Source organism: Burkholderia sp. MS455 (assembly GCF_016899445.1).
Taxonomy (GTDB): domain Bacteria; phylum Pseudomonadota; class Gammaproteobacteria; order Burkholderiales; family Burkholderiaceae; genus Burkholderia; species Burkholderia pyrrocinia_C.
In genome coordinates, this window is sequence record NZ_CP041780.1 from 114,324 (window position 1) to 171,994 (window position 57,671).

At 61.0% G+C, this 57,671-nt stretch carries 45 protein-coding genes and 4 pseudogenes (2 of these 49 cut by a window edge); 41 read left to right on the forward strand and 8 right to left on the reverse strand.

Translation table 11 applies throughout. The features are described 5' to 3' along the window. The 11 genes from FPJ27_RS35880 to FPJ27_RS35930 form a co-directional block, all read left to right on the forward strand. Positions 1-1,810 carry the end of an LPD7 domain-containing protein gene (locus FPJ27_RS35880; protein ID WP_204426404.1) on the forward strand. The gene continues 2,807 nt to the left of window position 1, outside the view, so only the last 1,810 of its 4,617 coding nucleotides appear in the window; its start codon lies off the left edge, out of view; its stop codon occupies positions 1,808-1,810. Then, entirely contained in the window at positions 1,735-2,223 is a 489-nt protein-coding gene (locus FPJ27_RS35885; RefSeq protein ID WP_204426405.1) for a hypothetical protein, read from the forward strand. The genes FPJ27_RS35880 and FPJ27_RS35885 overlap by 76 nt, the downstream gene beginning before the upstream one ends. A gap of 2 nt (positions 2,224-2,225) precedes the next feature. Then, positions 2,226-2,987, forward strand: a complete 762-nt coding sequence (gene stbB / locus FPJ27_RS35890; RefSeq protein WP_275557409.1) for a StbB family protein — start codon at positions 2,226-2,228, stop codon at positions 2,985-2,987. Beyond that, on the forward strand, positions 2,984-3,535 hold the full coding sequence (locus FPJ27_RS35895) for a hypothetical protein (protein WP_204426406.1): 552 nt from the start codon (positions 2,984-2,986) through the stop codon (positions 3,533-3,535). Before stbB ends, FPJ27_RS35895 begins: the two co-directional genes overlap by 4 nt. Continuing rightward, entirely contained in the window at positions 3,433-4,785 is a 1,353-nt protein-coding gene (locus FPJ27_RS35900) for a DUF1173 domain-containing protein (protein ID WP_239483406.1), read from the forward strand. The genes FPJ27_RS35895 and FPJ27_RS35900 overlap by 103 nt, the downstream gene beginning before the upstream one ends. Then, on the forward strand, positions 4,782-5,303 hold the full coding sequence (locus FPJ27_RS35905; protein ID WP_204426407.1) for a PH domain-containing protein: 522 nt from the start codon (positions 4,782-4,784) through the stop codon (positions 5,301-5,303). Before FPJ27_RS35900 ends, FPJ27_RS35905 begins: the two co-directional genes overlap by 4 nt. A gap of 87 nt (positions 5,304-5,390) precedes the next feature. Then, a complete protein-coding gene (locus tag FPJ27_RS35910) occupies positions 5,391-6,122 on the forward strand; it encodes a hypothetical protein (RefSeq protein ID WP_204426408.1) in 732 nt (243 codons plus the stop codon). Between the two features lie 15 nt (positions 6,123-6,137). Next, on the forward strand, positions 6,138-6,542 hold the full coding sequence (mobC, locus tag FPJ27_RS35915; protein WP_204426409.1) for a plasmid mobilization relaxosome protein MobC: 405 nt from the start codon (positions 6,138-6,140) through the stop codon (positions 6,540-6,542). A 2-nt stretch (positions 6,543-6,544) separates the two neighbouring features. Then, a complete protein-coding gene (locus tag FPJ27_RS35920; RefSeq protein ID WP_204426410.1) occupies positions 6,545-9,256 on the forward strand; it encodes an LPD7 domain-containing protein in 2,712 nt (903 codons plus the stop codon). Positions 9,257-9,947: 691 nt separating this feature from the next. After that, positions 9,948-10,772 (forward strand): Crp/Fnr family transcriptional regulator, encoded by an 825-nt coding sequence (locus FPJ27_RS35925; protein ID WP_239483411.1) that lies wholly within the window; start codon positions 9,948-9,950, stop codon positions 10,770-10,772. Positions 10,773-11,600: 828 nt separating this feature from the next. Next, positions 11,601-12,254: a hypothetical protein gene (locus FPJ27_RS35930; protein ID WP_204426411.1), complete on the forward strand. Its 654-nt coding sequence runs from the start codon at positions 11,601-11,603 to the stop codon at positions 12,252-12,254. Positions 12,255-12,494: 240 nt separating this feature from the next. Here FPJ27_RS35930 and FPJ27_RS35935 read toward each other — a convergent pair whose 3' ends face one another. Further along, a complete protein-coding gene (locus FPJ27_RS35935; protein WP_204426412.1) occupies positions 12,495-12,689 on the reverse strand; it encodes a hypothetical protein in 195 nt (64 codons plus the stop codon). A 473-nt stretch (positions 12,690-13,162) separates the two neighbouring features. On the opposite strand from FPJ27_RS35935, the gene FPJ27_RS35940 reads away from it, so the two are divergent. From FPJ27_RS35940 to FPJ27_RS35985, 11 genes and pseudogenes are all read left to right on the forward strand, one after another. After that, positions 13,163-13,615, forward strand: coding sequence for a hypothetical protein (locus FPJ27_RS35940; protein WP_204426413.1), 453 nt, complete (start codon positions 13,163-13,165; stop codon positions 13,613-13,615). Positions 13,616-13,619: 4 nt separating this feature from the next. Continuing rightward, entirely contained in the window at positions 13,620-13,847 is a 228-nt protein-coding gene (locus FPJ27_RS35945) for a transcriptional regulator (protein ID WP_204426414.1), read from the forward strand. 604 nt (positions 13,848-14,451) lie between these two features. Then, positions 14,452-14,706: a hypothetical protein gene (locus FPJ27_RS35950; protein ID WP_204426415.1), complete on the forward strand. Its 255-nt coding sequence runs from the start codon at positions 14,452-14,454 to the stop codon at positions 14,704-14,706. Between the two features lie 9 nt (positions 14,707-14,715). After that, on the forward strand, positions 14,716-14,895 hold the full coding sequence (locus FPJ27_RS36735; RefSeq protein ID WP_239483407.1) for a hypothetical protein: 180 nt from the start codon (positions 14,716-14,718) through the stop codon (positions 14,893-14,895). 28 nt (positions 14,896-14,923) lie between these two features. Then, a complete protein-coding gene (locus FPJ27_RS36740; protein ID WP_239483408.1) occupies positions 14,924-15,304 on the forward strand; it encodes a hypothetical protein in 381 nt (126 codons plus the stop codon). Positions 15,305-15,389: 85 nt separating this feature from the next. Then, a complete protein-coding gene (locus FPJ27_RS35960; RefSeq protein WP_239483412.1) occupies positions 15,390-15,800 on the forward strand; it encodes a transposase in 411 nt (136 codons plus the stop codon). Positions 15,801-15,825: 25 nt separating this feature from the next. Then, positions 15,826-16,233 (forward strand): annotated as a pseudogene (locus FPJ27_RS35965) (IS6 family transposase); the annotation flags it as partial. A 52-nt stretch (positions 16,234-16,285) separates the two neighbouring features. Continuing rightward, positions 16,286-17,536, forward strand: coding sequence for an IS256 family transposase (locus FPJ27_RS35970; protein ID WP_204426416.1), 1,251 nt, complete (start codon positions 16,286-16,288; stop codon positions 17,534-17,536). 34 nt (positions 17,537-17,570) lie between these two features. Continuing rightward, positions 17,571-17,909 (forward strand): annotated as a pseudogene (locus FPJ27_RS35975) (DDE-type integrase/transposase/recombinase); the annotation flags it as partial. Between the two features lie 479 nt (positions 17,910-18,388). Further along, positions 18,389-19,231 carry a hypothetical protein gene (locus tag FPJ27_RS35980; RefSeq protein WP_204426417.1) on the forward strand — a complete coding sequence of 281 codons (843 nt, stop codon included), beginning with the start codon at positions 18,389-18,391 and terminating at the stop codon, positions 19,229-19,231. Between the two features lie 285 nt (positions 19,232-19,516). Next, positions 19,517-20,800 (forward strand): IS256 family transposase, encoded by a 1,284-nt coding sequence (locus FPJ27_RS35985; protein ID WP_204420906.1) that lies wholly within the window; start codon positions 19,517-19,519, stop codon positions 20,798-20,800. Positions 20,801-20,849: 49 nt separating this feature from the next. Here the strand turns inward: FPJ27_RS35985 and FPJ27_RS35990 are convergent, their stop codons facing one another. Further along, entirely contained in the window at positions 20,850-22,175 is a 1,326-nt protein-coding gene (locus FPJ27_RS35990) for an IS256 family transposase (RefSeq protein WP_239483157.1), read from the reverse strand. Positions 22,176-22,245: 70 nt separating this feature from the next. On the opposite strand from FPJ27_RS35990, the pseudogene FPJ27_RS35995 reads away from it, so the two are divergent. Continuing rightward, a pseudogene (locus tag FPJ27_RS35995) lies at positions 22,246-22,473 on the forward strand (transposase); the annotation flags it as partial. A gap of 122 nt (positions 22,474-22,595) precedes the next feature. Continuing rightward, positions 22,596-23,588 carry an IS630 family transposase gene (locus FPJ27_RS36000; protein WP_204426419.1) on the forward strand — a complete coding sequence of 331 codons (993 nt, stop codon included), beginning with the start codon at positions 22,596-22,598 and terminating at the stop codon, positions 23,586-23,588. Positions 23,589-23,690: 102 nt separating this feature from the next. Here FPJ27_RS36000 and FPJ27_RS36005 read toward each other — a convergent pair whose 3' ends face one another. The 6 genes and pseudogenes from FPJ27_RS36005 to FPJ27_RS36030 all read right to left on the reverse strand — a co-directional run bounded on the left by FPJ27_RS36005 (position 23,691) and on the right by FPJ27_RS36030 (position 31,569). Beyond that, positions 23,691-26,327, reverse strand: coding sequence for a glycosyltransferase family 2 protein (locus FPJ27_RS36005; RefSeq protein ID WP_204426420.1), 2,637 nt, complete (start codon positions 26,325-26,327; stop codon positions 23,691-23,693). Between the two features lie 76 nt (positions 26,328-26,403). Next, complete coding sequence (locus FPJ27_RS36010; protein ID WP_204426421.1) at positions 26,404-27,684, reverse strand: hypothetical protein; 1,281 nt, start codon at positions 27,682-27,684, stop codon at positions 26,404-26,406. Positions 27,685-28,050: 366 nt separating this feature from the next. After that, positions 28,051-29,088: an IS630 family transposase gene (locus FPJ27_RS36015; protein ID WP_204421199.1), complete on the reverse strand. Its 1,038-nt coding sequence runs from the start codon at positions 29,086-29,088 to the stop codon at positions 28,051-28,053. Positions 29,089-29,255: 167 nt separating this feature from the next. Then, a complete protein-coding gene (locus tag FPJ27_RS36020; protein ID WP_204426422.1) occupies positions 29,256-29,483 on the reverse strand; it encodes a transposase in 228 nt (75 codons plus the stop codon). Between the two features lie 303 nt (positions 29,484-29,786). After that, positions 29,787-30,122: pseudogene (locus tag FPJ27_RS36025) on the reverse strand (IS5 family transposase); the annotation flags it as partial. 436 nt (positions 30,123-30,558) lie between these two features. Further along, positions 30,559-31,569: a hypothetical protein gene (locus tag FPJ27_RS36030; RefSeq protein ID WP_204421655.1), complete on the reverse strand. Its 1,011-nt coding sequence runs from the start codon at positions 31,567-31,569 to the stop codon at positions 30,559-30,561. A gap of 1,164 nt (positions 31,570-32,733) precedes the next feature. Here FPJ27_RS36030 and FPJ27_RS36035 point away from each other — a divergent pair. From FPJ27_RS36035 to FPJ27_RS36115, 17 genes are all read left to right on the forward strand, one after another. Beyond that, the gene (locus FPJ27_RS36035) at positions 32,734-33,183 is read left to right on the forward strand and encodes a phage tail protein (protein ID WP_204421654.1); all 450 of its coding nucleotides are present in this window, start codon (positions 32,734-32,736) and stop codon (positions 33,181-33,183) included. Positions 33,184-33,230: 47 nt separating this feature from the next. Then, positions 33,231-34,454: a phage tail sheath C-terminal domain-containing protein gene (locus FPJ27_RS36040; protein WP_204426424.1), complete on the forward strand. Its 1,224-nt coding sequence runs from the start codon at positions 33,231-33,233 to the stop codon at positions 34,452-34,454. Between the two features lie 64 nt (positions 34,455-34,518). Further along, positions 34,519-36,042, forward strand: coding sequence for a phage tail sheath family protein (locus tag FPJ27_RS36045; RefSeq protein ID WP_204426425.1), 1,524 nt, complete (start codon positions 34,519-34,521; stop codon positions 36,040-36,042). Positions 36,043-36,104: 62 nt separating this feature from the next. Continuing rightward, a complete protein-coding gene (locus tag FPJ27_RS36050; RefSeq protein WP_239483207.1) occupies positions 36,105-37,619 on the forward strand; it encodes a phage tail sheath C-terminal domain-containing protein in 1,515 nt (504 codons plus the stop codon). 25 nt (positions 37,620-37,644) lie between these two features. Further along, on the forward strand, positions 37,645-39,111 hold the full coding sequence (locus FPJ27_RS36055; RefSeq protein WP_239483206.1) for a phage tail sheath C-terminal domain-containing protein: 1,467 nt from the start codon (positions 37,645-37,647) through the stop codon (positions 39,109-39,111). 113 nt (positions 39,112-39,224) lie between these two features. Beyond that, positions 39,225-40,550: a phage tail sheath C-terminal domain-containing protein gene (locus FPJ27_RS36060; protein WP_204421652.1), complete on the forward strand. Its 1,326-nt coding sequence runs from the start codon at positions 39,225-39,227 to the stop codon at positions 40,548-40,550. A gap of 23 nt (positions 40,551-40,573) precedes the next feature. Then, positions 40,574-41,053 carry a phage tail protein gene (locus FPJ27_RS36065; protein WP_204423214.1) on the forward strand — a complete coding sequence of 160 codons (480 nt, stop codon included), beginning with the start codon at positions 40,574-40,576 and terminating at the stop codon, positions 41,051-41,053. Further along, complete coding sequence (locus tag FPJ27_RS36070; protein ID WP_204421651.1) at positions 41,050-41,223, forward strand: DUF5908 family protein; 174 nt, start codon at positions 41,050-41,052, stop codon at positions 41,221-41,223. Before FPJ27_RS36065 ends, FPJ27_RS36070 begins: the two co-directional genes overlap by 4 nt. Next, positions 41,223-41,879 carry a hypothetical protein gene (locus FPJ27_RS36075; protein WP_204421650.1) on the forward strand — a complete coding sequence of 219 codons (657 nt, stop codon included), beginning with the start codon at positions 41,223-41,225 and terminating at the stop codon, positions 41,877-41,879. The genes FPJ27_RS36070 and FPJ27_RS36075 overlap by 1 nt, the downstream gene beginning before the upstream one ends. A 24-nt stretch (positions 41,880-41,903) precedes the next feature. Beyond that, positions 41,904-44,138, forward strand: a complete 2,235-nt coding sequence (locus tag FPJ27_RS36080; protein WP_204421649.1) for a contractile injection system protein, VgrG/Pvc8 family — start codon at positions 41,904-41,906, stop codon at positions 44,136-44,138. A 34-nt stretch (positions 44,139-44,172) separates the two neighbouring features. After that, entirely contained in the window at positions 44,173-44,643 is a 471-nt protein-coding gene (locus FPJ27_RS36085; protein ID WP_204421648.1) for a GPW/gp25 family protein, read from the forward strand. After that, positions 44,628-45,056, forward strand: coding sequence for a hypothetical protein (locus FPJ27_RS36090; protein WP_204421647.1), 429 nt, complete (start codon positions 44,628-44,630; stop codon positions 45,054-45,056). Before FPJ27_RS36085 ends, FPJ27_RS36090 begins: the two co-directional genes overlap by 16 nt. A 52-nt stretch (positions 45,057-45,108) precedes the next feature. Beyond that, the gene (locus FPJ27_RS36095) at positions 45,109-49,971 is read left to right on the forward strand and encodes a hypothetical protein (protein WP_204421646.1); all 4,863 of its coding nucleotides are present in this window, start codon (positions 45,109-45,111) and stop codon (positions 49,969-49,971) included. 408 nt (positions 49,972-50,379) lie between these two features. After that, the gene (locus FPJ27_RS36100) at positions 50,380-53,502 is read left to right on the forward strand and encodes a hypothetical protein (protein WP_204426426.1); all 3,123 of its coding nucleotides are present in this window, start codon (positions 50,380-50,382) and stop codon (positions 53,500-53,502) included. A gap of 58 nt (positions 53,503-53,560) precedes the next feature. Then, positions 53,561-54,133, forward strand: coding sequence for a hypothetical protein (locus tag FPJ27_RS36105; RefSeq protein WP_204426427.1), 573 nt, complete (start codon positions 53,561-53,563; stop codon positions 54,131-54,133). Positions 54,134-54,208: 75 nt separating this feature from the next. After that, a complete protein-coding gene (locus FPJ27_RS36110) occupies positions 54,209-57,118 on the forward strand; it encodes a hypothetical protein (RefSeq protein ID WP_204426428.1) in 2,910 nt (969 codons plus the stop codon). A 345-nt stretch (positions 57,119-57,463) separates the two neighbouring features. Next, on the forward strand, positions 57,464-57,671 hold the 5' portion of the coding sequence (locus FPJ27_RS36115; RefSeq protein WP_204426429.1) for a hypothetical protein. 26 nt of this gene lie beyond the right edge of the window; only the first 208 of its 234 coding nucleotides appear in the window; it begins with the start codon at positions 57,464-57,466; its stop codon lies off the right edge, out of view.

Consider the following 57,671-nt stretch of genomic DNA (forward strand, 5'->3'; position numbering starts at 1 on the left):
GGCCGAGGATCCGGCGGTCCGCGAGGCAACGCTTTCCGTCGCCCGTATGATGGGGCAGTACGACAACGCGAAGGTCGTGAACGACGTGCCGTTTCGGGACCCGGCGCTGCTGGACGCGTATCGGGAAGGCTGGAACAGCGTGAAATGGTCAGCGTCCGGATGGACGACGAATCCGGAGCGAGGCGGCGATCAGCGGCCGATGCCAGGCCTGCGCGAGCGTCCGGAGCTGCGCGAAAGCCGGTCGATCGGAACCGTCGAGCCGGCGGCCGCGGAAGGGAATCGCGCACCGGTTCAGGTTGTTGGCGACACGCCGGTCGCCGGCGACACCGTCTCGCCAAAGCCCTCGGCGAATGAACCGAGCGCGAAGAATCCCGCCAACGAGCCCATCAGGCCGGTCGGCGAACGCGTCGCACCCGCCGATCTCGATCGCGTGCGCCAGGTGCGTAGCGCCGATGCGGACGCGGCCCGCGCAACGCTGGATGAGGCGCGCGCACAGCAACAATCCGCAGCCGACGAAGCAGCTCGCAAGAAGGAAGAACTGACGAGCCGTCTGCGAGCCAAGCCATTTGGGACGCCCGCAGGTGGCACAGCAACGCCGCAGCCCACGCCGGCGCGCGATCGCGAATCCAACGAAATCGAGATTGGCGATGGCGTCGAGAAGAAGCCAATTCTGACGGCGAGTGGCTACGACCTTCCGGCGTCGGTTGCGGAGCGGTACGTAGTGAAGGAGGGCAAATTCTGGAAGCCCAACCTCCGCGACCCGAACGCAGACGGGAGCGACGTCCCCCATATCGAGGATAAGGGCCCTCGGCTGGCATCGCACGCGAACGATCGCGGGACGATCGCCGACATGCTGGCGATCGCACAAGCGAAAAGCTGGACGTCGGTAACGGTGAAGGGTAGCCCCGAGTTCCGCCGCAACGCGTGGCTCGAAGCCAAGCTCGCCGGCATCGATGTGCACGGCTACAAGCCTTCCGATAGCGATCACGCGTTGCTTGAAGCCGCCCGACGCGAGCAGGCGCGCCAACGCGATGCGCTAACGATCCGCAAGGGCGAGCCCCCCGCGCCTGCAGCAACAAAGCCCGCGCCGAGCGATGCCGCGTCCGCGCCCGCAACCACCACCACGATCAGTCGCAATCCCGAGCCGGCGACCACCGCGCCGCGTGGGGTAACGACGCCCGAAGAGAAGGCGATCGACACGCTGACGGGCGTGCTGCTCGAGCACGGAGCCGCCCGATATCAGCACAAGCCGGACACGTCTTATTCGTACTACGTTCGGTATCGCGACGACGTCGGTGAGGAGCGAACCGTCTGGGGCGTCGACCTGAAACGCGCAATGTCCGAATCGGGCGCGCAAATCGGCGACACCGTTTCGTTGAAGAACAAGGGCGAAACGCCTGTCTCGGTCGAGCAAGAGGTGCGCGACGACACTGGCAAGGTCATCGGTACGGAATGGAAGGGTGCGATCCGCAACGAATGGAACGTGTCGGTAGCAGCACCCGCTGAACCGGAGCGCGGCCCGGCGCCCGCGCCGCAGACAGTCGGCCAGCTGCGGGAACAGTTCGAGAAGTCGCTGGCCGGCTACCCCGCACGCACCCGCGAGGAGATGCTCAATCGCTTCGATGCGAGCGTGAAAGTCGCCCTAGAGGTTGAACGCAAGGTCGCGGCCGGCGAGCTGAAGGCGACCGACGCGGGTGGCGCCATTGACGCGAACTTTGCTGATCTGAAAAAGCAATGGACCGCGCCAGCACCGAGACAAGCCCCGGCACCGGCCCCCGGTATGCAGCAAACGCCGAAGGTGGGGATTTGAGCACGATGCGCCGACGTCACTTTCCCCATCTGCCGCACAACGCGGCGTTCTTCGCACGAGCGCGCGTGACAGCGCCGGGCTGGTTGCGCCAGCACTCGTCGCGCCGCGCGCGCTGGGTCGACGTGTGCCAGCTTGCCGACGCAATGACGGATCCGTTCGTCGCGGCGCTCGCGTCGCGTCTGCCGCATCTGTCGTCGGACATCGAAGCGCGCGTATCGATTTCGCTCGGCGCGACATTCGCAATGTTTCGTGGTGAGGCGGACGCGCTCGATACGAGTCTACGAGTGCTTGACCAGCCGGTATGGCGCCTGTCCACCACAGGCGCGTTCGTGTGCGAGGCCGCGAAAGGCGAGCCCGTGCTTCTCGTATATACGCCGCCTGTACGTCGCGGCGACCTGGACGAAAGAGGATAACAATGATTCCGAGTATTGCGGTAGTGAACTGTTCCGGCAACGTTGGCAAGACGATGGTCACGCGCGAGTTGCTTGCGCCCCGGCTGTCTGGCCTGCGCGTGATGCAGGTGGAATCGATCAACGCGGATGAAGCGGCGATCGCCGTTAGCGGACGCGCGACGCTGGGCCCGGAGACCCTGATCGCCGCCCAGTTCGACACCCTCCATGAAGCACTGATGCTTGGCGAGGCGCTGATAGTCGACATCGGCGCGTCGAACGTCGAGGAATACCTGAAGCGCCTCGACGAGTCCGCTGGCGCGCACGAAGACTATGGCTTCTTCGTGGTACCTGTTGTGCCGGCACGCAAGCAGCTGCACGACACGTTCAAGACGATCGAGCTGCTGGCCGACCTCGGCGTCGAGCCCGACCGAATCCGCGTCGTGTTCAACCAGGTCGAAGCGCTGCGCAACGAATCCGACGAGGCAGCAATTGCGCGTGCGTTCGGGCCGCTGATCGATATCTATCGCGTGAATCGCAGTTTCCGGCTCGACATGGCCGCCGCGATCCCGAAGAGTGACGCATTTCCGATCGCGGCCGAACTTGGTACGACTGTGCACGCGATCAACCAGGACGACACCGATTACAAGACGGGCCTCGCGGAATTGACGGATCGGGCGGAAGCAGTGCGGCGCACCCGCCTGATTGGCCTGAAGCGGAAGTCGATGTCCCTCGCACCGAAGCTCGACGCGGCATTTGCGGCCATCGTGCACGGGGGCGTGGCATGAATGCCCCCCTTCCAGGCGGCTTGGACGCCATCAAAATCGCGACCGATCAGGCCTCTCGTCAATCGGCAGGACAGGCCGGCGCAAAGGACGGCGCGTTATCGCTCGAGGGCGTGAAGCAAACGCTGCTGGCGCTGTCGTCGAGTCCCGAGCTACGCGAGGCGGCAGTAGCCGAAATGGTGGTCGATCTCGCGAAGGTGGTGGAAGGACTGAATCACGTCGAGAAGCTGATGCGCGCGACCGACGAGCAGCTGACCGGTCGGCTGGAAGAAATACGCCAAGCCACTGAACAATTCGTCGCCGCCGCGGTTCGGCACGAAACCGCGTTCAAAGGCGAGCTTGCAGTGAAGGCAGCGCAGCTGGCACGCAGGGAGGCGACCGAGGCACTGTCGTCGGAGCTGATCAAACTGCAGCAGCTGATCGTCCTGCAACAGCAACCGCGCACGTCATGGCGAACGATCGGCATGACCGTCGTGCTGACGGCCGCGGTCACGATCATTCTGGTCGGTACCGCCATCACCAGCTTTCGTCACGTGATTGGAGGGGCATGATGCACGCCTACTATTTCGGTACCACCCTCGTTGCGGCCGACGCCGACAATCTGCAGCGGCACCTTGCAGCCGCGTACAAGGGCAAGCAACGACCACTTTGCGCGTGTCGGCCGGACGGCGTGCCGATGTACATCGCGAAGATTGAAGATCACTACGTCATCAAGCGGATGCCCGACAGCGGTGCGCAGCACGCCCCGGATTGTTCGTCTTACGAGCCGCCGGCGGAGCTGTCGGGGCGGGGCGCCGTACTCGGGCAAGCGGTCCAGGACGACGGCGAAGCGACGAATCTCCGACTCGATTTCAGTCTGACGAAGTCGAGCGGCAAGAGCGCGCCCGAATCGACCGGGCGCGAGAGCGACTCCGTCCGCACGGACGGTGCGAAGCTGACGCTTCGCGGCCTGCTGCATTACCTATGGGACGAGGCAGGGCTGAACCGTTGGTCGCCGGCGATGGAAGGCAAACGCAGTTGGGCACTGGTACGGCGCGAACTCCTTTCGGCGATGCTCGGCAAGACCGCGAAGAAGGCGCCGCTCCAGCAGCAGATGTTCATCCCGGAGACCTGGTCGCTTGACCGCGACGGAGAGCTGACCGCGCGACGGATCACGGCGATGGCTGCGCTCACCAAGGTCGGCAAGACTAAGCCGATGATGATCACGATCGGCGAAGTGAAGGAGATCACGCCGACCCGCGCCGGCGCGAAACTAATTGCGAAACACCTCCCGAACTTTCCGTTCATGCTCGACGCGGATCTGCACCGGCGCTTCATGAAGCGGTTCGCGAATGCGATCGCGCTGTGGGACGGCGTGGAAGGCGCACATCTGATCTTCATCGCAACGATCGGGCTCGAATCGACCGGCTTGGCGACGATCTCGACGATGTCGGCGATGGTCGTCACGGAACGCTGGATTCCGTTCGAGGACATGTACGACAAAGTATTGCTCGACGCCATGACGACCGACCGTCGACGCTTCGTGAAGAGCCTGCGCTACAACCTCGACGAGAGCCAGACGCTTGCTTGCGCGGTGCTGACCGATTGTGACGTCCCGACAGCGCTGTATGTGCTCACGCCAGGTGCGCCGCCGGAGGCCGGCGCAACGCTCGAGGCGGTGATTTCCGAGAGTGCCGTGCCGGCATGGGTCTGGGATGCGGACGAACCGATGCAGCCACTGCCGTCGCCGAAGGGCGCGATCAAGACGTTGCCGGCGCCACCCACCGATGAATTCGCGCGCGACCTCCGGGCGGAATCATGAAACCAACCTTCGATCCGATCTTGGCGTCGGGGTCGCCGCCGTGGTTCGAAGCGTCGCCAGTGTGGACGGTGAATCTGCCCTTGATTGTGAATTGCGCGATCGCGGAGATCGTCCTGTTGCTGCTTGTCGCCGGCGCGGCAGCGGTGACCAATCTGTGGTGGGTGCTTGCCGTTGTATTGCTCTGGCCGCTCGGCATCGCCCTGCAGGCGATCGCGCAAACGCGTGCGACGCGCTTTGTGATCGATGAAGCTCGGGTGACGGTCACCACTGGGCTGGTGCTGAAGGAGACCATCAGCGTCGAGCTCAGTCGGATACAGAACGTTCAGGCGCAAGCGCTCTGGTGGCAGGAACGCATGGGGTTCGGCAGCCTAGTTTTCGAGACGAGCGACCTGTATCACCCGGTTTGGGTCCTGCACGGCATCCCGGACGCGATCGTTTGGCGCGACTACCTGACGCGCTACACGGTGGCGTTACGCGAAGCGCGCGGAATTCGTGACGTGAACATCGGGCGGCTTTGAACACACGGACAGCCACGCACGCTGAGAGACGTGGCGGAATCTAACAACAACCGCCCGGAACCGGGCACGCTTCTCCGAGGACCAACCATGACCACCGAAAATATCCGCCCTGACGGGCTGAAGGACCTTGACCCGACCAAGAAGGGTGCTGAACAGGGCCTGTATCGGAAGTTCGACGTGCGCCGCGTCGACGGTAGCGATCAGCCTGGCGGCAAACACCACGACAGCGAGTATTTCGTACTCGACCTGAAGCATGACCTGCACGCGCGGGCAGCGATCCAAGCCTACGCAGTCGCCTGCGCAACGACGCACCCGCACCTGTCCGTCGACCTGATCGCCCGATACGGGTTCGGATCGGCCGCTTCCCACGAAGCAGTGCCAGCCGACAATTTTAATGGCGATACGAGCAGCCTGATCCGCTCGATCCTGTGGCTGCTTGAAATGGATGCTGCGGGTTTTCTTGCGCCGGACGTATTCAACGCGCACGGGCGCAAATTGCTGGATGGGGCGGCCGGGAGGCTTGCGGCGCTGCCTACGTACAACCCTGGTCCGAAGCAGCCGTCGCGCCTCGCCACGCAGTCGGTCGCGCGAACAGATGACCGCCGCAACCCGCTGACGGCGCAGGACGCACTCGCGGCGATCGACACCTTCGAGATCGTCGGCGAAAACAATCAGTCGCGCGAGCCGAACAGCGAAGATCGGTTCATCCTGGAAGAGTTCATAGCGCACCTGTTCGGCGGCTATACCGTCCGACGGCCAGCGGACAACGACACGCACGGCATGCCGTCCGGCGGCTCCGACGAGACCGGTTCAATCTGATTGCTGCGGGCAGCGATGAGCAACGACGATCTGAAGGAACTCTCGGATGCACGTCCGAAACGAGGCCGGCGCCCCGCAAAGAATGCGTTGGGTGCGCCAATCAGTACGCGCCTCACGGCCGCGGAGCGGGAAGTGTTCCTCGCGAAGGTACTCGCGTCCGGGCTTAGCCAGTCCGAATTCCTGCGCGAATGTGTGCTGACAAACCGCACACAGATCGTCGCGCGTCCGCCGGCTAGTGTTGATCGCAAGCGGATCGTGTTCGTAGTCAACAAGACGGGTAACAACCTGAACCAACTCGCGCATGTCGCAAATCACGCGAGGCTCGCCGGTAACCTCCGCGAGGATCTGTTTGTTGCTCTGATGGACGAGCTGCAGCTGATCACGCAGTTGCTCAAAGCCCATCTGCATCAGGTGGACTGACAATGCTCATCCGCGTGTCCGGCCATCACGATGGCGTCAAGCAATACCTCGAGGACGGCCGAAAGGTTGGGCGCGAATTCACTCGCGACGAGATGGACGAGCGCATCGTGCTCGACGGCGATCTCGACCTCACGGAATCGATCTATCGGATGATCGACGCGGCACCGAATGTCGATCGCTACCTGACGATTACGCTCAGCTTCAAGGAAGACCATATCGATCGCGAGACGCTGGACGCGGTCGTGCGCGACTTCAAGGAGTTCGTCTTTGCCGCGTATCGACCGGACGAACTGAACTTCTATGCGGAAGCGCATTTGCCGCGCGTGAAAAGCTACGTGGACGAGAAGACCGGGACATTGGTCGAACGCAAGCCGCACGTCCACGTCGTGATCCCGAAGTTGAACCTGATCTCGGGGCAGAGCGCGCGCCCGTTCGGGTTCGAAAAGCTGAACCTCGACTACATCGACGCGATCCAGGAGCACTTGAACGCAAAGTACGGCCTGGCCAGCCCGAAAGACAACCGCCGTACGGAATTCAGCGACGCCTCCGAGATGCTCAGTCGGTACCGCGGCGACTTGTTTCGGGCGGATAGCCGGCAGCTGAAGGAGCGCATTCTCGACGCAATGCTCGATCGGCACGTCGAGCACGTCGACGATTTCATGGCGTTGCTCGCTGAACACGGCGCAGTGCGCGTGCGCAACGCTGGCCGTGAAGACGCGTATCCAAACGTGAATCCGGCCGGCGCCGAGAAGGGCGTGAACCTGAAGGACTACGTGTTCTCTCGCGAGTTCATCGAGCTGCCGACCGACGAGAAGCTCCTGCAGCTGGCGGCCGACGCGGCCGAGCACTACATCGAACGGCAACCGGCACGGGCGACGCCCGAAGACATCCAGGCGCGCCTGGACGAATGGCTGGGCGAACGCGCACGGGAAGTGAAATATCTCAACAGCGGCAACACGCTTCAATGGCAGCGCTACCAGCAGTCGTCGTCGGGCGATCGTCGCTTGATGCTCGACGCGCTGGAGCGCGGTTTCTATGCACAGCACCTGAAGGAGTTTCATGATGACACCAGCGGATTCGGACGGCTCGCGCCCGACGACATCGACCGGACTTTCGACACCCCATTCAACGACGACGACGGATGGAGCGATCCCTCCGCAGGGCCGAACCTCGACGGACCAGGCGGGCCCGGATTCGATCCCGGACCGCCCGGCGTCAGTCCAGCCCCCGCCATTGACGCCGACGAGTTTGGCGCTTGGCCAGGTGAACCGGAACTTGTGGCCGAACCCGTCGACCCTGTGCGAGCGCTGTCCGGCAGCGATCTGGTCAGCGTCGCCGAAGGACGTCCAGTGCTTCTGCCAGATCCTGCGCACGAACACGTGGACGACGCTGGCGCCGTATCCCCGTATCGCCTGCGACGGGTTCACGATCGCGATCGAGAAATTGCGCCAGAAAGAGGCAGCACAGGCCGGGTAGCCGACAGCGCGATCTCGCAGGCCGCGCGCGACGCGCGCGAAGCACGCCGGCAGCGGGCGGGTAACGGCGAATTCGCGAAGATACGACAGCAGCTGAGCGGCGAGCGTCTGCTCGCCGAACTGTCGCATTCGCACGGCGTGTTGCCACAGAAATACGTGGTCACGGTCGCCCGCGACGGCGCTGAACGCATACGTGCCGGTCGACGCAACCTGAACGTGTCCGATTTCCTTACGAAAGAGTTGAACCTGTCGTGGAACGAAGCGGCTTCGCTGCTGCGCGAAAGCTATGCGCGTCAGCGTGCGGGCGAGCCGGTGCCGCGCGCGCGTGAGCTGCCGCGCGCGGTCCTCTGGCGCGAGTTCGCGACGGAGCGCGACGCTCACGCAAGGGCTCGCCGCGCGGCGTGGGAAGCGCAGAAGGATCACGAGCACGCGCGGCGTGCGGCAATCGCCGCGGACCTCGCCGAGCGCCGCACGCAGATTCGACAGGCTCCGCAGATGCGCCAGCCCGAGCGTCGGCAAGCGCTCGCGGCCGCACGCCTGAACCGCGCTGCGGCCGATACGGCGCTTTCCGCGCAGATCCGCCGTGAACGCGACGCCTTGAAGGCGCGGTACGGGGCTGCGACGGGGCCGACGTTCACTGCCTGGCTGCAGCAACGCGCGCAGCGCGGCGACGAGCGCGCGCTCGCCGAGCTGCGGCGCACCCGCAAGCCCAGCGATTCCGACCGGACCTCAACCCATACGCCGGTCAATACGATCCGACCTGGCACGCCGGGACCGTATGACGACAACGCGATCCTCTTTCACGGGCCGGAGCTATCGCTGTCGGTCGACGAAGGCGGCAGCGTCAGCTACCGGCGCGATGGACAGACGCTTGTTGTCGATCGTGGTGACGCGGTCGACGTGCTGCAGATCGATCGCGCCGCGATCGAGACAGGACTGCGCCTCGCGCAGATGAAGTTCGGCCGCACGCTCGAGCTCGACGGCAATGAGGAATTTCGCCAGGCGGCGATCGAGGTGGCGGCAGCGGCCGGGTTGCCGGTCCAGTTCAGCGAGCCGGAGCTGAATCGTGCTTTTGCGAATGCGCGCTCGGCGCGTGTCGATAAGCAGCTGACCGATGTCCGCGAGTCGATCGGCGGACGCGATGACGTGTCACGCCCGGTGTCGCCGGCTGCTCCGCAGCCTGCTACGCAGCCGACGGATGCGACCGTCGACCCCAAGCCGCGAGGGCCGCGGCTATGACACGACAACGACTGCACGACACGGCGGGAGGGGTGGGGCAGGTGGGGTTGCACGCGATGGTGATGGCGTGCCTCCCCGAACGGCTCAGCCCCGGTCGTTCGTGCGCGCCGCATAAATCGCGCATTTCTGATGGGTTTCTGCAGCAAACCGCTCAAGGTGCGGAGCGCATAGCGCAAAACCAGACGCACAAAAGAAAACCCCCTGCTGGAAACAGGGGGCTTGTCTTGATGACGCTCAATCAGCCAACCGGCGGTAAAAGAGGCCATCCCGTGGAACGGATGTCCAAATTCTACGCAGAGTCGGTCGACTGTCAAGACGTCATCCGTGTCAACTCGTTGTTTTTATTGAGGACCAGATGATTCAATCGACCAAGCGCGGGGCATGGCCCCGCTGTGCGCGACGCGCTGCGATGCAACTTCCCCGTGGGATGGCTACGCTCGACTGCAGTTCGCGGGTCGTGGCCATCGCCTCGACAGTCAGAAGATTCCCCGGCACCGCCTGGACGTCCCGGCCATCGGCCGGATCGGAGCGTGGACCCGTTTAGGCCCGCGTCGTGGACCTCCATAACGCCGCATCGCTTCCCTCTGACCACCCCAGTCAGGTAGACGCGAACGCGCACGGCAACGAAACCGCATCCGGCCAGGATCTGTTCGGCGGTATCGCCGCGGCCGCACGCAGTGCGCACGCGAGCCTGCGGGCGCAGGGCGGCGGTCTGAAGGGCGCGCCGAGGCCGGCGGCCGCATTGCCGGAGCGGATCTGGCCAGAGGACATCCCACACCCGGCGCCGGCGAGCGCGCCCAAACTGCTTCGCGAGTTGAAGCAGCGCCTTGGCCGCTACCTCGACACGCCGCAGGCATGGTTACCGAGGCTGAACATCGCGAACGGTAGTCCCCGGCAGCAGCGTAGTGAGCGGCGCATCGCGTGCGTGCAGCTCATGCGCGCGCTAATCAAATTTTGCGATCTCGTCACGCTCCGTGTCGCGGTGCCGGGCAAGGAGGGGTGGATCGACTTCACGCTTCCATACCTCGCCGAGCAAGCGGGACTGCCATTGCGCCGCGCTGAGCGCGCGCTGCGAGATCTGATCCGCGCACGGCTGATCAAAAGCCGCCCGCAGTGCGAAGTGCAGGAAGACGAGCACGGCGTGCGCTATCGTGGCCTGGCAGCGATCAAGTACCTGACGCCGGCGCTATTTGAACAGTTCGGCCTCGGCAAGTGGCTTACCCACGAACGCACGCGCGCGCACCTGCGAGCGCAGCGCCGGCGCGACGCCCAGCGCAAGCGCGACCGCAAGGTCGGCGTCGCCGCCGCGCAGTTTGCCGACCAGCTCGGCGAGCAACTCAGGAGCATTCAGTCGCGTTTGAAGCGCTCACCACAGGGACGCGACGCCGATCGTCACGCCGAGCTCGAGCGGGCAATTCAGCTGCGCATGGGCGAACTGAAGATGCGGAACCCGGACTGGGATCGCGAGCGTTGCTACCGAATCGCGCGCCCGCAGCTGGCGCCGCCTGGCGACTAGACAAACTCCACCCCATAGACAGTCACCTATCGTGCAAGCGAGGGGGGCGCTCGTCTGCGCGCCGATTCCTGGCCGATTTCCCGGCCACGCGTGCTCAATTTTTCCAGCGTCACGCACAAGTTTGCCAAGCCGGCATCGTTGCGCTCGGCATCGTGTGTGGATAACTTCGATTAATTGTCGGGTCGGAACGCCTTTAAGTGTCGGGCCTTAACCAGAAGCTTTCTCTGACCACACCATATCGACCGGCGGCTCTGCCGCCGCTTCACGCGGGCTTCGCCCGCTTGAATGGATTAACACCAACGAGACGACCAGGTCGACCTCCGGCAGGCACTAGGCGCTACGGCGGCCTTACGGCCGCCGCACCGCCAAGTGCGCGGCAAAAGATTTCGGGCCGCGTCCAAGGCCGCGCCCCGAAATCAGCGCGCTCGCGTGCTCGCCCGACTGCCCGCAAACACTATCGCGACGCCACCGCCGAAGATGTCTGCAGAAGGGGGGCCGCCCGGCCGGGTTGTCTCACGTCCAACTGTCGCGCCGTTACCACGGCGCGTCCGCTGTCCCGCGGGCGAAGCCCGCCGGGTTTCCAAAGGGGCTTTGCCCCTTTGGGCACGGATATGTGGGCGGAAACGTTAGTTTCCGTCTACATATCTATCGTGCCTGCGGACGCAGCCCTTCGATTAGGGCGGTTTCAAGACCTAACAATCCCTGTCCTGAAACGACGATTGCCGTCCGATCCCGGCTAAACCCTCCGGAATGCGAAGCTTTTCGAACATTGACTAACGATTTGCTGTGGCTCTACGATCTGTGGACCATCTCTCACGGTTGATTCATATGACCACCCTCACGCTTTCGCAAGACCTGCTGAACCTTGCTACCGGAACAGAGCACCGCTCCAAGATGGCGCGGTTCCGCGAGATGTTCGATCTCGTCCGCGTCGCGCTCGATGCGGGTGTGCGTCATCTCGCGATCCGCGATGCTCTCGCAAGGCATGGCCTCGAACTGACGGTGACAACGCTCGATGTGATGATTTCGCGGGTGCGCCGTGAGCGTGCGATTCCCCTTCCGCGCGATGCACGGCAGGGCGCAGGGCGGCCGGCCTCGCCTCGGACAACGCCGGCACCCGATCCCGTTGCCGCGACGCCGGTAACCGTAGAGGCAGATGCGAACGCGTCGGTGCAAACGGCCGGGGGCGAACCTGCGCGGCCACGGCACACGCTTGAGGAAATGGCCGCGCCAAGCAAGCCGAACGTGGCGTTACCCGACGACTGGCGCACCGGCGCGCTGACGTACGAACAGCGCAAAACGTTGACGCCGGCGCAGCGTCAGGAACGCGAACGCGCCATACAGGCGAGGTTCTTGGCAAATCCGTTAGCGGGATATAAACCGGGGCAACCTCTTCCGCCGCTGACGCCGGACGAGGCCGCTCCGCGTGACGACGCAGGCGCACGCGCGACGCCTGACGGCTCGGACACGGGTAAGCTGTAGTCGGCAGGACGCTGCGGGCGCAAAAAAGTCGCACCGGCCAATGCTGGCCCAGGCGGCTCGGTCGTGTCAGGCCGCGCCCGGATCGTACCCGGGCAGCAGCGCTATTTACATATCAGACACGTACGGTGCCGCTCGCAGGAGTGGCGGAAGCGCTCGAGCGGATAGTCATTCTGGTCGGCCGAAAGCGGGTCAACCGACCACCGACGCGCTTCACTCCGGAATCCGACACAGCGGCGTGTTTTAATGCGCGCCGGTCACGGCGGCGATCGCGATCTTCGCGACGTGCGCGATCCCACCGAGCACGCCAGCGGCAACCAGCAGACCAAGCTGGATCAGGATGGCCCACTTGAGGATCTTGCCGGGCACCGCTGCAAGCCGGTCGTACCAGGTTATTTGGCGCACCATCACCACATACTTGGTCATGTCGTTCACCATGAAAGGATTGAGATCGGGCGCGCCTAGGCAGGGCTCTCCGCATCAAAAATGCATTTCGAGCAGCCACTACGCCCCACTACATAGTGTATTACATAAAGTCTCGACAACGACCTGTTTTTGTGTAACGAAAAGTGCTATCGTCCTGCCCATGAAATCCTCGAAACCCAGGATTGGCCGGCCACCGATTTCAGAAGAGGATCGCTTGGTCGGGCGATCGATTCGCTTAACCGCTGCCCAATGGGCAAAGATTGACGCGCACGGCTTGGCCTGGCTCAGAAGGCTTATTGATCGCGCCCGGCCACCGAAGCCTGAGCGGCCAGATGATGGTCACCAATGACGCTCACGTCCATTGGCGAGCCGAGATGGTTCTCTCTTCGATCATCGGCGTCGGGATCCCCATGTACGTGACCCGCGTCTTTTGACGTGCCGTACACTGATATGTATGGAGCAAAGTTGCGACGCTTGAGGGTGAGATGCTGATTCGCGAGCAAGGCCGATCGATCAAACTGATCCGTACTATGCGTGGTGTAGGTGCGCGCCGGCTCCGGCAAGTCGTGATAGGCGCGTTTCGCGCAGACGAAGATGTGCCTCCGGAGCTGCTCGAACAGCTGGATCGCAACGAGCGGCGTGAGCTATCGGTATGGCTTGGCGCCTGGCGCGACAGTCAGGCAATGGCACAGGTTCGGTTGGTTCTTGCCAATGCGCCCGGGCGATTGGACGAGATTGTCACTGCGCTAGACGCAGCTGCAGGCTCGCTGTCGACGGCCGACACCGATATGTTGTGGGACAAGCGACATGTGATCGCACGCAGTCTTCGACGCGCCGGGCACCCTCGCCTGAAGCGTCGACCACCCGCCCTGCAACCCATACCTGGTCAGCTAGACCTGATCGACATACTTGCCGACGAGCAATATCAGTTCGAGTGAATCGATGACCAGGAAAAGGAAGCTGCAGGATCTGACCCAGCAGGAGCTTCTGCGCCTCGCGATGGCCGAACTGGGCATGACCCGCGCGCAGTTCGCGGCGCGCATCTGCGTGCCCGGTAGGACGCTGGACAAATGGCTGCTTCCGTCAGATTCGCATGACGCCAACCCCATGCCGGCGATGGGTATCTCGTATGTACGCGACCTTCTCGAGTGGCATAGGAAAAGCACTTGAATATCCCTTGGAGGGATATACAATGAAATCTCCATTTACGTCGTGATCCGTGAGCGATGCGGTTTGACCGAATTCACGGCTCCGTGCGACCTTCTGGAGTCAACTGAGATGCGAAAGGGTTGTATAGCAATACTGACAATGGTCCTGCTGTCCGGGTTCGTACAACCCGCCCTTGCCCATGGGTATGGATATGATCGTCACGCTGGGTCAGTTGCGGGCGGCGTCATCGCGGGCCTGGTTGGCGGCTTGCTTTTGGGTTCAGCCCTCGCTGCGCCCCCTGTTTATGCGGGGCCGCCCGCGATGTATGGAGCACCGGCGCCTGTCTATGTGCCCCCGTACGACTACGCTGGCCCTGGCTGCTATTGGCGCAACGTACAGGAGTGGATCGGATACGGCTGGTCGTTGGTTCCCCGCCAAGTCTGTTACTGATATCTTTGACTGGCGAGTTATTCGGCATCGCCCGACGTGAATCTGGTCGTGACGCCCCGCGTCGCTGCACCTTCTTTCTACGAGAAGGCACGCCATAGGTCGGCCGACTGAACGAGCATTGGGCCACGAGCCGTTCGTTGCGAACCAAGACACGTTTTTCGGAAAGAGGACAGCGATGGCGATTTCACTCAATGAGGCCAAGGCGATCTACCGCCAAGCAATCGACTCGCGGGCCACCGACCGCGAGGGAGCGGCTTGGTGGGATGAGGTTGCTGATGAAGTTCGTGACGTCGTCGCGGCACGAACGATCGGCATCGCCGCGGACCTGATTGCGTGGTGGCATCGGGACTGGGCATGCATTGACGATACCCGGCGTCAGGCGGCCACACGTATTCGCGACGCGGCCCGATCAATGCGCCTTCCAGCATAGGAAAACGCGATGCCGATGCTGACTCGCCAACACTACAAACGCTTGCGGTTTTACTGGCAGGGCCGGGCGAATGGTGGTGCCGGGAGGACTGACGGCATTGACCTGGATCTCGCTGCACTCGGGATGGTGGAACGCGTCGAGCGCTTCGGCCACGGCGTCTACTTTCGCATCACACGAGCGGGTGAGTAAGAGCTTGCTGCCGAGAAGGCGCGCGAGGTTGAGCGACGCCAGCGGCATCACACTCTGGCCGGCGCGCTTGGCGCAGTGGCGTCAGAGTCAGGGTCGTGTGACGTGGCAAAACATCGAATTGCTTGTTGACCTCAATCACGGTGGCCGGCAAGCGATTCGTCCCGACGTGTTCTCCGTTGCTGCCACCTACGACGAAAAGCGGATCAATCCGTGTGTCGATGAAGTGAAGGTCAGTCGTGCGGACTTTCTCGCGGACGTGGCTCGCCCGGAGAAACGGGCCGGGTACGGGAAGATCGCGGAGGTGTTGTATTACGCGGCACCGGCCGGGATGATCGAGCCGTCCGAGGTGCCGGAGGGATGTGAACCGCTCCGGGAATGTAGGAGACTTCGGATCTTGGCTGTAACGTAAGCCCCCGGCGAAGTCATCTTGAAGGCGGGCATCGAAAGCAAGGAGCATCGTGTCCATTAAAATTTCTGATGGATAGGTGTACATGATGACGAAGGCAACGCCACTTGACGACCAGCTTCGCCCGACCGGGGGACGTCGGCGACATAGCAAGGAATTCAAGGAGAAGGGGATCCGCGCGGCGTTGCAGCCGCACGTGTCGATTGCGGCGGTGGCGCTGCACTACCGATTGAATGCCAATCTGCTGCGTCGATGGCACCTGCGGAGTCTGTCGAAACGAAGGACGTTCCTGCCGCATTCGTTCCGTTGCAACTCGATGCACCGGCTAACGCATCGGGTTCCACCGACATCCAGATCGAAATCCATCGGGGCACCGCGACGGTCACGGTGCGCTGGCCAGTGTCAGCGGCCGGCGAATGTGCGACGTGGTTACAGGACTGGCTGCGATGATTCGCATCGATACCATCTGGCTGGCGACGGAGCGGCAATGTCAAGTTGAAGGCGTGGCTGGGTAGAATGGCGGAATGAAGAAAAAACGCTCGCCATATCACGGCTTCCGTTTTCCGGCTGAGGTCATCAGCTGCGCGGTGCGCTGGTACCATCGGTTCAACCTGAGCCTGCGTGACATCGAGGAGTTACTGCTCGAGCGCGGCGTGGTGGTCACGTACGAATCGGTGCGTAACTGGTGCGACCGGTTTGGCACGATGGTCGCGTGCCGGGCCAGAGCAGTGCGACCGCGGTCGGGCACGACATGGCATCTCGACGAAGTGTTCGTGAAACTGCGCGGGGAGCCTTTCGTCTTGTGGCGCGCGGTGGACGAGCACGGCATCGAACTGGACGTGCTGCTGCAAAAGCGTCGCGACACGGCTGCCGCGAAACGCTTATTCGAGCGGATGCTGCGCTCGCACCCGGTACCCCGGAAGATCGTCACGGGTCTGTCAGTAATTTCGTGTTCAAGGCATAACATGCTCGTAAGGAGACGTTATGCCACGCAAACCGAAGACCAAGCCGGCCGACCTGCCGGCGATCCCTGCCGAACTGCTTGAGCAGTTCGGCAGCGGCCCGATGACGGCCGAAGCCATCAACGCGGCGACCCTGGCCCTCAAGAAGGCCCTGATCGAACGGGCGCTGGGCGGCGAGATGAATCACCATCTGGGCTACCCGCCAGGTGCGTCCAAGCCGGCCACGGTGAGCAATCAGCGCAACGGCACGGGCGCCAAGACGGTGCTGACCGAGGGCGGCCCGATCCGCATCGAGGTACCGCGCGACCGTGACGGCAGCTTCGCGCCGCTGCTCATCCCTAAACACGAACGACGCTTCAAGGGCTTCGACGACAAGATCGTCGCCATGTACGCCCGGGGCATGACCGTGCGCGAGATCCAGGGCTTCCTGCTGGAGCAATATGCGACGGACGTCTCGCCCGAGTTCATCAGCTCGGTCACCGACGAGGTGATGGCCGAAGTCACCGCCTGGCAGGCCCGGCCGCTCGATCCCATGTACCCGGTGGTGTTCTTCGACGCGCTGCGGGTCAAGATCCGGGAGGATGCCGTGGTGCGCAACAAGGCCGTCTATCTGGCGCTGGGGGTTCTGCCCGACGGCACGCGTGACATCCTGGGCCTGTGGATCGAGAACACCGAGGGTGCCAAGTTCTGGATGAAGGTGTTCAACGATCTCAAGACGCGCGGCGTGAACGACATCCTGATCGCCGTGACTGATGGCCTCAAGGGCATGCCCGAAGCGCTGGCGGCCGTGTTCCCCGCGACCACGCTGCAGACCTGCATCGTCCACCTGATCCGCAACAGCCTGGATTACGCGAGCTGGAAGGACCGCCGTGCGCTGGCGGCCGCGATCAGGCCGATCTACACAGCCCCGAGTGCAGAGGCCGCGCAGGCCGAGCTCGATGCGTTTGCCGACGGCCCGTGGGGGCAGCGATACCCCACCGTCAGTGCCGCCTGGCGCAACGCCTGGGATCGCGTGATTCCGTTCTTTGCGTTTCCGCCTGCGGTACGCAAGGTGATTTACACGACGAACGCCATCGAGAACATCAACGCCCAACTACGCAAGATCATCAAGACCCGTGGCCACTTCCCGAGCGACGAAGCAGCAACAAAACTCATCTGGCTGGCGCTGCGCAACATCACGGCCGGTTGGAGCCGTGCCGCTCACGACTGGAAGCAGGCGATGAACCAGTTCGCTATCCTCTACGCGGATCGATTCGTTCGACCGTCCGTGTGAATCTCAACCTCGCCTTGAACACGGAAATCCTGACACTCCCATCGTCACCGACCAGCTGCGCAGCTACCCGGCGGCAAAGGCAGAGATTGCAGCACTCGCGGGCGTAAAACATGTGTTCGTCAAGGCAGCCGCCCGGGTCAACAACCGGGCGGAGAACAGCCACCAGCCCACGCGCCGGCGTGAACGGGCGATGCAGGGTTTCCGTGATCCACGCCGCATGCAGCGCTTCCTGTCGAACTTCGGACCGATCCGGCAACACTTCGCGTTGCCCCGTCATCGCATGGACGCTGCTGCTCACCGCGCCCAGTTGAAGGAACGCCTGGACTGCTGGTATGGCTGGAACGCAATCGACCTCGTCTGCCGTGCACGATAATCGGCAGGAATCCTACGCACTGCCGATTCTCGTGGACATCCACCGCCAATTTGACAAAGCCGCGTCACGCGTTACGGCATCGACCTCACCGACTGACGCGCTGTTCTCATCCTGATTGACGCGCGGCATGCCTCACGTGCCGGCGTCAATCAACAAACTGAGCCAGAGGCACGACATTACGACACAACATTTTTGAGAGTTTCCTGAAGGCGGCGTAGCCCGGTACAAGAGCAACCCACGGCGCCGAAAGGAAGGTGTCAAGCATTGTTCGACGCTGGACAACAGATAATTAATTTTTTATAAATGTGCTGGAAAAACGGTTGGCTTCCACTATGCTTTTTTTGCAGGCCCTCAGGTGGATTAACCTGTTTTGTCACTACCGGTGGGCGGCGACGTAGGGCAGCTCGATCATGTGCAGGTAATGGGTGCTTGTCAGCTTGCCCCTGCCAATCCATGTATGCCTCGATATGGAACTCGCCATGAAACGTCTTCTTGCGGTCATTTTCACGATGATTTTTTCGGCGTTTATGCAGCCGGTATTAGCACAGACGTGCAATAACGCCAGTCTGAACGGTAAATATGTACTGTCCGGACAGGGAGACGCGTATAACGTTTGCCTGCTGGGCATTCTCTGCCTGGCGCATTCGACTATGTCGACGACTGGCTACGTTGTCGCTGATGGCAATGGCAATATTACTTCGGCACGGTTGTTTCAGGCGACTAACTCGGGTGTGCAAGATTCAGGCATCGTTCAGAGCGCGGGCACTTATGCGATTACTGACTGCGGTAACGGAACGTTGAACCTGACACTGAACGGTCAAGCGTCCACCTATAACCTGGATGTGAACGATGTAGATACGGGTGGGCTGGCACACAGTGGCGCAGTTCTCGATGCGGACGCTGGTTATGACGAAGCCTTGCAGATGGTGCGTACGGTCGATCCGTTGGGGGCCAACGCGTGTGGCAGCGGGTTTTCGCTCAATGGCATCGCGACCAATGGAATCGAACAGGGGCACGATACTCTGGGTAATCCCGTATCGACCATCGAGTCGCTGACCTATAACAATGGTGCGATCTCCGGCACCGAAAAGACGTCCACGCCGACCGGTTTCACGACCGCAGCCATTTCCGGAACGTATTCGATTAATTCGGACTGTACGGTCCGTCTTACGCGAACGATTAAAGGAGTCACGACGGCTGGCGTCCATGTCGTGACCGGTGGGGATCCCAATGTTGCGGAACTTCCGCACGTTACTGTATGGCAAGGCGATTGGATCGCGCCTCATCAGTCGACACTTCCTCCTCTTCACCCGACATGGTGAGGCTGTCAGCGGGGAGCGGCGTTAATGGAATGGACGCCCTCACCCGGTCACCCGGCGCTCAGGCTCGTCGATCCGTGGCGAGCACCCATCTAGACGGGGTGTCAACGGGCGGCGTAAAGGAGCCAGGAGCAATCGTCAAGACTGGTGTACGCGGGTCGGGCGGCATGATCGAGCTAATGTCGGAAGTGGTGTACGGCGGTGTGGAGCGGAATCGGCGGGAGGCGGTGGCGATTGCAGGAGAATGTTGCTTTCCAAGGTAACGAACCCAGCAACCAATCCACCACCATGGCGAAACGTAATCGGGAAGCGAACGACAGTCAAGCAACGGAAACAGAATTCAAGGGGCCCGTCGGCCTGGACGAGTTGATCCAGCAAGGCGCGCGGCAGATTATCCAGCAAGCGATCGAGGCGGAATTGAAGGCATTGCTCGAGCAATATTCGAACGTGAAGACGCTGGACGGCCGGCGGGCGATCGTGCGCAACGGCTATCTGCCTGAGCGAGACGTTGTCACGGCAATCGGACCGGTAACGGTCCAGGTGCCGAAGGTCCGCGATCGCTCGGGCTCGGGGGTAAAGTTCAACTCGGAGATCGTGCCGCCCTACGTGCGCAAGTCGCCGCGTGTGTCGTCGGCGCTGCCGTGGCTGTATCTGCGCGGCGTCTCGACCGGCGACATGAGCGAAGCGCTCAGCGTATTGCTCGGCGACCAGGCGAAAGGCCTGTCGGCAAATACCGTCATTCGTCTCAAAGCGATCTGGGCGGACGAATTCGCGCAATGGAACAATCGGGACTTGTCGGCGGCCCGCTGGGTCTACTGGTGGGCCGACGGCATTCATACTGGGGCGCGCAGCGAGGATTCCGACGGGCAATGTCTGCTGGTGATCATCGGCGTGAAGCCAGACGGCAGCAAGGAACGCGTCGCGCTCGCCGACGGCTACCGCGAGTCGAAGGATTCGTGGGTCGAGCTACTGCTCGATCTGAAGGCTCGCGGTCTACAAGCCGGCCCACTGCTAGCCGTCGGCGACGGCGCGATGGGCTTGTGGGCGGCACTCGAGGAAGTGTTCCCGCAGACGCGGCACCAGCGCTGCTGGTTTCACAAGATCGGCAACGTGCTCAACGCGTTGCCGAAGTCGCAGCAGGGCAAGGCCAAGGCCGCGCTCGCGGAGATCTGGAACGCCGCGACGCGCGCCGATGCGATCGTCGCCTACGATCAGTTCGTCGCGACCTATACGGCCAAATATCCGAAAGCTGTCGAGAAGGTCACGAAGGATCGCGACGAGCTGCTCGCGTTTTACGACTTCCCGGCCGAGCACTGGCAGCATGTGCGCACGACGAATCCGATCGAGTCGACCTTCGCGACGGTCCGCCACCGCACGACCCGCACGCGAAACTGTCTGTCGCGCGCGACCTTCCTCGGCATGGCCTTCAAGCTCATCGAAGCAGCAGAGGAATCATGGCGCCGCATTCGCGGTGTCGACAAAATCGAACAGATCTTGAACGGCGTGCCCTTCAAGGACGGAACACCGGTGACCGAGAGCACACCGGCTCCTGCTCAACCGCTTGCCGCTTGATCATGCTGCTCGACTGTCGTACACCACATTTGACATTAGCTCGGCATGATCAGGCGGCTAGCGCTTGAGGAGCCGGTGTGCTTTCCATCACCGGGGTGCCGTCCTTGAAGGGAATGCCCTTCAGAAGCGGTTCGATCCTGTCGACGCCGCGGATCTTCCTCCAGGTCTGCTCGGCCGCTTCGATCAGCTTGAACGCCATCGCGAGGAAGGTCGAGCGCGACAGACAGTTGCGCGTGCGGCTCGTGCGGTGGCGCACCGTCGCGAACGTCGATTCAATCGGATTCGTGGTCCGCACGTGCTGCCAGTGTTCGGCCGGGAAGTCGTAGAACGCGAGCAGTGCGTCGCGGTCTTTCGTGAGCTTCTCGACGGCCTTTGGGTACTTGGCCGCGTACGTGTCGACGAACTGGTTGAACGCGGCGATTGCGTCGGCTCTTGTCGCGGCATTCCAGATCTCGGCGAGCGCAACCTTGGCCTTGCCGTGCTGCGATTTGGGCATGACGTTGAGTATGTTGCCGATCTTGTGAAACCAGCAGCGCTGGTGCCGTGTCTGCGGGAACACCTCTTCAAGCGCCGCCCACAGCCCCATCGCGCCATCGCCGACGGCAAGCAGCGGCGGCGCCTGCAGACCTCGTTTCTTCAGATCGAGCAGCAGCTCTTTCCAGGATTCCTTCGATTCGCGATAGCCGTCGTTGAGCGCCACGCGCTCCTTGCTGCCGTCCGGTTTCACGCCGATGATCACCAGCAGGCACTGCCCGTCCGAATCCTCTGCGCGGGCTTGCGTATGGATGCCGTCGGCCCACCAGTAGACCCAGCGCGAGGTGGACAGGTCGCGCTTGTTCCACTTCTCGTACTCTTCTGACCAGGCGGCCTTCAGGCGGCTCACGACGCTCGCTGACAGCCCTTTAGCCTGTTCGCCGAGCAGCTCGGACAGTGCGTCGCCCATGTCGCCGGTTGAGACTCCTCGCAGGTACAGCCACGGCAGCGACGATGACACGCGCGGCGACTTGCGCACATAGGGCGGCACGATCGTCGAATTGAACTTGATGCCGGAGCCCGAACGATCGCGGACCTTCGGCACCTGAACGGGCACCGGACCGACTGCCGTGACGATCTCGCGCTCTGGCAGGTACCCGTTGCGCACGACAGCGCGCCGGCCATCGATCGTCTTCACATTCGAATACTGTTCGAGCATTGCCGCCAGTTCCGCCTCGATTGCCTGCTGGATGATCCGCCGCGCCCCTTGCTGGATCAGATCGTCCAGGCCGGGCGTACCCTTGATGTCTGCTTCTGTTGTTTGACTGCCGCTCGTATCCTGCGTAAGTTTCGCCATGGTGGTGGAGTTCGATTGAGGAAGTGTTACCGTGAGAAGCAACATTCTCCTTCAATCGCCACCGCCTTCTCCTGCCTCAACCCTACGCCGCATACACCACTTTCAACGATAGCTCGTGTTCTACCTGCCGTCGTATAGCCCCGAGCTGAACCCCGACGAGATGATTAACGCCGATCTGAAGGCGAGCGTCACCCGGCAGACTCCGGCCGGCACCAAGGGACATCTCAAGAAGGCTGCCATCAGCCATTTGCGTCGCCTCCAGAAATCGCCGCAGCGTGTCGCTCGTTACTTCATGCACAAGCCGGTTCGCTATGCGGCTTGGCTCAAGTTCACGCATTTCTGATCAATATTATTCCGAGAGAACATGAACCCGACAACAATCCGGAAAAATGTATCAAAAAATAGCTTATATTGATTCGAAACATTTGATCTTGAAATTGGAAAATAAGCCCTCACGTTTTGAGCATGGAAAAACGAGACATGAGATCGCTTCCACGCGAAGCGCGCGAAGAACGGCGTCGACAGGTGATCGCCCTCCGGGAAGGCGGGATGACCTACGACGAGATCGCCCAACTTACCGATCTGTCGCGAACGGGTGTGTTCGATATATGCAAGCGTTACGTGCAGGAAGGCACGGCAGCCTTGCGTGACAAGCCGAGCGGGCGTGCCGTCACCCAGAAGCGCGCCCTGACGGAGCAACAGGAGATCGAGGTGCGTGTGTTGATGCGCGATCAAATGCCGGATCAGTTGAAGATGCCGTTTGCGCTGTGGACCCGCCACGCCGTGCGGGAGTTGATTCGACAACGTACGGGTCGCACGCTCACGCTGCAGGGCGTCGGTCTGTACTTGGCACGCTGGGGCTTTACGCCGCAAAAGCCGCTGAAGCGGGCGTACGAACAAAAGCCGCAGGCGGTTCAGACGTGGTTGAACGAGACGTATCCGGAGATTGCGCGCCGTGCGCAGACCGAAGGTGCGGAAATCCAGTGGGGCGACGAGACGGGCTTGCGTTCCGACGATGTGCGCGGGCGCTCCTACGCGCCGATCGGCAAGACACCCGAGCGGCGTGTCATGAGCAAACGCGAAGGGCTGTCGATCATGTCGACCGTGACGAACCGCGGCCAGGTGCGCTGGAAAGTGTTCGAAGGCGCGATGAACGCCGACATCCTGATCGACTTCTTGAAGCGACTGATCAAAGACATGCGGAGCAAAAAGGTGTTTCTGATCCTCGACAACCTGAAGGTTCATCACGCCAAGCTGGTCAAGGCGTGGCTGGCTGAACATGCCGACAAGATCGAAGTGTTCTACCTGCCCTCGTACAGCCCGGAGCTCAATCCCGACGAGATGCTCAACGCCGATTTGAAGGCCAGCATCACACGCCAGGCTCCCGCTCGGACCAAGGGGCATCTGAAGAAAGCCGCTATGCAGCTTGATTCAAGATCAAATCTTTCTGATCAATAGTTGGATACAAGAGCCGGCCGGCTCACGAAATCACGGGGTTTTCATTGGGGTACGATGTCTCGACTTTGCTTCGTGGGACGATAAGTGGGACGACCGGGGTATTCATGGGCCATCTGCATGTTCGTGAAGGGAATTTAGGGGAGACGGAGTTGACTCCTGCATTTCTGCACGCGGAGCGGGGCACGATTTGCGTGTGACTGAAACGAAAACAAGCGCGGCGAGATAAGGGGTGGAGAGAACGATCAATGTTCCGATCCATGTACCTATCTCGACCGGCAGCGGCATTCGAATCAGGATTAGCGCAGCGGCGCTAAACCATAGCAGTCCGGCCAGAATAATTTCCGGCATCAGAGTGCGATAGTGGCGAGCGGGTAATCGTGGGCGACCCTTTTGCGTGACGACAAAGCTGTGACGGGTGCGCGCGCAAGCAGCCCAAATTCCGGCACCCGCGCCATAGGAAACTGCGATACCGGCCATCACCGCACCTAATGTATCGGGCCAGGAATTCGTCACATGCCTTCGTACGATCCAGATGCTGATCGCGAACCTGATAATGGGGGCCGCGACAGCGAGTGCGAATGTTGATGGTATCGGGAAGTCGACAGTTGTTGGCATCAAGCAGGCGGCAATAGTCCAGCCGACAGCAAGCAGCGTGCAGAGCAAATGAAATGCGTCTGCGAACCATGGGAGCCATCCGGTGAGATAGATAAAGCGCTGGCTCAAGGTTAGTCGACCTGGCAAGAACAGTGTCAGAACGTGTCGTCTTAAAATCTGGGCCGCGCCGAGTGCCCAACGGCGGCGCTGGGAACGAAATGCCGCGAAATCCGTTGGTGGCAAGCCTCGCCCATAGATTTTGTCAATATACCGACTTTCGTAACCTTTCTGTGCAATGCGCAGCCCCAACTCAGCATCCTCAGCAATAGTCCATTCGCTCCAGCCACCAAGCTGGCGCATGACGCTGGCCCGAATCAGTGTCATCGTTCCATGCTGAATAATGGCGTTATGTTGATTGCGCAGATGCATGCCGATGCGAAAAAAAATATCGGACTCACATGATATCCAATTTGCCAGCCTTGAATTGGCACATTCTCGATGGGCTTGTGGTACTTGCACGAGACCGACTCTTGGGCAGCCGAAGTGGGCAACAACGTTGTTTAACCAGTTTGGCACGACAACGTAGTCCGCGTCGACTACACCAATCAGTTCGGCATCGGAACGGGTGTGGGACAGCGCTAGATTGAGCGCCTGGGCCTTGAATCCCGGGCAGATTGGCACATGCCAGAAGCGGAATGGCGCACCTTGGTCAAGCACCCATTTTTTGATCGGTCGCCAAAGTGTGTCGTCGCTAGTATTGTTGCTGATCACCAGTACTTCGTAATTGGGGTACTGCAATGCCTTGAGGCTGCAAAGTGTGGCAATGACGACGTCAGGTGGCTCGTTGGCACATGCGAGATGAAGGCTGACGACTGGGGTTGGTTGCCCAAGGTGAAGCGGAAGGGGGGTGAAAACACGTTGGAAGGGGTGGGGGGACGAGATTTGTAGCGCCTCCCAGAGGAGTAGCAGAATGACTGCGATGTTTAGGCACAGGATAGGTACAAGTGTCCAGTGAGCGGCCGTGGAGAATGGTTCATAGCGCCCATCGTCGATATGAGCGTAGCCGATAACGAGGCTTGCAGCGCCAAATAAGATGATGGCGAAACCGAGTCTCTCTCGGAACGGGCGTGTCCGATGGTGCAAACAGAATAGCCAGACTAGCAGGCTAAAGCCCGCCAACGTGTGCTTACCCCATCGCTGAAATACGTATGTGCCACTGCGCTCATGACGAGTGACGAGCTTGAATTGTCCCGCATCATCGTAGATACCCCAGTACTTGCCGGCGCGTCCTTCCATTTGCCCTTTCCAGCGTTGATCATAGGCCTCCATGACATAATATTCGGTCGACTCGCGCCGTGCCCGATCAGCAAATTGACGCAGAAAGAATGATTGATTATGAGGAGATGCTACAGCCCCGCCCTGTGGAAGCCCCGCTGATGGCCAGCCTACTTCCGTCACAACTATTCGTTTGCCGGGGAAGGCACGTTGCAGATCGTGGAGCCGCGCAAAGGCAAAGTCGCAGGCCGCATGAACGTTGACCTTGTCCCAGTACGGGAGAAGATGAACAGCAATGAAATCGACGTGACGTGCGAGTTCTGGATGGTCGAGCCATGTTCCCCATGCTTGGGCAGTTGATACAGGCACCGATGTAGCACGGCGGACTTGGTCCAGTCGGTGGATCAGCTCGGTTTCGTCGACCGACTGAGTCAGAAATGTTTCATTGCCAATTAGTAGTCCTCGTACATTGCTGAACCGACTAACTACCTTGAGGAGGGTCATAATCTCGCGAGTGTCATGAGCATCTTGACCACTCAACCACGCGCCGGCGAGAACTGTCATATGTTGATGTGACGCTGCCGCGATGACAGCGGGCAGGCGTGCTGTCGAGTAGGTTCGTAACCGGCGTGTGACATGCGATATCTGCACAACGTCTTCGGCGATTTGCACATCGGTCGGATACCGCGATATCAAGGGGCTCTGGCCGCTGCGGTAACGTTCGTAATCCAGGCCGGAAATGGATTGAGGCCAGTCAGGTGCATCGATTCGATCTCCGAGTTGACACCAGGCATATGCGACGAGCATATAGGCTGTTACCGTAAGGATGGTGGCGATACCGCATGCGGCGAGGCGATTCGCGATCGTCATGGGAGGCGGAGGTGCGAAGAGATAGGGGGGGCAGCCCGAACTCTTGGACTGCGTTCCCCGATGTGTTCTACCAAAACTACTTGGTCTGAGTGATGAAGGCGTGCCAGGTCAGGTTTCCATTACCTTGGGTTGTTTCGCTTGCGCCAGCAATGTATCCGGCGTCAGTAATGCATGAACTGCCGGAGTTTGCGCCGCCGCTCTCGACACCGAGGTCAATCGGCATGCTGTTGCCTGGTGTCCAACTGTAAGCGTGCATTTGCCCTGTACTTGAGGTCTCACTCTTGCCGACGACGACGGCAGGACTCCCCCCGCTTCCGTTGATACACGAAACCTGTGTGACAGCGCCGCCGAGCGTTCCAATTGCTTGTCCGGTGGTATTACCTTGCGCAGGATTCCAATAGAAGCCACGTGCCTCACCATTGACTTTGTATTGCCCGGCGACTTGGCCATTTGAATTCAAGGAAACCGCCCAACTTCCGGCGGTTGAATGTCCGTCAATCGCGCCAAGTGCAACTATAGCGGCAGTGTTTGACAGCGTGGGCCAAAATACTGCATGGTCTATTCCATTCGAGTCGGTGCAAGTACCCGTCGCTTGAGCTGCCGCGTTGACAGCCGCGATGTTGCACGGCCCCGCTCCCAAGCCCGGTAACGGGGTGGCGATGTAACCCAAAAGTGGGTCGGACGACCACGCCACGGCGACCTTGATCTGGTCACCGTTTGATACGCGCTGAAGGCAGGTGCCGACAAGGTTTGCGGGGTGGTTGAGTGTGGCATTGCTAAGCGTTGTTCCGGAGCAGCCCTCCCAACCCAATCCGAGGAGGCCAGGCAGCGGGAGCTCATGTGGTGCCATGGATCGCCCGCTGGGTGTCCAAAGGACGGCACGCGGGCTACCGCCATTGGATTCGGTGCCTATTGCCCAAGCGTCCGCATTGATTGCTTGAACCGATGCGCCCGTTGCCAAGCCGGCGGGACTCAACTTGATCGGTGTTCCGCCGGCAGCTGACCATAGAGTGGGAGATTCGGCTCCCGTCCCGTCGTCACACATTCCAACTACCGTATTGGCATCATTGAGTGCGACAACATCGCAGCGACGACCTGCGCTCAGAGCAGGCAGGACTCGGACGGTTCCATCAAGGGTGCGAATAAACTCTTCGTCGTTACCGGTTACGGTATCTACACAGTTTCCAACGACGGAGCCAGCATTGTTCACACCGACGGCCCAACACAGTTGGGTGGCCGGTAGGGGAGCAATATCGGTCAGGGGCGCGGCATGCGTTGGACTGAACATCGCCATCGAAATAACTAGGAATGCTAATAAATTAAATTTATAAATTTCGAATGGATGAAAGCTTTTCATGGAATCCCCCTGTTGACGGACAAGATTGAGTAGCGGACACGACAATGACGGATATAGAAAGTACCGCTTTCCGAGAGCCTACCTACCTCGCCGGCACGGTAGCTTCTAGGAAGTCGTCCGCGGCGCTGGGTCAATTGATATGGCTAGTAAGTCGTTACGTCCATTTCCGGATCTGTAGCTCCCCTTATAGCTGGTTCAAATCATTCGCGTTTCCGAAATTCAAGGGTGAGCGAGCCACCTCTCGCGAGGCCTCTCCATTGTAGGAAAGTAATGACTAGATTCAAGGGGAATTGTTGTGATTGATGCAACACTGTAAGGTAGGGACCAAAAAGCAGAAACTATTGATCAGAAATATTTGATCTTGAATCAAGCTGCATAGCGGATGGGTTTATGCATGAAATAACGAGTAACCCGTTGCGGCGACTTCTGAAGCCGTCGCAAATGGCTGATAGCGGCTTTCTTCAGATGCCCCTTGGTCCGAGCGGGAGCCTGGCGTGTGATGCTGGCCTTCAAATCGGCGTTGAGCATCTCGTCGGGATTGAGCTCCGGGCTGTACGAGGGCAGGTAGAACACTTCGATCTTGTCGGCATGTTCAGCCAGCCACGCCTTGACCAGCTTGGCGTGATGAACCTTCAGGTTGTCGAGGATCAGAAACACCTTTTTGCTCCGCATGTCTTTGATCAGTCGCTTCAAGAAGTCGATCAGGATGTCGGCGTTCATCGCGCCTTCGAACACTTTCCAGCGCACCTGGCCGCGGTTCGTCACGGTCGACATGATCGACAGCCCTTCGCGTTTGCTCATGACACGCCGCTCGGGTGTCTTGCCGATCGGCGCGTAGGAGCGCCCGCGCACATCGTCGGAACGCAAGCCCGTCTCGTCGCCCCACTGGATTTCCGCACCTTCGGTCTGCGCACGGCGCGCAATCTCCGGATACGTCTCGTTCAACCACGTCTGAACCGCCTGCGGCTTTTGTTCGTACGCCCGCTTCAGCGGCTTTTGCGGCGTAAAGCCCCAGCGTGCCAAGTACAGACCGACGCCCTGCAGCGTGAGCGTGCGACCCGTACGTTGTCGAATCAACTCCCGCACGGCGTGGCGGGTCCACAGCGCAAACGGCATCTTCAACTGATCCGGCATTTGATCGCGCATCAACACACGCACCTCGATCTCCTGTTGCTCCGTCAGGGCGCGCTTCTGGGTGACGGCACGCCCGCTCGGCTTGTCACGCAAGGCTGCCGTGCCTTCCTGCACGTAACGCTTGCATATATCGAACACACCCGTTCGCGACAGATCGGTAAGTTGGGCGATCTCGTCGTAGGTCATCCCGCCTTCCCGGAGGGCGATCACCTGTCGACGCCGTTCTTCGCGCGCTTCGCGTGGAAGCGATCTCATGTCTCGTTTTTCCATGCTCAAAACGTGAGGGCTTATTTTCCAATTTCAAGATCAAATGTTTCGAATCAATAATCGCAAGCGAATCGCTTTCGTTTACAAGCCCAACTCCTGCGTCACGCCGGCCGCTGAACCAGCCTCCACAAGGCGTCGCGGACTTGTGTATAACGCGTGTCCTTGACCGCTCAGGCCTGTTGGGTGGCAGCTTTTGCTTCCTCGTCGGCCTTCATTGCCGATAGGACCTGCGCCCCATACTGCTTGCGCCAATTCGACAACTGGTTCGCATTGACGTTGTACCGAGCCGCCACCCTCGATATCAATTCGTTCGACGTGAAACTCTCGCGCACGATCATCAACTTCTCTGTCAGCGTCCAACGTCTGCGGAGCTCCGTCGGGTCCTTCAGCGATTCCATTGGCAGTCGCTTAGCATGAGTCGATAACACGGTCTTTCCCCCCAGTCGTTAGTTTCAGTTCAGTACCGTGATCCACTAGTTTCGGAGAGGCCTTCAATCACCGCATGGAACTTATATAATCGATAACCACCACTTACTCAATGAATCAATAATCGTCATCATTTCTCATTTCAAGCGCGAAGCTGCACGCCAACGCGATGCCGAGCTCACACTAATTTCATGAATTCCGCCGTTAGATTGACATCAAGTGTCGAATTATGTCGTGAACTTGCAAACACTAGGTCCTGTTCACATTCTCACAAGCGGTCCGATTTTTCGAGCGCCGGCCGAATGCTGGTGCGCACGTACGATGGTCAAGTCGATCAACACTTGTTTGATCTTCGTCTCGTCGGACAAGGCGTGCGCCACGTGTTCCCAGAGACCTTTGCGACGCCACCGAGAAAAGCGCATGTACACGGTATGCCATCGGCCGAACTCTTTCGGAAAATCGCGCCACGGGCAGCCTGTTCGGCCGATCCAGAGCATCGCTTCGACAAACCAACGATTGTCGGCCGCCGTTCGCCCTGGATTGCCTTCCTTGCCAGGCAAGACGGATTCGATTCGTACCCATACATCGGTGCTCAATAACGTTCGAATCATCTTGACCCGCTCGCGCAAAAGACAGGATGTAAACAGAAGCACATCAAGCTAAAATGTACGAGGATTGTGGAATTGTGGCAACTATGTATTCCAGAATTTACCAATGGCGAACAATCGATTATAATATTTGCTAATTCCTCGACACATTCTTTCATTTTATATCCGATTAAATTTCAATCGGCTTTATCAAATTGGAGTGGAAGCCGGTTGAAATGATGCGGCGGCTCCGGTTTTTCTAGACACAGATTTGGGGTAAAACGCATCATCCAAACTGGAGTCTGAGATGTTGAAGAAGGTAGACCTGCAGGGAGTTGCGCTGGCGGCGACGGAGGGAGCGCGTAGCGCGACCGTAGACGCCGCCAGCACCGCCGAATTCAAGCGGACTCGGGGCGCTGATTGGGGCCGCGTCTTCCTTCGTGTCGATGCGCGGCATCAACTATTGCCCTAAAACGGCTCTGAGCACCTGAATCCCTGCGTTCATCGCGGGATTATCCGATCGGGCCGAGATGACGTGTCCTGCCAGGCGTTGCATGACGAGATTGCAGCCTTCCAGCAACATAAAGACCTGTGCACCGAGCGTGGCCAGCGGCGAGGGTACGACAGTCCCGGCATCGTCAAACAGGGTGGCACCGGCGGGTGCCTGGTTCGACGCACACGTCAACGTATCCAGGGAAGCGGGAATGGCGGCGCCCCCGAGCGCAAGCTTCATTTGCCCGGCCTGATCGTAAGTCACCAGGCCGTCGTATCGCGCATGAACGATCGCGACTTGCTGCAGACCGGCGGCTTTCATTTTTCCGGCATTCATCGCCGGCGAGCGGCGTGTATAGGAGGAATCGCCCGTTGCCTGGAAGTCGCGCCTGATCTCGGTCACCGCGCCGGGCATGAACAGTGAAGCCTGTAGCGCTGTCTCACTGAGCAGGCTCACGCCGGATACGTCGATCCAATTATTGAACACCTTTCCATTCAGCAAGGTCGCATTTTCAGGTCTGGCGAGCTCGGAGATGGCGGTCCCCGATGTCGCGCCTCCCATGGATGCACCGAACAGCGTAATTTTCTGGATGGAGGGCCATTTCAGGAGCGCCCATCTTGCCGCATAAATGAGATCGTAGGCGCCTTGCAGAATGGGGAATCCCTGATCGTCCCGGTAATCGATGGTCATTGTCGCAGTGCCGACTTGCGTAATGCTTTGCGGATTGCCCGTTTGCATGTACCCATAAAATACATTGCGCCCCTCGTGGTGCCCGTGAGCAAAGATAACCAACGCGCCGGGCGCATCACCGGGTTCAACGGCGTAATCGCCCGCGAGGTATGTGCCGTCCTGCGTCACGAACGTCAACCCGGTGGGTCCAGCGGCAAAGACAAGCCGGCTCAGTAAAAAACAGCCCATCATGCCTGCTCGCAAAATCCGGAGCCAGGCCCGGGGAATTGCTTGTCCGTGCTGTTTCATTTTTTATCCCGATAAGCAAATAAAGGTAACAAAATTTCAATCGATCACGTCGCGTGCGGCAACTTCCTTCAAGACAAATGTATTGGATGCGATTGATTGGTGTGTTATCGAGTCGGATAACGATGATCTCGTAAAGGTGGGTTAATCCATGTTTTATGGGGTATCAAGGGAAATCATTCGTCCCTGTCAGGCGCGCAACGAATATTCCGAATGAGCGCTCGCTGAGCTTTTTCAAAAAAAATATAACCGGCTGGCGATTAAAGCAAGGCAAAAAATGGACTCCGAACACGCGTCCGAGCTCAACATTGCCCCTTGCCATGCTCGGTGCGTGGGCATGCCCGCGCCGGTCGGGCGCCGAATGGAGCGGGAACGCGGCCTGGCCTAGGCACGTGCACCGTGCAAGCGGCTCCGAGTTGGTGCGAGTGACCGGTGCTCGCTGCGGTTGAGGGGTGAGGTCTGCGCCCATCGCGCGACCGAAATGTGTCGCCCAAACGTTTTGTGAGCGGTCACACGTGCGCACCGCAACGAACGGCTGCGGATCCACGGCGACCAGCCAGGCGGGTGACGTCTGTTGGAGCTTGATATCGAATAAAAAAACACACGAAACAATCGGAAAAACAATTTATTTTCGGAATATGGGGCCATAACAACCAAAACCGGATGTGGCTGACCAGGCGCATGCCTGGATGAGAGCGTGTGAATCCAGCCGGGTGGTCGTGTCGATAACCTATTGATTTATTGTGGTTTTGTGTCTGTCGCCAAAGGCGCTGGAGCGCCGTCGGTGCGCGATGCAAGCGAGCGCAATGGGTGCGGATCGGCCGGTCTGAGGGGGCGGAAATGGCCGGAAATTCCGGAAATGAATTGCACTATCGTCTGGGGTCAGATTTGCCTAGCATGGTGTGACGATATGGCGGTGCTGATGACCGGTGATCGGAACGCGAGCGTTGAAACGGTCGAACGGCGAGGCATGTCTGCGCGAGCAGCCAGGCTGTCAGGTCGAGGGGAGGGACCTCTTGCTGGAGGTGAGGGGGGGTACAGGTAGTACGGAGTCCGAAAGAGTAATTGGCGTGGAAAGTGAGCCTTGTGCTGCCGCTGGCGGCCGGTGGCGAAACGATGGTGATCCGCTGCGCGAGCAAGCGCGGCATTTGAAGAGGAGCAACAAAAATGGCACTCGATGCGAAGACGATGGGCAACACGTATCCGATTCCGACGTACCGGTTTGTGGTGTCGGTAGGCAAGGACCAGATGTGCTTTAGCAGCGTGTCGGGTCTGGACCAGTCGGTGCAACTGGTGAAGTACCAGGACGGGTGCGGCAACCTGTACCAGATGCCGGGTCAGGTGGAGCCGCTGACGATCACGCTCAAGCGCGGGGTGATGCCCAAGCAGAGCCAGCTGTACACGTGGGTGAATTCGATCACGTTCAACCAGGTGGAGAAGAAGGATCTGTCGATCAGCCTGACGAACGAGACGGGCTCGGTGCTGCTGGTGACGTGGAGCGTGATGAATGCGTTCCCGACGAAGTGGACGGGTCCGAGCTTCGATGCGACGAGCAACGAGGTGGCGTTCGAGGAGGTGAGTCTGGCGGCGGACCGGCTGTCAGTGCAGTTCCATTGAGCGGCACCGGGTTGAGTTGAACGGGATACGGATTGAGAGAGGGAATCATGGCGGATTACAAGGTACCTGGGGTGTATGTGGAGGAGCCGTTCGGACTGTCGCTGTCGATTCAGACAGGGCAGACGGCGGTGCCGGTGTTTGCGTTTGCGGCGGCCACCAATTGGGGCGGTGCAATTGGCGACCCCGCCAAAGACAAAAATTGCGTGATCAACGCCACCGGGGTGACGGAGCTCGAGTCGTGGCTGGACGTGACGACGGTGCGGCAGCAGTTCTGGGACAAGGCGTACGCGGCGTCGACAGGGGCAACGCCAGACGCGAAGAAGACTGATGCCGATAAAGCCGGCCAGGCTTTCGACAACGCAGTGGCGAAGGACGCGCTGTACCAGTCGCTGCAGCTGTATTTCCGCAATGGCGGTGGTCACTGCTATATCGCGCCGGTGGGGTCACTCGAGGCACTGGTGCCGGCGCTGGACGACGTGACGCTGCTGGTGCAGGCGGGGACGGGTCTGCCGGAATTCAGCGGAGAGGTTGCCAAGCTGTGCGGTGTCGGCAAAACGTATTTCGCGATCTATGACGGCCCGAACAAGGAGCTGAAGACTCCGGCCGACGTAACCGGTGTGCAAGGTTACACGGAGAATCCGTTTGCCGCGGTGTACTACCCGTGGCTGACGGTGTCGGGCAAGGACGGCCCGGTGGATGTGCCGCCCAGCGGGGCCGTGGCGGGGGTGTATGCGCGTGTAGACCGCGAACGTGGTGTGTGGAAGGCGCCGGCAAACGTCGAAATTAACGGCGCGACCCCGAAGTACAAGGTCTCGGACGCGGTGGATGCGGAATGCAATGCGCCGGCCACGGGTGGCCGATCGTTCAACGTGATCCGTGCGTTCCGTGGTACGGGCCCGTTGATCTGGGGCGCGCGCACGCTGCAGTCAAACCAGGGGACGTGGCGGTATGTGCCGGTGCGACGCCTGTTCAATGCGGCGGAGAAGGACATCAAGACGGCGATGAGCACGGCGCTGTTCGAGCCGAACAGCGCACCGACGTGGGAGCGCGTGCGGGGGGCGGTGGAGAGCTACGTGCACGGGCTGTGGCAGCAAGGTGCGCTGCAGGGGGATACGCCGACGCAGGCGTATTTCGTGCAGATCGGGCTGGGGACCACGATGACGCAGGACGACATCAACAACGGCAAGATGAAGCTGAAGGTCGGGCTGGCAGCGGTGCGGCCGGCGGAATTCATCGTGCTGCAGTTGACGCAGGACGTGGTGCCGGCCTGAGACGGCACGGCTGGCCGGACGGCGCCGCACGGCGCCGCCGCTCACACCTATTTGAGGAAGGATCATGAGCGAAACGTATGCGGTGCCAGGGGTATATGTGACGGAGAGCAACGCGCTGGCGTTGAGTATTCAGAGCGGTGAGACGGCGGTGCCGGTGTTCGTGGGATTTTTCAATGCGATTCACCCGGCCAAGGCGGGTGCCCCGCTGGCGTGCGTGCGCATTGAGAGCTGGCTGGATTTCACCCAGCAGTTTGGGCCCTCGGACCGGATCACGGTCGATCTGAAACAAGGTCACCTCCATTCGACGTCGTATATGGGCTCGTACAGCGTGCGCCTGTACTTCGAGAACGGTGGCGGGCCGTGCTACGTGCTGAGCCTGGATCGCGACCGTACGGAGAAAGGGGATTCCCGACAGGCAGTGATGTCGCAGATCGGGCCGGCGATCGAACAGTGCCCAGACATTACGCTGCTGTGCTGGTGTGAGCATATCGATAAGGTCAATACAGACGTAAAGCAAGACAAAAAGATTGATACGGCGGTCTATCAGGAGTTGGGAAAATTGCTTGGCGCGAGCGCAACCTCGGGCGGCAACCGCGGGATGTTTCTGCTGGCCGATGCGGGGGTGACGGGCGATCCCGAGAAGCCAGGTGACTGGACGATCAGCGCGTCGTTGTCGGTGGCAGATACCACGCAAGTCGCGATGTACTTTCCGTCGCTGGTGACGCGCTATGTCGCGGACTTGGCGAGGTATGTCGATCATGCGGTGGTAGTGACGGGCTTCACGTCTGACCAACTGGATCAATTGACCAAGGTCGGGGTTGCCCTGCGTGACGACCAGCAATCGACGACGCTCGACGCACTCAAGGAGAAAGCTAAGGTCACGGAAGTAGGAACAATTATCACCGCGGCAAACAAGCTGCTGGACGCGGATCATCTTCTCAAACTGTCGCAGGACGCCGAACCGGTGGTGCTGCGCGCGAGCGTGGCGATGGCGGGGGTGTATGCACGCGTGGATCGCGAGCGCGGCGTGTGGAAGGCGCCGGCGAACGTAGGACTGGTGGGCGTAAAGGATCTGGCTGTCATGGGGCTGCATGAAATCAAAAAGGACCATACCGAACAATTTGTGCGACCGATTCGCGTGGACGAGTCGCTGAACGCGAAGCTGGTCGACGCCAAGATCAATGCGATTCGCACGTTCCGCGGCCAGGGGGCGATGGTGTGGGGCGCGCGCACGATGGTCGATCCGCACCAGACGAACTGGCTGTATGTGCCGGTGCGTCGACTGTTCAATACGGTGGAGCGGGATGCGCGCGCGGCGCTGCGCACGGTGGTGTTCGAGCCGAACAGTGCGGTGACCTGGGAGGCGGTGCGCGGTGCGCTGGACCACTACCTGAATGCGCTGTGGCGCCAGGGTGCGCTGCAGGGCGACACGCCGACGCAGGCGTACTTCGTGCGAGTCGGGCTGGGCACGACGATGACGCAGGAAGACATCACGGCCGGCAAGATGATCGTCCGGATGGGGCTGGCGGCGGTGCGCCCGGCGGAATTCATCGTGCTGGAGTTGACGCAGGACGTGGCGACGGCCTGAGGGACGAGGTGGCCGGACGGCGCCGGATGGCGCCGCTGCTCACACCCATTTGAGGAAGGATCATGAGCGAAACGTATGCGGTGCCGGGCGTGTATGTCACGGAGAGCAACGCGCTGGCGTTGAGTATTCAGAGCGGTGAGACAGCGGTGCCGGTGTTCGTGGGGTTTTTTAATGCCGTTCATCCACCCAAGCCGGACGCACCGCTGGCGTGTGTTCGTATCGAGAGCTGGCTGGATTTTACGCAGCACTTTGGTGCGTCGGATCAGGTGTATGTCATTGCGGACCAGTCGCCGCCGAAGGTGGATGACAGCAAATGCCACGCGCACGTGGGCTCGTACAGCGTGCGCCTGTACTTCGAGAACGGTGGCGGGCCGTGCTACGTGCTGAGCGTGGACCGGGACCGGCTGGTGCAAGGGACGAACGACGTGAAAGCGCAGATCGGGGCGGCAATCGAGCTGTGCGCGGACATCACGCTGCTGTGCTGGTGCGAATACACCGATCAGGATGCCAGTGTGTACGACGCACTGGGAACCTTGCTGGGGGCGAGCGCGACGTCGGGGGGTAATCGCGGGATGTTCCTGTTGGCGGATGCCTGGCACGAGGCCACGGGAATCAAGGCGCCGACGCTTGCCGAGCCGACCCAGGTGGCTACGTATTTCCCGGCGCTGCAAACGGATTATGCGCGCATGTCCAGCGACGAGGGCGTTACCGTCCGGATTTCGGACGAGCACCGCAAGGCGTTCGCGACGTACGTGACGCCTCCCGTTGGCGACGTGACGTTGGCCTACATTCGCCAGGTCTTTGAAGACGTCAAGGCGGGCAAGCTGCGTCCTCGTAATTTGACCGCAAACGAGGCAGATGTGGTCGAGGGCGAGTCGGTGGTGGACGACGTCTCACCCGGGAGAGTGCTGGAGATGCTCTATTACGGGGTACTGCATGAGGTGCTGACACCTTACTTTGCGCAGGCCGCGCGCGTGGTGGTGCGCGCGAGCGTGGCGATGGCGGGGGTAGTTGCACGCGTCGATCGTGACCGGGGCGTATGGAAGGCGCCGGCGAACGAGGGGCTGATCGGGGTGGCGGATCTGGTTTCCGTCGAGCCGGGCGGTAAAAACCCGACGTCGATTCGCGTGGACGACGGGCTGAACGCGAAGCTGGTCGACGCGAAAATCAATGCGATTCGCGCGTTCCGCGGCAAGGGCGCGATGGTGTGGGGGGCGCGCACGATGGCCGATGCCCACCAGACGAACTGGCGGTATGTGTCGGTGCGTCGACTGTTCAATACGGTGGAGCGGGATGCGCGTGCGGCGCTGCGTACGGCGGTGTTCGAGCCGAACAGTGCGGTGACCTGGGAGGCGGTGCGCGGTGCGCTGGACCACTACCTGAATGCGTTGTGGCGCCAGGGCGCGCTGCAGGGCGACACGCCGGCACAGGCGTACTTCGTGCGGGTCGGTCTGGGGACGACGATGAAGCAGGAAGACGTCTCGGCAGGCCGGATGATCGTCCGGATGGGGTTGGCGGCGGTGCGCCCGGCGGAATTCATTGTGCTGGAGCTGACGCAAAACGTGGCGTCGGCATAACGGTAAGCAGAACGAACGGGAGTCAATGATGAGCGACGTATTTAGCGTGCCAGGGGTGTCGGTGGTGGAGATTGGCGGGCGATCGCTGTCGGTGGTGGAGGGCGAGACGGCGGTGCCGGTGCTGGTGGGGCGGTTCTACGACACGAATGGCCAGCTGTGCGCACTGGATGGCTGCGAGCGGGTCGAGAGCTGGATGGCGTTTGGTCGGCGGTATATGACGGGGCCGTTTCTGATGATGGTGGCGGGGGACTCGAAAGGCGCACGTGCGTCGTCCCTGATTTACCGCAGCGCCGATAGCGTGCGGCTGTATTTCGAGAACGGCGGGGGACCGTGCTACGTGATGTCGTTGCCAGAGCCCACCGATACGAAGCACAACCGGGGAGCAGCGTTGGCGGCGTTGCCGGAGCGGATTCGCGCCTGCCCGGAGATCTCGCTGCTGGTGTGGTGCGAGCGGGAAGCCAAGCTGACTGATGATCAGGCGGTCTACACGGCGCTGGGCACCTTGCTGTCGGAGGGCGCGAACAACGCGGGGTACTTCCTGTTGACCGACGGTGAACAGGACACGACAGGAAAAGTGAGCGCGCCGCAGACGCCGGTGGCGATTCAGACGGCGGCCTATTACCCGGGACTGGATGCGGGCGCGACGTCGGCGCCGGTGGTCTACTTCACGGGCCTGGACGCCGATTTCTGGGGGACAACGACCCTGACGGCCGACGCGTTCGAAGACGTGATTGCGCGCGAAGAAATCGCGCATCCCGAGGCGCTGGCAATTGCGCTTGACAAGGTTTTTACACAGACCAATCCCAATTCTCGCCGGGCCGCCAAGGAGGCTGCTCATCCGCCCCGCGCACGGCTGGCCACCCACATCGAGGCGCTGACCGAGGATTGGCCGATGAAGGACCTGCCGCTGCGGGCGAGCGTGGCGATGGCTGGCGTGATGGCGCGGGTGGACCGTGAGCGCGGGGTGTGGAAAGCCCCGGCCAATGTGGTGGTGCAAGGCAGCACCGCGTTGGCGAATCTGCAGACGGGCGACGCGGTGCGCGTGGACGATGCGATGAACACGAAGCTGGTCGATGCCGGGATCAATGCGCTGCGCGCGTTCAACGGTCTGGGAGTGATGGTCTGGGGGGCACGTACGCAGGCGCCGGCGGCGCAAACGGCGTGGCGCTATGTGTCGGTGCGCCGGCTGTGCAATGCGGTGGAGCGTGATTTGCGCGAGATGCTGCGCACGGTGGTGTTCGAGCCCAATAGCGCGGTGACGTGGGAGACGGTGCGGGGCGCGGCGGACCACTACCTGAGCGGGTTGTGGCGTCAAGGGGCGTTGCAGGGCGAGACGGCGGCACAGGCGTATTTCGTGTCGATCGGCCTGGGCGCGACGATGCGCGCGGAAGATATTGCCGCGGGACGCATGGTGCTGAAGGTCGGCGTGTCGGTGGTACGCCCGGCGGAGTTCATCGTGCTGGAGCTGACGCAAGACGGGATGCCGGGCTAGCGCGCGGCGTAACACAAGGTGAGGCGGCTGAAGGTCGATCCGACAGCCGATACGGATGGCCGTTGCGGCGGTGAACGCGAGCGGGCCATGAACACAATGAGGAGAGCGGCGCCATGGGCGAAGCTGGGGTGATCGAACAAGCGTGGCTGGAGCCGGGTGTGCGTCTGACACAGGCGACGATGGCGGCCGATGGCTGGAGCGACGAGTTGCCGAGTGCGGTGCCGGTGTTTATCGGGTGGTCGTCGGTGCCGCATAACGATTCGGATGCCGCGTGCTGGTCGAGTGTGGCGTCGTGGGAGCAGTTGCCCGCCGAGGCAAAGGTATGGCCGCCGGTGTTGTGCGACACGGTGCAGCACTATTTCGACAACGGGGGCGGACCGTGCTTTGTGTTGACCGCACAGCCCCCCGGGGACCTGAGCACGGCGACGGAGTTTGCGAATTGGTGGCAGACGCTGGTGCAGGAAGTCAGTGGCCGGGTACTGAGCGAGCCGACGATCACGCTGGCGGCGGTGCCGCAGTTGGTGACGCAAGTCGAATGGATGGGGATCTCTGCCGAGGCTCAGCTGCAGGGCGCAGTCTCGGTCGAGTCGATCCTGATTGCGGCCTGGCGGGTGTTGTTGAGTGCGTGCGCCAGCCGCCCGGACCTGTTTTTCGTACTGGATGCGCCCAGCCAGCCGGCGACTGCGCGCGCCTGTGTGGAGCTGCTGCGCGGGGATCAGGCGTTGGGGGCGCTCGGGCAGCACGCTGCGTTGTACGGGCCGCATCTGGTGACGGATTACCGGCAATCGGCGCAGGCCGACGTCAGTGTGGTCGAGGTGGACGGGTTTCGGGTGGTGCCGCCGTGTGGCGCGGTGCTGGGTGTGTATGTGCGCACGGATGCGGCGTCCGGAGTATGGAAGGCGCCGGCCAATGAGGCGCTTGCACATGTGGTGAAGCCCCAGGTCCGCGAGACCTTGACCAGTGGCTGGTTTGATGTGTCCAAGGTGACGATCAACCTGATCCGCAGCTTTGCGGGGCGCGGCACACGCGTGTGGGGCTGCCGCACGCTGGACGGGCGGGCCGGTTCACCGTTCCGTTACGTGCAGGTGCGTCGCGCGGTGACGTGGATCGAGACCAACCTGAGGCAGATTTGCCGGTTTGCGGTATTCGAGCCGAACCATGAAATCACCTGGTTCCAGTTGCGCGGCCTGTGCAGCGCGTGGCTGCGGCGTCTGTGGCTCGATGGTGGGCTGGCCGGCGCGGACGAGGCGCATGCGTACTCAGTGCAGGTGGGGCGTAACGAGAGCATGACGGCGGTGGATATCGAGGCGGGGCGGTTGATCGTCACGATCGGGGTCGCGCTGCTGCATGCGGCGGAGTTTATCGAGGTGAAGCTGGTGTTGCAGGCGGGTGAGACCCAGGCCGGTGCAGCCGATCAAGCAGGGAGTGAACAGGCATGAATCTGGATCTGAATCCGTTGACCATGAAACTGCCGGACCTGGTCAGTCCGTTGTTGGTGGAGCCGGCGCTGTCGCACCGGTTTCTAGCGACGTTTTTTATCAAGGGGATCCCGAGTCCGCTGGACATCCGGTTTGCACGGGTGTCGGGGCTGGGGCGCGAGTTGCAGGTGACGGGGCTGCGCGAAGGCGGAGAGAATCTGGGGCTGGTCAATCTGGCCGAGCGGGTGTCGCACGGCACGCTGGTGCTCGAGCGTGGCGTGATGACGGTTACGCCGGTCACGCTGCTGTTCAATCATGTGTTGGGCCAGTTCCAGAGCACGTATATCAACGTGGTGATCCTGTTGCTGACCAGTCAGATGGTCCCGATCTGTAGCTGGACGGTGACCGAGGCGTTGCCGGTCAAATGGCAGACGGGCAACCTGGATGCATCGGGCAGCACGGTGTTGGTCGATACGCTGGAGCTGGCGTATCGGGAAATGCACTGGTTGGGGGTGGCGGGATGACGCTGGAGATCCGGGAGCTGGTGATCGAAGCGCGCGTGGTTGACGACACGTCACCGAGCCGAGCGGTCGCGATGGACAAGACGTTCAGCGAGGCGGAGCGGGCGAAGCTGGTCGAGCAGGTCGCGCGTCGGGTACTGGAGTGGTTGAGCGAACAACGGGAGCGACTGTAATGGGACTGCTCGAACGCGGGTTGGCAAAACTGAAGCTGGAGTCGTACAAGTCGGGCGATAAGAGTTCGAAGCTCGGCTCACTCGACGCGATGTACAACCCGGAGTCGGTGTACCTCTATTACGCGGCGAAGTATAACGAGGTCGCGGGCGTGAACCAGCATGAAGAGGACAGCTGGTACCAGCAAGTCAATGTGCCGACGCTGACGCTGGATTTGATTCTGGATGCACGCGGGCCGCGCGGCGGGCAGCCGGTTGATGAGCAACTGAGCAGTTTGCGCGCGCTGTGCTTTACGGTCGGCAGTAAAGGGGAATCGCCCTATTTGCGGGTGACGTGGGGCAAGATGAGCTGGCACGGGCACGGGTATTTTGACGGGCGCCTGGTCTCGATGTCAGTGGCCTATACCTTGTTCGATCGCAATGCTACGCCGCTGCGCGCGACGGCAAAGCTGGTGCTGCGGGCCCAGACGAGCGACGAGATGGCCAAGTTCAAGGCCGGCGGGGCGCTGGCCAAGGAAACGGAGAAAGTCAAGGACAAGACGCCGTTGCCGCAGACGTTTCCGGAAGGGGAGAAGAAATACCTGGAGCACGCGAAGGACAACGATTTGAATAACCTGACCGAGTTGCCGTCCGGCAAGTCACTGGTTGCGAAACGATAACGGGATCCGTGGGAGAAGATGAACATGACATCGTTCAAGAGCCGGATCAAGCAGGCGGCGAAGACGGTCGAGGACGCGGCGTCGGATGCGACCCAGGCGGTCTCGGATCAGGCATCGCAGGCGCTCGGTTCGGGGCAAGACGCGCTGGGCGGGACGTTGAACGGGTGGGCGAGCAAGGTGGGAGACGCGGCGCAACTGGCCGGTGCGGCGACCGGCCTGATGGATGCGGCAAGCGGCCTGATGTCGAAAGGTGGCAAAGGGGGCAAAGGCGCCGCGGCGAGCGCGGTGGAGCCCGCCGAGGTGGTGGTGCAGCTCGGCGGTCAGACGCTGGCGTCCACGAAGGTGACGGTGCAGCGGGTCGAGACACGGCATGCGGTCAACGAAATTCCGTCGGCGACGGTGGTCCTGATAACGCCGCACGTGGCCCATGACGACGATGCGGCCTTCGACAGCTTGCTCAAGCAGTGCGCGGTGGGGCAGACGGCGACGGTGAAGGTGAGCAAGCAAACCGTGTTCACCGGGAAGGTGGGAGCGATGGAGGTGCGCGTGAGCCGGGAGAGCCGACGCATCAAGTTGCGGCTCAAGCCGGGCCTGCAGGGGTTGAAGGCGACGGTGCGCAGCCGGATCTGGAAGCCGGGGCCGGATACGAAGGTGATCAAGGAGGTGCTGAACGACCATCAGGTCACGGCGAGCGTGACCTTGGCGGCGGACGAGCCGGTGCAGCGGGCGCAGTGGAGCTGCTCGGATTGGCAATTCGTGCGGGCGGTGCTCGGGCAGCATGGCGCGTGGCTGTGGCCGCAGGCGGACGGCAAAGTGAAAGTGCAGGTGCCCAAGCTGGGCGGCAAGACGCACCGGATCGCGGCCAAGCCGGGCGCGGGGAGTGCGACGGTACTGGATATCGAATGGAAGTACTCCGGGCTGATGCAGCCCAAAGGGCTGAAGGTCACGAGTTGGGACCTGGCCAAGCAAACGGCGGAATCGAAGACGGCAAAACCGGTGACGTTGGGGGACGGGGGCCTGAAGCCGGCGAGCGTGGATGCTTTGGGCGGGGTAGGACAGGCATTGCTGATCGGGGAGTGGGAACCCGCGCTTGAACAGGCGGCCGTCAACGGCTGGCTCGCCGCGCAGCATGCACAGGCGGTGTGGGCGACGCTGACGCTGGCCGGGTATCAGTCGTATGCGGTGGGGGACACGCTGGAACTGAGCGGATTCGGTACGCATTTGAATGGCAAGGCGCTGGTCACGCGCGTCGAGGTGGTCTGCGACGCGGAGAGCCGGGTCGGCAAGACGATTGTGGGCATCGGGCTGGACGAGCAGGCGGCGATGGCGCCGCCGCTGCCGACGCCGTCGGGGCTGGTGATGGGCAAGGTGGCGAAGTTTCAGGCGGACCCGAAGAAGGGGTGGAACCGACTGCCGGTGACCGTGCCGATGCTGGGTTCGGAGATCCTGTGGGCGCGCATGGGCCATGTGTATGCGAGCAAGGACAGCGGGGTGACGTTCTATCCGGAGACGGGCGACGAGGTGGCGCTGGGCTTTGTGGGGGGCGACGCGGTGATTGTGGCGTCGCTGCACAACCCGAAGCTGAGCGCGGCGATCGAGCCGAGCGCGAAGAACGCGAAGAAGGGGATCGTATTGCGGCACGAGGGCAAGCGTGCGGAGCTGAGCTTTGATCGGGACAAGCACGAGGCGACGTGGGTGGTGGGCGATGACAAGAAGCCGGAGCAGCAGGTGGTGGTGGATCTGGCCAAAGGGGTGGCGGTGACGAACCTGAAGGGGGACGTCAAGATCGATGTGAAGGAAGGGGGCGCATCGTGGAAGACCAAGAAGACGGTGGAGTTCAAGGCCGACGAGCAGGTGACGGTGTCGGGCAAGACCGGCGTGAAGGTGGACAGTGACAAGGACGTGGTGCTGGACGCGAAGGATCACCTCACGGGTCGGGGCAAGGCCAGCGTGGCGCTTTCGAGCGAGAAGGGACAGCTGTCGCTGACGCCGGAGAAGGCGACGCTCTCGGCCAATGAAACGAAGGTGACGGGCACGATGACGGTGACGATCAACGGCAACGAAGCGGTGAAGGCGCAGGGGGCGAAGGTATCGCTCAAGGGCGAGGCGGAGGTGAGCGTCGGGGCGCCGAAGGTGGCGATCGACGGCACGGCCGAGGCCAGCGTCAAGGCACCGATAGTAAAGGTGGATGGAGAGATGACGGATGTGGGAGGCAGCGGGATCACGAACGTGAAGGGCAGCCTCATCAACCTGGGCTGACCGAGAGTCGGTCGCGGATGCAAGGGAGCGGACGATGGACAATCAGGATAACGAACTGGTAAGACTGTACGGCACGGGATGGAAGTTTCCGCTGACGTTCGACTTGCCGGCGCCGGTCGTTGGGCAGGATATCGAGACGCGCAGCGCGGTGGTGATGTCCGCGGGCACGGATAACGTTGCGCAGAGTCTGGCGATGCTGTTCCAGACGCAACCGGGCGAGCGGATCATGCGCGCGGCCTATGGCTGCGACATGCAATCGATGGTGTTCGAGAACGTGTCGGAGGCGACGCTCGCGTCGTTGCACAGCCGGATTTCGGAGAGTGTGGCGCGCTACGAGCCGCGCGCCGAAGGGGTGACGATCGCGATGCAGGAGGACGCGCGGCAGGCGGGGACCTTGCGCATCGAGCTCACCTATCGACTGGCGGGGCAAACGCGGCAGGTGTCGGGCAGCCTGAACCTGTCGGACGGCGTGGACGGAGGCTGGAATTCATGGGCGACCTCGTAGTGGCCACGGGTGACCTGGTGATCTTTGAGCCGACGTTCGGGAACCGGACCTTGCTGGCGCCGGCGCAGGCGGTGCTGGCGGGCACGGGACGGTTCATGGTGATGGGCAAGCCCGGCTGCGTGATCAGCGACCTGACGAAGGTGGTGGTGCCGGGGGTGCCGTACACGGCCGGGAATTTTACGGTGCCGGGAGTGGGCATGGTGCAGTTGGTGATGGCGGGCCCCGACCAGGTGGCCAAAAAGGTGCTCAGTGGGCCGCCGGTGCTGATCAAGGGGGGGGAATGTCAGGCGATGTTCATCCCGACGGGGCCGGCGACGGACCCGAGCTCCGGGATGCCGGATCCGACCGTCGGCGTGCCGACGCCGGGCAAGGGCCGGTTCGTGGTGACGCAGGTGAAGGTGAAGGCCGCCTGACGAGCCGGGAAGCAGGACGACGATAACACGCGAAGCGAAGAGGACAGCAGCCATGACTGTGGCAAACAAGGAAACGGCGGCGTTCGTGCTGGACGACCGGACGATCGGGACGCGGCTGGATACGTTTCGGGCCTATAGCCGAAGCTTGCCGTATGGCACGTTCGGTGGAGGTGCCACGTGGCCGGCGATGGTCACCAATTGGGCACAGGTGGTGCTGGGGTTTGAGGCGGGCGCGTGGGATCCGAGCGCCAAGGAATCCGTGACGATTCAGGGCATGGGTGATCTGGCGTGGTCGTACGTGCGCGAGCGGCTGGCTGCGTGGTATGACGCGCCGGAGCACGCGGATGGGCGCATGCCGCCGGAGCGGGCATTTCTGCTGGCGCTGCTGGGGCTGCTGGAAACGCCGCAGGCGCTGCTCAACCAGATGCCGGCCCAGTATCGGGATCTGTATTACCGGCAGATGCTGGCGGTCGCGCCGCGTGGCGCGCAGGCCGACCAGGTGACGGTGCGCATTGCGCTGACCGACGGGGTGCGCGAGCAGATGCTGCCGGCCGGCTTGCTGCTGGATGCGGGGCAGGACAGCGCGGGCACGCCGTTGCGTTATGCACTTGACCAGCCGTTGGCGGCGAATGCGGCCCGGGTGACGGACCTGCGGTGGGTGGTGCGCGATCCGTGCGTGCCGGGCGGGCGTCGGGCGCGTGTGGTGCTGGATGAGACGGCCGGGCAACCGTGGCCGTCCGCCGGCGTGCGCTTGTTCGAGGCGTCGCCGGCGAAGGCGGGCGAGGCGCCGCGCCCGGACGCGGACCGGGCGGTGGCGAGCGGGCGCATCGTGGGCTCGCCGGTGCTGGCCGCCGCGGGCGGTGATCGGCAGTGGAAGGTGACGTTCAAGACGGCGCCGGTGGGGCCGCTGCGCATGGCGCTGAGCGTGGCCGATGCGTGGGTGGCACTCGACTGCGAGCAGGCGTCCGACGCGACGGTGTGGACGGTCAAGCTGGCGGCCAATGGCGCAGTGCCCAGCGCGGTGACGGCGCTCGATGGCTTGCACGCGGCCACGCCCTTGCTGCGGGTGACGGACGAATCGGGCGAGCCGGTGCCACCGATCGCCCAGATCGAATTGACGGTCACGGGGGCGGTGGGGGTGCATTGCGCGACGGACGACGGCACGGCGCTGAACGGGGGTGGTTTGCCGTTTGGCGAGACGGCGCAGGCCGGCAGCGGGCTGAGCCTGATCTCGGCGGAATGGTGGCGGCTGGGGCCGAAGCTGCAGCAGGTGACGGTGACGCCGACCTGGGCGGGCTTGCCGCCGCAGTCGTTCCCGGACTGGTATGGGCCGGATGCGCAACAAAAGACCACCGATTGGCTGAAGCTGGATCAGGATCTGAATGTCGATCTCAAAAATGGCAAGACGCTGGATCACCTGACGGACTATGGGTCAACCACGCTTGCCGGGCGCGTCACGAATCAAGCGGAGGTCAAGCAGCTTATTGTTGCCGATGGCGGGTATCCGGATAAGCCGACGACGAACGCGGCTTTCAAGGTACAGGCCACGCTGGTCCAACAGACCGGTGCGCCCGTGGGCCTGGGCGAGGCGCAATCGTTGTTCGACAACGAAAAGGACAAGCCGCCGGTCGGGCAACAACTGAGCGTGCTGCTCAAGTCGGTGCCGACGGCCGCGGCCGATGCGCCGACGCCGGACGACGACGATCCGGCCAAGTGGCCGTGGCGGGTGCGGGTGGCGTTGGGCCAGTCGTTCCTGCAAGCGACATACGCCGCGCATCAGCAGGCGCCGCAGCAGGTGGTGACGTTCGTGACCGAACAGACGACCAAGCAGCTGGTGCCGGAGGTGATCAAAGCGAAAGACCAGCAGAGCGAAGTCTACAAAATGGTCGATTCCGGCCAAACGACGCCAGACGGCAAGCCGATTTTTCTGCCGGCGATGAAGGAGGAAGCGGTCACCACCGTGACGCCGGTACCGGTGGCCGTGCCCAAGGCGCAGTGGCAGGCACCGTACGTGCCGCAATGGTCGGGGCTGCGGGTCGATTACACGGCGCAGGACACCGAGGTCAGCCAACAGGTGATCACGCCGTTCGGCTACGCCGCGCAAGACGACGCGGCGACGCAGGCGCCGGCCGAAGCGGAACTGTACCTGGGGCTGGACGGTATCGAAGCGGAGCAATTGCTGAGCATGCACTGGCAGCTCAACAGCCCCGAGGCCCTGCCGCTGGAGTGGCAATACCTGACGCCGGGTGAACGGTGGGCGCGCTTGCCGGTGATCGACGATACGCAGGCGTGGCATACGAGCGGGAATTGGTCGGTCAATTGGCCGGGCGATGCCAGCCGCATGGCCACGAGCCTGCCGGCGGGCCGGATGTGGCTGCGTGGCCGGGTGCGTCAATTGCCGCTGCGCGATGCGCAACAGATCGCCCTGGCGAGGACGCCGTGGTTGACGGGTCTGGCGACCAACGCGGTTACGGCCACGCTGGTGGCGCCCGAGATGGTGCAGGCGGACCATTTCGAGGGCGGGTTGCCGGCCCAGCACGTGACGCAGGCGCTGGGTGCGCCCGAGACGGTGCAGCAAGTCGAGCAGCCGTGGCCGTCGTCGGGCGGGCGGGCGGCGGACTCGCGTGCGGTGTTCGAGGCACGTGTGGCGCGACGCCTGCGTCACCGCGAGCGCGGCCTGAACAATATCGACCTGACCACCTTGCTCCACGAGCAGTATCCGGGCATCCGCGAGCTGACGGTGCTGCCGCCGGCGCGCGACGAGAAAGGGGCGCTGAAGCAGACGATCGTGGTGATGCCGGGGCCGACCCTGAGCGACAGCGTGGACGTGCGCCGCCCGGGGCTGAGCGCGCCGCACCTGGCCGACCTGGTGACGTGGCTGAAGGCCCGTACCTCGCCGTGGCTGACGCTTGCGTGCGTGAATCCGGCCTATGTGCCGATGAGCGTGAGCTGGGACGCCGACTATGCGGTGGGGGTGAGTCGCGCGATCGGTTATGCGAAGGCGAAGGCGGCGCTGGATGCGGCGTTGTCGCCGTGGGCGCAGGCCTCGGATGACGGTACGGTGCAGGCGATCGGCCAGGCAGTAACGCACGAGCGGGTCCGCGGGGTGTTGCGCACGGTGGCCGAGGTCACGAAAGTGAACGCGGTGTATCTGGATGGCGTATCCGACGCGAATGCGTCCAGCGGGGCGCCGCGTGGCGCGATCGCGCCGAATCAGGTGGCCGTTGTGACATGCGTGCCGCTCGAATACACCGGGTTGACGGTGACGTGGCTGTGTCCAACAACTGGCACGAGCGCCATGCAGTTTGGAGAACTGACGATGGTGGGGGATGGGCGCGAGCATGCCACGGTGCAGGTGACGCTGCCCAAGCTGGTGACAGGCCTGGGGGTGGCACCGATCGCGACGTCGGATGCGGATGTCTATCTGGTCGATCTCGAGACCGGCCAGCGGCTGGCGGATGAAGCGCCGAGTGGCGCGGGCCTGTGGGCCAAGCCGAGCACGACGCCGGTTCAGTGGGATCCGGCGTGCTATGCGGATCCGCGTGGCCCGGCGCCAGGCGAACGGGCGGACATGACGATCCGGTACTTCGATGTGGGGGCGAGCGCGGGCACGCGTGGCGTGCATCAGTTGGGGGTGGCGGTGGGGTTGAAGGTCGACCAGGTGCCGGACGTGACATTGCAGTCGGCGGTGGTGGACGCGTGCGTGACGGTGAATGTGCGAGGGGCGTCGACGGCGGCGTTGTGGCGCGATGCGGCGCGATGGAGCTTGACGCAGGTGAATCAGCAATCGTTGGCCGCGCCGGCTCAGTGGAGCGCGACACTCGAGAAGTATGTGTATGGCATGAAGGACGCGCAGTGGCTCGAGAGCGTGCTGAAGTTCGCGGTGCCGGGCGCGATGAGTGATGAGGCTTTGAAGGGGCAAACAGCATGTGGCGTGAAGGACGCGCCTGGACTGCATCCGATTACCACCACGGTGACGCCCCATGGCGTGACGCGTGGGGCTGACAATTGCGACGACGAAGTGGTGTTGTGGTATGTCGATCCGAACCCGGGCGAGGTCTACGGGGTGGACGTGGGGTCGTCGATCGGGCTCGCGAAGCTGGGCGGCGCCATCAGTTTTACGCCGGACGCGCGTGCGCCGCGGCAACTGGCTGTCTATGCGCTGCGCCTGAAAACGGATCTGAAAGCAACCGAGGACTTAGGGATCGCTGCAGCGGTCAATCAAGTCTGCGTGACGTGCGCGGTGACGGTTTTTGATGCGAGCGTACCGGCGCGGCAATGGCAACAGGCGCTGACCATGGACACGACGCCCAAGCTCCAGTCTGTCGAATGGAAATGGGTGAAAAAGCCCAACCTGACGGTAACGGCGAAAGCCTTGCCGGCCGACGTGACATGCACGGTGACGCCCTACGTTTTGCAGGTGGAACCTGCCGTCGCGTCCATCCTGACATTTACGCGCTCCACGCAAGACACGGATCACGTCACGAAAGAAAACGTGAGCAGAGATACGGAGATTGGCAGCGCCGGAAAGGGGTTGCTCTTGTCCGGGACAGAAACCCTGACATCGTTGGCAGGAGCGAACGACACGATTCACCTGTGGTGGGTGGATCCAGAACCCAAGAAGGCGATTGGCCTGGCGGCGAATTCAACCGTTGGCGTGATTTCATTGGGGAATCAGCCCATCACATTCACCGTGCCGGACCGGGATCCTCACACGTGGGTCGTGTATGAGATGCAGTTGAGCACAAAGAAATTACCTGATCCAGAGCACTCACAGAGCGAGATTGGACGTGCATGTGGTGACACGCCGTATGAAGCGGCCGTCGAAGTCAAGGGATGGCCAGGTGGTGCATTCACGGTCGTGCTCGAAGCATTTAGGCTCGCCCCACCCGACGTCCTTGAGGTGCAATCGTGAACCGGCATTCGGACACCCGCACCTGCCGGTGGGCCGGCACAGGCGTTTGCCCGATTGTTGCGATGCGTCGGCTCAAGGCGATGCGCGATGGGAGCGGCCGGCCGATGTCGCGCACGCGCCGGGCATTCCGTCCGTATGGGGCGGGCGTCACGATGCGTCGCACACTCGCGCCGTGCGCCCATCATCGCATCGACGCGGCGCAAGAGATGGATGACGCACGAGCGTGCTTGCTGGTCGTCGAGCGCGGCGCCGCCTCGCGCGACACCGCTCGCGAGCGATCTCCGATACGCATGGCAATGGGGCGGCGCCTGATGCGGCTGCCGCTAGCACACAACAATCGACGGGCGGTCCGTGTGACGCGCCCAGGGCGGCTTCGCGTGCCGCCGAGGATTCGGGAGAACGAAAACCATGGCTGATACCACGATGCCGGCACCGACAAGCGCCACCGCAATGAGCGAGGCGATTCAGGAGCAGATTCACTTCGACACGTTGTGGTCGACCGCGCAAGACGCGCTGGAAGTCTATGCAGGGCAACGCTGGAGCGCGCGCGGTGACGCCGATCCCGGCGTGACGCTGCTGCAGGCGTTCAGCTACGGCGTGTCGGACGTCAGCTATCGGCACACGCTGCCGTTGACGGATTTGCTGACGGAGCAGACGACGCCAAAGCCCACCCCGACTGAATCCCCGCAGATCCATCTGAAACACGACGACGGGATTTTTGCGCATGAGTTCGGCCCGGAACAGTCGCTGACCAGCAGTCCGGTGACGCTCGACGATTACCGGCGGGCGATTCTGGACTTGACCGTGGGGGTGGATCACGACAAATCGACGGTCAACACGTTTTGTTTTAGGGACGTGCAGATCGCGCCGGTCGCGCCGGGCGACAGCTATGGATACACCTACGACCCGAATCAGTACGCGTTCCAGTTTTTATCGCAGACCACGCCCGAGGCAGCCCGCTATCACGTGGCGGGGCGCTATCGGCTGTGGGTGACGCTCACCCCAGGTGTGCCGCAGCAGGCCGCACTGGATACGCTGCAGACATATCTGAAGGATCATCGCAATCTGTGCGAGTGGGAGATTGTGCCCGAGCCGGTGGTGCCGGTGGAGTTTCAGAACCCGAAAGTCCAGTTTGTGCTCGAAGACGATCTGCCCGTGAATCAACAGATGAACGAGGTGATCGCCCGTGCGATCTGGGCAATCAACCAGGCGTTGCTGCCGGCGCCGACGCGGCAATTTGCAGCCGATCGTCTGGCTCAGGGGGAGCCCGCCGAACAGGTGTATGCGGGGCCGCGGCTCGAGCACGGGTGGATCACGCAACTGCCCCCGCAGCGGCCGGTGGTCGACGGCAAACTCGGTGCATACCGTATCTCGTTGCAAACGCTGTCGGCAGCGGTGGTCGGGGTGGTGCCGGGCATCAAATCGGTTCAATGGATGGACGCGCATCAAGCGCCGATTGAAATTCCACCGGGCAAGCAGGTGCAGCTGTGGGTCAAGGCGGATGGCCTGTTGGATCATCCCGAACAATCTATTTCGATCTACAAGCGGGGCCAGACGGTGGCGCCCGATTGGTTCGGCGTGCAACTCACGTATGACGGAACACTGCGCAGCGATGCTCAAACGGCGAAGAACGATCGCTTGCGGCAGGTTCCGTACGGTCGGTACCGGAATCCGGGATTCTATCGAACCGTGGGCGCGAGTTTGCCGCCCGTCTACGGGCTGCAACAGTCCGCAGAGGCCTTTACACCCGGTAAAGACGAGGCTGCACGTCGTTTGCTGCAGTTCCTGCGACCGTTTGAGCAACTGCTGGCCAATAGTGCGGATCAGTTGAAGAAACTGCCGAGGTTGCTGGCGTTCGATGGACGCGATCCCACCGCACAGGTATGGGGGGCGGCGCAATGGCCGAAAAAGGACGAAGATCCGCTCGCGGTCGAGCAGATCCAGCAATGCATCAAGGCCGACGTGCTCGACCAGATGCAGTGGGTGCGTCTTGGCCAGTCGGTAGACAATGAAAAAGAGCTGGAGATTCTCGATTACCTGCTCGGGTATTTCGGTGAACGACGGGCGCTGCGGACCCTGGAAGACAAGCGCACTGGGACGGCATCGGCGTCGGACCCGCTGGAGTTCCGCAGCGTTCAGCAAGGTTTCTTGCGCCAGGTAACGCGGCTGGCGTATGACCGTGCAGCGATCAGCATCAGCAAGGTGTCGGCGCTGCAACGCAAGATTGCGGCCCGACTCGGTGTGGGAAGCATGTTGTTCGATGAAGCGCTGCAACAGTCAACGGCAAAGTTTCCCGACGAGGCATTGCCGTTCTATGTGATCGAGCATCAGGAATTGTTGCCCAGCGCGCCGGCGCCGGAGCAGATCCACCCCGGGGCCGATTGGCCAAACGTGCAAACCGTCAGCAAGGTCGATGTTTCGAAAGATGAGACGGAGCTGACACTGGTTCTTGACAAGGCGGATTCCCAGAAGCTCCAGCCGGGGCAGTTGATCGAACTGCGGGCAACAGAGAAAAGTGGTGGCAAATTACTCGAGCCGATTACGGCGATCGTGATTCACGAGGTAACGAGTGATCAAGGCAAGGTATCGGTTCACATCAATCTGAGCGATCACCTCCGACTGAAGTACAGCACCAAGCTCCTGCAGGACAAGGACCACCTCTATATCTGGCAGTGGCGGCTGGCGCAGGTCTGGCTGAAGCGGGTGGTGTACGGACTGCAATATCTGAGTTCGGACAATACCAAGGGAACGGCAACGTTGCTTGTGACGCCGTCGTTTCCGGTCGGGTTGAAGGTCGGGCAACGCTTTGCATTGCGGCCCAAGGTGCGCTGGCAAAGCGTGTGGACCAAGGATGATCTGACGAAGACACAAGCGCTTCGGGATGTCGTAGTCGAGGTCGCTGCGGCCGATCCGATTCAGGGAACCGTGACGGTGAACTGGATCGTAGATTTGCCTGTCAAGCAGCACCCGGAGGCTAGTCCGCCATCGGTTGAGCCGGTCGATTTGAATACGAAAGAGCAGACGGCGGCGCATTGGGATATGACGACGGGAGATCTTGATCACGCTTACGCCTGGTCCGTTCCCTACTCGGTCGAGAGTTTCTCGTTCACGATGAGCATCGTGTTGAATCGAGTCTGGCTCAAAGGCAGTGAGAATAAGGCCGAGCTGAGTCAATGGATCGAGCAGATCGTGCGCGAGGAAATGCCCAGCCATCTGAATTTGCAGATTCACTGGCTGGACGATTTCGATAACTTCGCGTGCAAGTACCGGACCTGGCAAAACGACGGGCGCCCGGTGGGCGATCAATCGTACGAACTGTTGCGTCTGTTGGGTATTGGCGAGCGACCGGTCGATCAGCGCACGGGGATTGGCTTTGTGCGCGTCGCGAATACGGATGAAAGTAAAGCCTATACGGAGCACGCATTGGGCTTGGATGAGGCAAAGCGCAGTGGCTACCTCCAGGAACAAGCCGTGGTCTACGTTGAGAAGAGTAAGCCGAAATCGGAAGACGTGCTGCGGTCACTCAATTAGTCGTTGAACAGCCCAAATAAAAATATGTCGTCCAGCAACATGAATAGGATTCCATATCATGGAAATTGAGGAAAAAGTCTCGCTGAGCGAGCTGAAGAAAAACTTTGATGCGTGGCATGTGCCCAGCGAGCAGGATTTCGCGCATTTGATCGATGTGGCCACCGTGTCGTTTCAGCCGGGCGACGGCCTGGCTGGCGGAGATCCCTCAAAGAAAGACGGTGAGGTCGCCGCCCCCATTACGCCCCTGGCGGTCAAGGCAGCTGAGCTGGGGGGGCTTTCCGCAACGGCGACTGGCGTGGCAGTCAACATCAATGGCGGAGGGTTGAAGCTCAACGGTAACGATCAGGTTTATGTCGACGTCAGCGACAAGAGCATGACCACCGTTAAAGGCGTCGCGGTGCAAGCCGTCAAGCCATTGCGGGTCGGGACAGAGGTGTCACTGGACATTGACGAAAACCACGGACTCAAGTGGAGCGATTACAACGTGGGTCTGAACGTGGACGGCAAGACGGTGGCATTCGATCCAAAACAGGGATTTGTTTTTGTGCAGTGTGCAAAAAACAAGGGCTTGAAAATCGATGCCAACGGAAATCTGACGGTGGATCTGGACCATATTCTGAATCCAACGTGAATCCCGTCGATTGAGCGTATCCAGGAAGCTTGGCCGGACGGTCAAGCCCAAAAATTTCGAATGAGGAGAGCCGAGATGGCTAACAAGACGATCAATGTGGCGAGTGTGAAAGACAAGTACCGGGCTGGCGCCACGCCGAACGAAGATGACTACCAGAATCTGATCGACCTGGCGGCGGTCGGGAGTCAGGCGCTTGGGGCCAAGCCAGAAGACGCGACGGCACTGAATCCGGGAAACGGTTTGGCGCTCGACGCAAACAACAAGCTGACCGTCAAGAAGGGGGCTGGAGTCGAAGTAACCGAGAACGGAGTCGCCGTGAAGGTGGACACGACCACGGTGAAGGTCGATCAAACCTCGAACGCCTTGACGGTCGCGCTCAAAGCGGGTGATAGCGGACTGGATACCACGGGCGGCTTGCATGTGAACTACGGCAAGGGGCTTGTTACGACGCCAGAAGGCCTGACGCTTGCGCTGGCAAATCCGAGTGGATTGTCGACAGCCGGTGACAAATTGGGCGTTGCGATTGTCACCACGGCATCCGGGCTGGAATTTGACAAAACGACTGGTGCGCTGGAGGTGAAGATCGGCCCGGCGGACGGTAATTTCATTCAGAAAACTGATGCGGGTCTTGCGATTACCAAAGAGGGAATTCAAGAGATCAAGAAGACCCTGGTGGAGGTCTCCCTCGCGGCACTCAAAGATGCAGATCAAAAGACGTCTCATGGTTTCGAAAAAGACACCACCCCAAAGGAACCAGATGGCGTAGAGGCCAAGATTGCTGCGGCACTCAATGTTGCCTATGGCGAAGGCTGGAATCTGCAGCAGGCTGTCCTGGCATTGACGGAATTGCTGGGAAAATTTAGAAGCGATATCAATGGAAAATTCGTCAAGGATAGCGCGATATCGTTTTCTGATCTTAAGGGATATTTGAATTTTTATGCGCGTGGCGGTATTGAGTATACAGCAGGCAAACTCAAGGTTGCGCGTGTCGGTGACGACGGCAAGGCCGTCTGGCTTCAAGCGATTAAAGATGAAAACATTCAAAATATCGAGCCGGGTATCTATGCATTCGTGGGTATAGTAGATGGAAATGGATTTCCTGATGAAAATGGGAAGTATTATACGCAGCACGCCGTGATGATCGTTGCTGGTAAGGAGCTTGATAAGCAAATTAACAAAGTGAGAGCGGTTGGAGGGAAATGGGATTTCCTTGGGGACTGGAGTTCTAAATTGGGTTCCTGGTCGTTTTTTCCAACGATTGATCCTATGCCGGAATTAAACGTCACGGTAGGGGTGAATAATGTATCGGGCGCAGGATTCGATGCTTTTAAATTCGATCGTCTCCGCAATTCGGATTCAATTTCAGCTGGGCTGAATGATGCACTGATAAAGGCTATCGAAGACGCTGGGACGATTGCCAAACAACATATCGACAAAGATGCCTATGATCCAAAGGTTTATAAAAATCAATATTGGAAGGAACAATTGGGTAAGTTTGCCTATGATTGGTACGATGAAAATGCAAAGAGGGTGGCGTATGCTATCAAAGACCAGACGGATTACGGTGATTTTAAGTGTGGAAGCGCCGTAAACGATGGTGATGTAGCGAATAGCATCCGAAATGCGGTTAAGTTTGCACTGGATAACCTTGAGAAGGACGGCGCATATCGTGAGAAACACGATGATTGGAGTCAAACAAAGCGCGCGCTGCAAGATTCGCTGAAAAAGGCGTATAGCGAAGGGTTTGGTGATCGTGAAAAAAAAGAAGCACGCCCGACGGTATCTCAGGATCCGATAACGATAACTGTTGGTGACAAAAAAGTATTGACGGATTGGGTCAAGCCGGCGAGTGCAGGAGGTCGGTTGTTGTTCACGCCCGGGAGGACATCGAAAGATATGTGGGACAAGGTCGTGAGCGAATTTAAGGAAGACGGCACAATTGCAATGAAAAAGGAGGTGATTGGTCAAGTTGAGGTTGTGGCGTTTGAGGTTCCGCAGACCGGGGAATTGGAGCCTGGGGGAAAAGTTGTTAATGTAGTTGGCGGACGAGTACAGGCGCATTACTCCGGAACGAAAGTGGAAGTAAGACCCCCTACGAATTGGATAGACATTGTGCCGGCCTTAGTGTCAGGGTATGACGGCGATCGATCTGGTGTTACGGCTCGGGTAGTAAGAGGGCCAACGAATCTGATTAAACGAGTGGAGGGCGGGCGTCTGTTCTTTGGTGACGATGTATTCGGCAATGCGGAGATAGAGATAGCACTCCCTGCGCATGGTATATATGAGCACGGTACCGTTATATCCGAAATCAATCGGTTTCGTGATGTTCACGTCGATTTCGTAGCACAGGACACGTTGAAAGTCATCGGGGATTATAAGGATGGCGAAGGTAACCTGAAGGAAGAATGGGAAATTACATTCGAATCACACGCGGATCCTAGAACTCAGCAGCCTTTCACCTCTGGTGAATTTTGGTGGGACGACGGCGAGTACACGATAAGTGGAGAACCTCGTTACCCAGTCGCTGTATTGGCGGCACTAATTGGTCGAGTGCGAATTTACACGAAGGAAAAGGTAATCGTAGAGACTGAGAGTAACGGTGTATGGGGGCGAGCGGTGGATAAATATGGGGTAATACAAAGGGACGAGATTGGGATGACGACGCAAGACCAATCAGGAACTTTTTGGCAAGGAATGCAGGGAAGGGTGTGCATTCGCACGAAATCAGTAAATGAAGGGGAGGTGGATGTCATTGTTGAGTATATTTCACATAGAGATGATAGGGGGAATCGGTGGAAGGATGCGATTACGGATGGCAGCACCCACCGAAAAAATGCCAAACCTTGGACTGCAGGAGGTGGTGACCAAATATATCTCGGTACCGACATTAATGGAGCTAAGGGTGTATTAATTGTTAAAATTCCATCGTTATCGGCAGCGTACAGAATAAATGTATCGTGTCGACAGGCTGTTATTTCACAGTGAAGTCACGGGCGATATGAAAGGTAGTGCGGCTGGCGGAGCACAATGGCTTCGCCAGCGAGATGTGGGAGTGAGATTCGTGCTCAGTCGTTTTGATTGCGTGAGCGGTTCCACGTTTTTGTGGCGGAGTCGGTTTGAATTGTTCTTTAATTTGTATCGCTCAAGTTATGATCGAGAATTTTTATCTGGAGTCGTGCATTCAATCTCGCTTGATATGTTGCTATGCGATGCCTTGCGCTTGCGGAGCGTTGATGCGCTGTGCTTTCTCAATAAGCAGACACAACGGTAGGTGAAAAAATCTATTCGTTCGAAGTCGTTCTGGACTTTTCCGATAAAGGTTTTATCGGGATGCTGTTCGAATCCAGAGGAGGCGAGCTATTGGTTGAGTTGAAGGACTGTGTGGCACAAGTGCCGGTGGGGACGGGTAAAGATGAGGAAGCCATCCATGTTTTGCACGTAAGCGATGCGTGGATTGGCGGAGAGATCCTGATCGGGCACGTACTGGTGGAAAGCTCTGCCCCAGGCGGGCCCTTTCGCGGGGATAGCAAATTTTCCA

Coding starts and splice junctions, on each gene's coding strand:
- FPJ27_RS36020 (WP_204426422.1), bottom strand. CDS start 29,483: ATGGAATCGCTGAAGGACCCGACGGAGCTCCGCAGACGTTGGACGCTG.
- FPJ27_RS36045 (WP_204426425.1), top strand. CDS start 34,519: ATGAGCGAAACGTATGCGGTGCCAGGGGTATATGTGACGGAGAGCAAC.
- stbB (WP_275557409.1), top strand. CDS start 2,226: ATGATTCCGAGTATTGCGGTAGTGAACTGTTCCGGCAACGTTGGCAAG.
- FPJ27_RS36035 (WP_204421654.1), top strand. CDS start 32,734: ATGGCACTCGATGCGAAGACGATGGGCAACACGTATCCGATTCCGACG.
- FPJ27_RS35950 (WP_204426415.1), top strand. CDS start 14,452: ATGGCGATTTCACTCAATGAGGCCAAGGCGATCTACCGCCAAGCAATC.
- FPJ27_RS36080 (WP_204421649.1), top strand. CDS start 41,904: ATGACATCGTTCAAGAGCCGGATCAAGCAGGCGGCGAAGACGGTCGAG.
- FPJ27_RS36030 (WP_204421655.1), bottom strand. CDS start 31,569: ATGAAACAGCACGGACAAGCAATTCCCCGGGCCTGGCTCCGGATTTTG.
- FPJ27_RS36065 (WP_204423214.1), top strand. CDS start 40,574: ATGAAACTGCCGGACCTGGTCAGTCCGTTGTTGGTGGAGCCGGCGCTG.
- FPJ27_RS36040 (WP_204426424.1), top strand. CDS start 33,231: ATGGCGGATTACAAGGTACCTGGGGTGTATGTGGAGGAGCCGTTCGGA.
- mobC (WP_204426409.1), top strand. CDS start 6,138: ATGAGCAACGACGATCTGAAGGAACTCTCGGATGCACGTCCGAAACGA.
- FPJ27_RS36085 (WP_204421648.1), top strand. CDS start 44,173: ATGGACAATCAGGATAACGAACTGGTAAGACTGTACGGCACGGGATGG.
- FPJ27_RS36095 (WP_204421646.1), top strand. CDS start 45,109: ATGACTGTGGCAAACAAGGAAACGGCGGCGTTCGTGCTGGACGACCGG.
- FPJ27_RS36060 (WP_204421652.1), top strand. CDS start 39,225: ATGGGCGAAGCTGGGGTGATCGAACAAGCGTGGCTGGAGCCGGGTGTG.
- FPJ27_RS35930 (WP_204426411.1), top strand. CDS start 11,601: ATGACCACCCTCACGCTTTCGCAAGACCTGCTGAACCTTGCTACCGGA.
- FPJ27_RS35905 (WP_204426407.1), top strand. CDS start 4,782: ATGAAACCAACCTTCGATCCGATCTTGGCGTCGGGGTCGCCGCCGTGG.
- FPJ27_RS35895 (WP_204426406.1), top strand. CDS start 2,984: ATGAATGCCCCCCTTCCAGGCGGCTTGGACGCCATCAAAATCGCGACC.
- FPJ27_RS36055 (WP_239483206.1), top strand. CDS start 37,645: ATGATGAGCGACGTATTTAGCGTGCCAGGGGTGTCGGTGGTGGAGATT.
- FPJ27_RS35920 (WP_204426410.1), top strand. CDS start 6,545: ATGCTCATCCGCGTGTCCGGCCATCACGATGGCGTCAAGCAATACCTC.
- FPJ27_RS35945 (WP_204426414.1), top strand. CDS start 13,620: ATGACCAGGAAAAGGAAGCTGCAGGATCTGACCCAGCAGGAGCTTCTG.
- FPJ27_RS35970 (WP_204426416.1), top strand. CDS start 16,286: ATGCCACGCAAACCGAAGACCAAGCCGGCCGACCTGCCGGCGATCCCT.
- FPJ27_RS36005 (WP_204426420.1), bottom strand. CDS start 26,327: ATGACGATCGCGAATCGCCTCGCCGCATGCGGTATCGCCACCATCCTT.
- FPJ27_RS35985 (WP_204420906.1), top strand. CDS start 19,517: ATGGCGAAACGTAATCGGGAAGCGAACGACAGTCAAGCAACGGAAACA.
- FPJ27_RS35980 (WP_204426417.1), top strand. CDS start 18,389: ATGAAACGTCTTCTTGCGGTCATTTTCACGATGATTTTTTCGGCGTTT.
- FPJ27_RS36015 (WP_204421199.1), bottom strand. CDS start 29,088: ATGGAAAAACGAGACATGAGATCGCTTCCACGCGAAGCGCGCGAAGAA.
- FPJ27_RS35885 (WP_204426405.1), top strand. CDS start 1,735: ATGGACCGCGCCAGCACCGAGACAAGCCCCGGCACCGGCCCCCGGTAT.
- FPJ27_RS35935 (WP_204426412.1), bottom strand. CDS start 12,689: ATGGTGAACGACATGACCAAGTATGTGGTGATGGTGCGCCAAATAACC.
- FPJ27_RS36075 (WP_204421650.1), top strand. CDS start 41,223: ATGGGACTGCTCGAACGCGGGTTGGCAAAACTGAAGCTGGAGTCGTAC.
- FPJ27_RS35960 (WP_239483412.1), top strand. CDS start 15,390: ATGACGAAGGCAACGCCACTTGACGACCAGCTTCGCCCGACCGGGGGA.
- FPJ27_RS36010 (WP_204426421.1), bottom strand. CDS start 27,684: ATGAAAAGCTTTCATCCATTCGAAATTTATAAATTTAATTTATTAGCA.
- FPJ27_RS35940 (WP_204426413.1), top strand. CDS start 13,163: ATGCTGATTCGCGAGCAAGGCCGATCGATCAAACTGATCCGTACTATG.
- FPJ27_RS36090 (WP_204421647.1), top strand. CDS start 44,628: ATGGGCGACCTCGTAGTGGCCACGGGTGACCTGGTGATCTTTGAGCCG.
- FPJ27_RS36110 (WP_204426428.1), top strand. CDS start 54,209: ATGGCTAACAAGACGATCAATGTGGCGAGTGTGAAAGACAAGTACCGG.
- FPJ27_RS36070 (WP_204421651.1), top strand. CDS start 41,050: ATGACGCTGGAGATCCGGGAGCTGGTGATCGAAGCGCGCGTGGTTGAC.
- FPJ27_RS36000 (WP_204426419.1), top strand. CDS start 22,596: ATGGAAAAACGAGACATGAGATCGCTTCCACGCGAAGCGCGCGAAGAA.
- FPJ27_RS36100 (WP_204426426.1), top strand. CDS start 50,380: ATGGCTGATACCACGATGCCGGCACCGACAAGCGCCACCGCAATGAGC.
- FPJ27_RS35910 (WP_204426408.1), top strand. CDS start 5,391: ATGACCACCGAAAATATCCGCCCTGACGGGCTGAAGGACCTTGACCCG.
- FPJ27_RS36050 (WP_239483207.1), top strand. CDS start 36,105: ATGAGCGAAACGTATGCGGTGCCGGGCGTGTATGTCACGGAGAGCAAC.
- FPJ27_RS36735 (WP_239483407.1), top strand. CDS start 14,716: ATGCCGATGCTGACTCGCCAACACTACAAACGCTTGCGGTTTTACTGG.
- FPJ27_RS35990 (WP_239483157.1), bottom strand. CDS start 22,175: ATGTTGCTTCTCACGGTAACACTTCCTCAATCGAACTCCACCACCATG.
- FPJ27_RS35900 (WP_239483406.1), top strand. CDS start 3,433: ATGGCGAACGATCGGCATGACCGTCGTGCTGACGGCCGCGGTCACGAT.
- FPJ27_RS36105 (WP_204426427.1), top strand. CDS start 53,561: ATGGAAATTGAGGAAAAAGTCTCGCTGAGCGAGCTGAAGAAAAACTTT.